A 56,946-nucleotide genomic window follows, 5' to 3' on the forward strand; every position below is an offset into this window, starting at 1 on the left:
CCAAATCCCGAACCACCCACTCGTCTTCGCGCAGAAAGCGCAGTGTCAATCCGTTACGCGCTACGTCATCGCGATCTACAGCGGTCATGGCCCGCGTCTCCCAAGCCTCGGCCAGTTTATTGACACCCCGAAGCATGGACGTCAGCGTTCCGAGAGCGCAGGCCCGGCCGTGAAATACGGGTTTCGGCAAATTGTCTAAAGCCGCAGTCATTGCTGTCAGCCGCTGGTGATAAAGGCGGAAAGCTTCTGGGTTCAGACTCATGGGGCTCTCCAGTCAGGTAACAGCCCTGAGCTACCCGGAATTGCCTCCGCCGTCACCCTTGGCAAAGGGGAACAAATGGCGTTTCCTGTGGTAAACGAGGAGACGAAGCGTGTGTAACTTATATTCGATGACCTCTAACCAGCAGGCCATTGCGGCGCTGGCACGTATCCTTAAACCTGTCACTACCAACCTTCCCCTGTTCGAATACATCGGAGGGAACGGCTTTGGCCCTATCGTGCGCAATACGCTCGAAGGCCGTGAATTGGCCATGTGCCGTTGGGGAATGCCTTCGCCCGAGAGCGCGCTGAAAGGCAAAAATTACGATTCCGGTGTCACCAATATCCGCTACACGACCAAGCCCTACTGGAAGCCTTGGTTGACCGATATCAGCGCCCGTTGCCTCGTACCGTTCACCTCATTTTCCGAACCTGATCAGGCCTCCGGCAGCAACGTCATTCACTGGTTCGCCGAGACCGCCGAGCGACCTTTGATGTTCTTCGCCGGTATCTGGGCGCCTGCGGTAACGTCGGTGCGTCTCGTCCGCGAAGGCCCCACAACAAACGATCTCTACGGCTTCCTGACAACAGACGCCAATGCAGAGGTCAAAGCCATTCACCCCAAAGCGATGCCGGTGATTCTTCGATCCGAAGAGGAGCGCGAACTTTGGATGACCGGAACATGGGAAGAAGTGCAACATCTGCAACGTCCCCTTCCAGACGGCAGCCTGACCGTGGTCGCCACCGGGCGAAGAAAGGACGGGGCGCATCTCGATGAGACAGCGGAATCTGTGGCACCCGTCGCTCCAGCCCAAGGCGATCTTTTCTGATGGCCGACGGTCCGTTTCGGCTCCAACGGTTCGTCGAGGCCCAAGACGCCGTGTTCGATCAGGTCACGTCGGAACTCGCCGCCGGACGCAAACGCACACATTGGATGTGGTACATATTTCCGCAACTGGCAGGCTTGGGCTTTTCCAGCATGGCGAAGCATTTTGGCATCGCTTCGCTAATAGAGGCCGATGCCTACGTGGCTCACCCCATTCTGGGTCGACGACTGTACGAATCAACACGACTGGCGATCGAAGCCCCTGCCCCAACCCTTCAGGACCTATTCGGATCGCCGGACGATCTAAAATTTCGCTCATCAATGACGCTGTTCGACGTTGCGGCGAACGGACGGGAATTTATTTTCCAGGAGGCCCTCGACAAATGGTGCGGTGGCGAGGCGGATCAGCGAACCCTGAAAATTTTGGCGTCAAAATAAGGCTGTACGAATGGGATCAAAGCCCGGTAGGTTAGGCAAGCTATTCGGTTTTAGCACCAGAATGACTTAAAACCCGGCCCTTACCTGTCCTCATAATCGACCCCTGAAAATCGATTCGGGAATTTTTCTCTTTTTAAATCAGCTTTCTATTTTTAAAGTCGGTTGAGTCATAATCATCCGTCCGGTGACCCCATGCCGTCTCAGGGCGATATCGACATGACCAAGGCGATCATCGCGGCGGGCAAGCCGCTCAAGGTCACCATCCACGACCATCTGATCGTCGGCCGCGAAGGCGTCCTGAGCATGAAACAGGTGGGTGCGATCTGATATCGCATTCTTATCGCGCCTTCGGTTACCTCTACGAAAACCGCGAGGCCCGATATGCAGCAACAGATTTCCGTCATTACGCTTGGGATCGATGACCTGAGCCGTTCGCGCCGCTTCTATACCGAGGGCTTCGGCTGGACGCCGGTCTTCGAGAACGCAGAAATCGTGTTTTACCAGATGAACGGCCTGATGCTGGGGACGTGGCTGAAACCGGGCCTGACCACCGACAGCGGCGTCGTGCCATCCGGCACAGGTGGTTTCGCGCTGGCGCATAATGTGCCTGCTCAAGCCGATGTCGAACCTGCTATCGAACAGTTGGTCAAAGCTGGCGGTGCGGTCGTTCGCAAGGCCGATGCCCCCGAACACGGCGGCTTTCGCGGCTACGTCAGCGACCCCGACGGACATTTGTGGGAAATCGCCTGGAACCCGGCATGGACCATCGACGCTCAGGGCCACGTGACGTTCGGAGTTTAACGTTCGACCACTGCGGCTGTTTGGTCTCTCAGCAAGAAGATTAACCACGGACGGCCACGGAAACGAAGTTCGGCGCAGCCAAAACACGGAAATTCATTGCGTTGGCCATATCGCGCGAAGCGCCTCAATTCTTAATATATTGCACCACGTTAAAGGCCGTTTGGGCAGGAGGAAGACTTAGCTTTTCCGTGCTTTCCGTGGTCAAACCTTTCTGCGTATCCACCCCCACAGCCGCCAGCCGAGCAGCACCGCGACGATACCGCCATAGATCAACGGCATGGTCTTATCCGCCTTGACCAGCAGAAAGTAGTGCAGCACGCCCAAGGGGACGATGACATAGATCAGCTTGTGCAGGTTGCGCCACGCCACGCCGCCCAGCCGCTTGATCGCCGCATTGAATGAGGTCAGGGCCAGCGGGATCAGCAGCACGAAGGCGATCATGCCGAAGGTGATATAGGGCCGCTTGACGATATCGGCCCAGATGCGGCTCCAGTCGAAATACTGATCAATGGCGATATAGCTGCTGAGGTGCATGGCCACATAGGCAAAGGCGAACAGGCCGATGGGCCGTCGCCAGCGGATCAGGCGCGGCTGTTTGAATATCCGCGCCACCGGCGTAATCAGGAGTCCTGCCACCAGCAGCCGCAGGCCCCAGACGCCCAGTTGACGAACAACGGTTTCGACAGGATTGACGCCGAGGTCGTTCTGGAAAAACCGCCAGACGAGCCACAAAAGCGGCAAGAGGCAGATCAGGCAGACGACGATGATATCGGGCGTAAAGCCGCGTTTGGGTTTGTGAGAAGACTTTGTCAGCATCGGGTTTGCTTTCATCCTTCCCCGTTTACAGGAAAGGTGGATTTTTGCGGAACGCAAAAAGACGTAAGGGGGATGCGGTGTTTCAATTTGAACAGTCGGTGTTTGTGAATTCTACGGCTTCCCCCTTCCGTCTGCTCGTCCCTCGCAGCCACGGCACGGGCCGTCCCGCTTCCCCGTAACCGGGGAAGGATTTAGACTTTTCTGGCCCCGTAAACGGGGAAGGCTATTAATAATACTTCTGCAAATCCATGCCCTTGTACAATCCCGCAACGTTATCGCCATAACCGTTGAACATCAGGGTATCGCGGCGTTTGAACTCGCCGATGCGGCGCTCGGTGGCCTGCGACCAGCGCGGATGATCAACCGTCGGATTGACGTTGGAATAGAAACCGTATTCATCCGGCGCGCTGAGGTTCCACGAGGTCGAAGGCTGTTTATTGGTAAAGGATATCCGCACGATCGACTTGATCGACTTGAAACCGTATTTCCACGGCACGACCAGCCGGATTGGCGCGCCGTTCTGGTTCGGCAGCAAATCGCCATAGAGCCCGACCGCCAGAAAGGCCAGCGAGTTCATCGCCTCGTCCATGCGCAGGCCTTCGACATAGGGCCAGTGCAGCACCGGCGCGCGCACGCCGCGCATCTCCTTGGGCCGCGCCAGAGATTCGAAGGCCACGTACTTAGCGTCCGCCGTCGGCTCGGCGCGTTTGATGACATCGGCCAAAGGTATCCCGATCCACGGAATGACCATCGACCAGCCTTCGACGCAGCGCAGCCGATAGATTCGCTCTTCCAGCGCGCCCTTGAGCAAGGTTTCGATATCGATCGTTTGCGACTTTCCGGCCTTGCCATCCAGCTTGATCGTCCACGGCCGCGTCGTCAGGGCCGACGCATATTTTGCCGGTTCGGACTTGTCGGTCCCGAATTCGTAGAAATTGTTATAGGTTGTCACCGCTTCGCGCGGGGTCTGGGCCTCGTTGGTCCAGAAGGTCTTCTTGCCGCTGAGTTTGCCGGTCAGTTGCGCCGCCTGTGCGCCGCCTGCCAAGGCCGACAAGCCCGCGCCAATCCCCAGCGCCATGATTTCGCGCCGCCGGAGATAGGTCTCTTTCGGAGTCACATCGTTTTCGGTCAGGTCGGGCGCGTGTCGGATCAGCATGATATCCTCCGTTTTATAGTTATACGCACCGCGTGGGTGTTGGGTTACGATCCTGACTCATTATTATGAAAATAAAAAGGCCGGTGCAGCGTCCCCTCCGCACCGGCCTCCCCCAAGTCTGCTCTGTCCATCAAGCGCTTTCCAAAAAGTATGAAGCGGTTTTTGGATTCGAAAGCGCTGTTAATGGATACGAACGCCGAGCGCCTCGGCCGCCTCGACCGACATCTGACCCTGCGGCAAACCCTTGTCTGCCTGGAACTTTTGCATGGCGGCGACCGTCTTGGTACCCATGCTGCCGTCGATCGGCCCCGGATCGTAGCCTTCGCGCTTAAGGGCGATCTGGATTTCCTTCATCTTGGCGGGCGAAGTGTTCTTGTCGCAGATGATTTCGCGCCACACCGGCTCCGGCGCCTTCGACGCGCGGGTCTTGTCGACGTGCTTATAGACGGCTGGAACCGTATAGGTTTCGGTACGGGCGGGCGTGATGACCTCTTTCACCTTTTCGACGCGGTAGGTCGCCGGAACGACCTTTTCAACGACCTGTTCTTCGCGATCGATGACGAGGCGCTCGATCTTCTTGATCTTGGCCGGAGTACGAACGCGGTTGACGGTTGCCGGGCGAACCTCGACCTGACGTTCCATCGCCTTGTACTCGGCCGGCACTTCCTTGAGGCACCACACCGTCTGGGCCGAACCCTTTTGCAGATATTCGGTGGTCGAGGCATCGGCCTGAACCAGCACCGGTTCTTTACCCGGCCAGGTCAGCTTGCCGTCGGCCCGGTAACGCACCGGCTGGTGATCGCCGGGGGTGACCAAAGCGGCGCCGGTGGCGACGCCTTCGGAGCGTACCCATTCCTGACGCGCGGGACGGACCACGACCTGCTCAACGCGCTTTTCATAGACCGCCGGAACGGTTTCTTCGCGCCAGCCGGCTTCCTGAATGACCTTCTCCTCGACGACGGTGCGAGTGACCGCTGGAATGACCTTGCGCTCGACGCGTTCGGGCGTCACCACGACCTTGCGCTCGGCCCAGCGCCATTCTTCGGGGATGGTGCGCGTTTCGGTGCGCGCTTCGGCGACCAGCACCTTGTCGGCATAGGTTTCGAATACCGGCGCTTTCAGCAGGCGCGTAAAGCACTGGTTCGGCTTGGCGTCCTTGACGATATAGGCCGGCAGGTCGGGATTCTGGCTGCCAACCGAGCCTTCCGGGCAATCCTTTTCTTTGGCCTTGTCTCTGGCCTTGAGTTCCGGCAGATTCTTCGTCTTGACGTCGCTCTGGCTGAAATAGACGCCCTGCGCGCCCGACTTGCCGTAGGACGACGGTTGCTCGTTCAGCACTTCACCGACCGGCTTGACCGTCTTCTTTTCACCCGCCTGCGCGGTCATCCCGCACGCCAGTACCGCCAGCGCCAGTACGGACACGCCCGCTTTCAGCTTGAAACCGTTCACCTCAGCCACCTCATTACAATCGCATTAGAGGTGATTTTAACGCTTCATTAACCCGTTCGCCAACCCTGCTCGCGCAGATAGCGTAAATTAACTACATTCAGGCTTTGCACGGTGCAAAAACGCCGCAATCGAGGCCTATTTCGCCGTTTGACGCTCCGAATCGTCGAGCCAGGCGGCGATCCACACCAGCGGCGCGTTCCAGTTGACGGTCACCTCATTGGTCGAATAGCTGCCGATATGATCGACATAGCAGAGTTGCGGCGCGCAGTCTTTCAGCGCGGCCTGTGCCTCCGGATCGGACGGCCTCTGATTGGTGCCACCCGACAACACCCCCGGCGGGGGCGGCGGCAAGGTGCCGTCATTGGCCCAGAAGCGGTGGTGCGGGTGCTGCATGGCGCGTTCGCCATAGCCCGATACGAAGCTGAACGACAACGGATTGCGCCCCAGCAGATAGTCCATCAGGTTGACCGCCTCGTCGCGATACTGCGGCTGACCCGTGAAATCCGCCGCCAGCTCGAAGATAAGAGCGCGATTGGCGAAATCCGCCGTCGAACCCCAGCTATAGGTCCGGTCGAACGGGATATGATACCCCTGCCCCTTCGTCTGGGCGGCAAAGGTGTCGGCGGTTTTGACGATGGAAGCACGCGCCTCCGACAACAATGATCCCTTGCCCGCAATGGCCAGGGTGATGGTCCCCAGCGGCGCCGTGCCGCCCCAGTTGAAATCGCGCATGGCCATAAAGTGCGACGAGGTTTTCATGTCGCGCTCGAAGGCGCCCTCGCCCGTGGTGACGAACAACTCCGTCGCTGCCCAGTAGAACTCATCGCTGACGTCCGGGTCGCCATAGCCGCCCGCCCCGCCCGGCAACACGTCGATGGCATAGGCGTCCGGCACGCGTTTGGCCGCCGCATAGGCTTTCCGCGCCACGCTCAGGCATCTGTCGGCATAGGCGTCGTCAATGCCCCGGAACACCCGCGCGCACTGCGCCGCCGTGGCCGCCAGATTGAGCGTCGCCGCCGTCGAAGGGTAGCTGAGGCCGCGCTTTTCGCGATCCAGATGCGGCGGCGTCGGCACTGCCGTCCAGTGTTCGTTATGGACCTTATGGTGCGCCATGCCCGAAACCTCGATGCGGGTAAATTTGAGTTTTTCCAGATGTTTACGCTGATCGCCTAACGGAAGGGTGAGATATTGCCCGTCCGGCACCTGCATACTCATAAGGAAGTCCATCTCGAACCGCGCCTCATCAAGCAGGTCGTTGCGCCCGTTCCCGGCTTCGGGGATTTTCGCCTTGCCGTCGGCGAAGGCCGTGTCGCCGCGCACCTGAGCCACCTCATAGGCGTTCATCAGGGTCCATACGGCAATCCCGCCATTGACGACGTATTTGCCGTGATCGCCCGCGTCGTACCAGCCGCCGGTGACATCGAGGCTGTAATGACACCCGCCCCAGATATTGCCACGATGATCTTTCGGTCCCCAGCAGGTGACGACTTCCTTGTCGTGCGCTTTTGGCCGCGCCCAGCGCTCGCCGACATAGCGCGTTTCGATCGGCACGCCCGCGCGCTGATGATAGAAGAAGTTCAGGGCATCGTATTTCAGGCTTTTATAGATATCCGGTGCGATATCGAACGGCGCACTGGTCGCATCGCCCACAACCACGACATAACCCTTGCCTTCGGTGGTCAGCCGCGAAAAGTCGATCTGCTGCACCTTGCGACCTGAGCCCTTGTTGAGTCCGAACGGCTGAGTCCGGCCGCGGGACACGACCTGCCCCGCCGCGTCGCGCACAGTCCAGTCAAGCGCGGCTGCGGCCTCGGTCTCCACCACCGCCCACTTCGGCGAGGCTGGTGTAAAGCCGGTTTGGTTGACGGCGATGGTTTGCGCCGCCGCGCCGCTGGCGACAGCGGCAAGCCCTGCCGTCAGCCCGATAAGCTGTTTCATTGCCGTTCCCTGTCATGTGACCGCTTGAGCGATCTTATTTGAGCCCGTCGATAAAACACGACAGCGCTGTCATTATTAAGGGCAAAACCGGCAAACCGGCAAGTCTAAACCGTTTAGGACTTGACTTTGGGGGGCACCCGCCTATCACGCAGGCAAATTTGCCGCTGCACACAAGGGCCTTGCCATGATCCCCCGCTATTCCCGTCAGGACGCCGCCGCCATCTGGGACCCGTCGACCAAGTACAAGATCTGGTTCGAGATCGAGGCCCACGCGGCGACCAAGATGGCCGAGTTGGGCGTCATCCCCAAGGACGCCGCCGAAACCCTGTGGGCCAAGGGCAAGGACGCGGCTTTCGATTCGGACCGCATCGACGAGATCGAACGCACGGTGAAGCACGACGTCATCGCCTTCCTGACGCACGTCTCGGAAATCGTAGGCCCGGAAGCGCGCTTCCTGCATCAGGGCATGACTTCGTCGGACGTGCTGGACACCTGTTTCGCGGTTCAGCTTCAACGCTCCGCCGATCTGCTGCTGGAAGGCACCGACCTCGTGCTCGCCGCCCTGAAAAAGCGCGCGCTGGAGCATAAGTTCACGGCCACGGTCGGTCGTTCGCACGGCATCCACGCCGAACCCGTCACCTTCGGTCTGAAACTGGCCGGTTATTACGCCGAGTTCGTCCGCGCCCGTAAGCGCCTCGAAGTCGCCCGCGAGGAAATCTCGACCTGCGCCATTTCCGGCGCCGTGGGGACGTTCGCCAATGTCTCGCCGGAAGTCGAGGTCTATGTCGCCGAAAAGATGGGCCTGAGCGTCGAGCCGGTGTCCACGCAGGTAATTCCGCGCGACCGCCACGCCGCCTTCTTCGCGGCGCTGGGCGTCGTGGCGTCGTCGATCGAGCGTCTGGCCGTCGAAATCCGCCACCTGCAACGCACCGAAGTGCTGGAAGCCGAAGAATTCTTCTCGAAGGGTCAGAAGGGTTCGTCGGCCATGCCGCACAAGCGCAACCCGGTTCTGACCGAGAACCTGACCGGTCTGGCGCGTCTGGTGCGCTCGGCGGTCGTTCCGGCCATGGAAAACGTCGCCCTGTGGCACGAGCGCGATATCTCGCACTCCTCCGTCGAACGCGGCATCGCGCCGGACGCCTGCGTGCATCTGGACTTTGCGCTCCGCCGTCTGGCCGGCGTGATCGAGAACCTGCTGGTCTATCCGGAAAACATGCAGAAAAATCTCGACCGTCTGGGCGGTCTGGTTCATTCGCAGCGTGTGCTGCTGGCCCTGACGCAGAAGGGCATGTCGCGTGAAGACAGTTATTCGGCGGTTCAGCGCAACGCCATGCGCGTCTGGCGCGGCGAAGGCAACTTCCTCGACTTCCTGAGCGCGGACGAGGACGTATCGAAGTTCTTCACGCGTGAGGAACTGGAGCCGTTCTTCGATCTGGGCTACCACACCAAACACGTCGATACGATCTTCGCCCGCGTGTTCGGGGAATAATCGTTAGAGCATCCCCCCTGATATCAGGGGGGACACCGGCTGAAAGCCGGAGGGGGGTTAAACGGTGGAATTAACCCCACCCGGCCTTTCAGGCCACGGCACAGGCCGTCCTGCCTCCCCTGACATCAGGGGAGGTGCTTTGGAGAATACCATGTCCCTCACCCTGCGCACCGACGCCTTCGACTTTGCCGGTTTCCAGAACCGCTTCGCCCAGAAGGGCCGCATCCGCCTCGAAGGGGCGCTGCCGCACGACGACGCCCACGCCATCCATCACGCGCTGGAGCAGGAGACCCTGTGGGAACTGCACCTCGTCAATTCGGAAGGCGCGCCGGATGTCATTTCGCGCACGGAACTGGAATCGCTGAACCCGTCCGAGATTCAGGACCGCCTCGCCGCCGCCGCCGAGCGCGCCCAGACGGGCCTGAGCTTCCTGCATCTGGGTTATGACCTGACGACGAAAGCCGCGCTGGAAAATCTCGGCGACGACCACCCCGTCTTCGAACTGGCCAAACTGGTCTGGTCGCAGGATTTCGCCGATTTCTGCGAACAGGTCACCGGCCTGACCGGCCTTAAACTGCAAAGCCTGATCGCGACGGGCTACCGTCCCGGCGACTTCTTCACCATGCACACCGACGCGGCGGCCAAGCTGTCGTTCGAGTGGAACTTCACCCACGACTGGCGCTCGGACTGGGGCGGTCAGATTCTGTTCCATTCACCGTCGGGCGACATCGAAGGCGGGATCATGCCGCGCCTGAACGACCTGTCGCTCTACGCTGGCGATCAGCCGCGCTCGATCGCCTCGCTGGCGGCCTATGCGGGCGCGCCGCGCTTTGCGATCACCGGACGGTTTATTTAATCCGCGAGAGTCGTCTCGACGAAGCGCTTCCCGTTCCAAGTATAGAGCAAAGCGCCGCTCTCGAACGTAAAAACGGTCACACCATATTTGCTGACCGTCACCGGTTCACAGGCCGGTTTGTCGCACGCACCGACCACCAGTTCATGCTTGACGATATCGACGCCCATGCTCGGCATATCGGTTTTGAGGTCGAACGCCCGCATGGGCAACATCGTCCCCGTGACAATGGGCTGACGTTCCTTCGTCCCAAACGTGACGCTGACCTTGACCTTGCCGCTGCGTTTTACAAAGACCGCCTCGTCATCGATCCCGTCGCCATTGAGATCACCCGTCGCCGACAGATAGAGCGTCGGACTTTTACCGCGATAGGCCATGTCGCCATGTCCGGCGACATCGGCCTCGGTCACCCGCTCATCCGCCATCGCACCGGATGCGGCCAGCACAACCGCCGCCGCGCAGGCCGAAATAACAACTTTCATAGTTCCCCTCCCCAACAAAAAAGGCTCCGTCCCCGGAGCCTTTTAAAAATCCCTATTGTTCCGACTTCAAAGCTTCCCTCGCCTGAGCCAGAAACTCGACCACCTTGGTCCGCACCTCGGTTTCACGAACCGGTATGTTCGAGGCGACCAGATCGCCCAGCACCTTGCGAATCACGTCTTCTTCACCGGGCTGCTCGAAATCGGCGCGGATGACCGCCTTGGCGTAGTTTTCGAGATTATCCCCCGACAGGCCCATTTTTTCGCCCGCCCAGATACCGATCATGCGGTTACGGCGGGCCACAGCCTTGAATTCCAGATCCTCGCTATGGGCGAATTGCGCCTCGAAACCCTTGGACCGGTCATCAAACGTCGTCATTGGAATAAAACCTCACTTGTCATATTGGTTTTAATGCGCGCAATGGGCGTACGCAACACAAACCGTCATTTACATCACAAAAGTTTTTGATTATTTGCAGCGTCAATTCGCATCCTGTGGATGCCTCTTTCCGCGCCGTACGACAGGCCGTCCTCAGACAAACCCGCCACGCTTACCGCCGCCCCGGATTTGTCCGTCTGTATGCCTATATACGCGCCGCATTCTGGAGACGGTGCCATGACCACCAAAAACCGCAAGAAGATCTACGAAGGCAAGGCCAAGATCCTGTACGAGGGCCCCGAACCCGGCACGCTCGTCCAATACTTCAAGGACGACGCGACCGCCTTCAACGGTGAGAAAAAGGCCCAGCTTGAGGGCAAGGGCGTGGTCAACAACCGCATCAGCGAGTTCGTGATGACCAAGCTGACCAATATCGGCGTCCAGAACCACTTCATCAAGCGCCTCAATCTGCGCGAGCAACTGATCCGCGAAGTCGAGATCATCCCGCTGGAGGTCGTTTGCCGCAACGTCGTCGCCGGTTCGATGGCCAAGCGCTTCAACCTGCCAGAAGGCCAGCAACTGCCGCGTTCGATCATCGAGTTCTATTACAAGAACGACGAAATGGGCGATCCGATGATCACCGAAGAGCACATCACGGCGTTCAACTGGGCCTCGACGCAGGAAATAGACGATATCCTCGCGACGACCCTGCGCGTCAACGACTTCCTGTGCGGTATGTTCGCCGCGGTCGGTATCACCCTGGTCGACTTCAAGATCGAGTTCGGCCGCCTGTTCGAAGGCGACTTCGCCCGTGTCATCCTGGCCGACGAGATCAGCCCCGACTCGTGCCGCCTGTGGGACACGGCGTCGGGCGAAAAGCTCGACAAGGACCGCTTCCGCCGCGATCTGGGTGATGTGATCGAATCCTATACCGAGGTCGCCAAGCGCCTGGGGATCATGAAAGACATGCCCCGCGTCATCGAAGGTGGCGCGCAATAAGACCCAAGTCCACCGGTTAACCGGTGGACTTTTTGCTTATCTCCTATGTGAAGTGAAACAGATGAAAGCCACGGTTCATATCTTCCTCAAGGCCGGCGTTCTCGACGTGCAGGGCAAGGCTGTCGAAGGCGCGCTCAACGGGCTCGGCCCGGTTCAGGGCTGGGGCGGCGTGTCGAACGTCCGCGTCGGCAAGGTGCTGGAATTCGACCTTACCTCGACCGACAAGTCGGCTGCCGAAGCCGAAGTCAAGGCCATGTGCGACAAGCTGCTGGCCAACACGGTCATCGAATCCTACCGCATCGAGGTCGCGTAGATGAAAGCCGCCGTCCTTGTTTTTCCGGGCTCCAACTGCGATCGCGACTGCAAGGTAGCCGTGGAAACCACCACCGGCGCCCAGGTCGAGATGGTCTGGCACGAAGAGACGTCCCTGCCCTCAAACCTCGACCTGATCGTCGTGCCGGGCGGCTTCTCCTACGGTGACTATCTGCGCTGCGGGGCGATGGCCTCGCTGTCGCCGGTCATGGCCGAGGTGGTGAAAGCTGCCAATGCGGGCGTGTCGGTTCTGGGCATCTGCAACGGCTTCCAGATCCTGTGTGAATCGGGCCTGCTGCCGGGGGCGCTGCTGCGCAATTCCGGTCTTAAATATGTCTGCAAACCCATTGAACTGACGATCGAAAATCGCAAGACGCGCTTCACCTCCGCCTATGGCGAGCAGCAAACCGTGTGGATGACGCAGGGCAATGGCGACGGCAACTTCTTCGCCGAGCCCGACGTGCTGAAAACCATCGAGGACAATGGTCAGGTCGTCTTCCGCTACGTGGAAAACCCGAACGGCTCGGCCAACAACATTGCCGGGATCGTCAACAGCGCCGGTAACGTGCTGGGGATGATGCCGCACCCGGACCGCGCCTTTGAACCCGCGCTGGGCTCCGCCGACGGCGCGCCGCTGTTCCACAGCCTGATGAAGGTGCTTCAGGCGGCTTAAATCTACAGCCTCCCCCCTGATCTCAGGGGGGATACCGGTCGTCAGACCGGAGGGGGGTTAAACCCCGGTTTTAACCCCACCCGGCCCTTCGGGCCACCCTCCCCTGAAATCAGGGGAGGTGCTTAGAAGACTAAGTTCCGAGGCTTACATGACCACGACCACCGCCCAAAAAACCACCGCCGAACTGGCCGCCGAATACGGCCTGAAGCCCGATGAATATCAGGTCATTCTCGACCGGCTGGGCCGCGAACCCAACTATGTCGAACTGGGCGTCTTTTCGGTCATGTGGTCGGAGCACTGCTCGTACAAGTCCTCGCGGATGCACCTGCGCAAGTTCCCGGTCACCGGTGAGCGCGTCATCTGCGGACCGGGCGAAAACGCCGGGGTCATCGATATCGGCGACGGCCCGGACGGGCAGAAGCTGGCCTGTATCTTCAAGATGGAATCGCACAACCACCCGTCCTATATCGAGCCGTTTCAGGGCGCGGCGACGGGCGTCGGCGGCATCATGCGCGACGTCTTCACCATGGGCGCCCGCCCGGTGGCGCTACTGAACGCGCTGCGTTTCGGCGAGCCGTCGCACCAGAAGACCAAACGCATCGTCGAAGGCGTCGTGGCGGGCATCGGTGGCTACGGCAACTGCGTCGGCGTCCCGACCGTCGCCGGTGAGACCAATTTCCACAGCGGCTATAATGGCAACTGCCTGGTCAACGCCATGTGCGTGGGCCTGGCCGACGCCGACAAGATCTTCTATTCCGCCGCGCCGGAACCCGGCCTGCCGGTCGTCTATTTCGGCTCCAAGACCGGCCGCGACGGCATCCATGGCGCGACCATGTCGTCGGCGGAGTTCTCGGAGGACTCCGAAGAGAAGCGCCCGACGGTGCAGGTCGGCGATCCCTTCGCCGAAAAGCTGCTCATCGAAGCGACGCTCGAACTGATGGCGTCCGGCGCGGTCGCCGCCATTCAGGACATGGGCGCAGCGGGCCTCACCTCCTCATCGGTCGAAATGGCCGGCAAGGGCGGGCTCGGCATCACGCTCGACCTCGACAAGGTGCCGCAGCGCGAAGAAAACATGTCGGCCTACGAGATGATGCTCTCCGAATCGCAGGAGCGGATGCTGGCCATCCTCAAGCCGGGTCGCGAGGAAGACGGCTACCGCATCTTCAAGAAGTGGGGACTGGATGCCGCCGTCATCGGTGAAACCAATACGTCGGGCCACATCGTTCTGACGCATAAGGGCGAGGTCGTCTGCGACCTGCCGCTGGGCCCGCTCAGCGACGATGCGCCGCTCTACGACCGTCCGTGGGTCGAGCCGGACATGGAAGCGCCGCTCGGCAGCGCGCCGTCGGCGCCGGTCGGCGACGCCCTGCTGGCCATCCTCGCCTCGCCCGACATGGCCTCGAAGCGCTGGCTGTGGGAACAGTACGACCGCCACGTCATGGCCGATACCCTGGCCGATTCGGCCACCGGTTCTGACGCGGGCATGGTCCGCGTCCACGGCACACGTAAGGCGCTGGCGGTGACGTCGGACGTCACGCCGCGCTACGTCAAGGCCAACCCCTATGAGGGCGGCAAGCAGGCCGTCGCCGAAGCCTGGCGGAATCTTACCGCCGTCGGGGCCGATCCGATCGCCATCACCGATAACCTGAACTTCGGCAACCCCGAACGCCCCAAGATCATGGGCCAGATCGTCCGCGCCATCGACGGCATGGCCGAGGCCTGCCGCGAACTGAACTTCCCCGTCGTGTCGGGCAATGTGTCGCTGTATAACGAGACCAACGGCGTCGCCATCCCGCCGACGCCCACCGTCGGCGCGGTCGGCCTGCTCGAAGACTACGACCTGCGTGCCGGTTTCCATACGCTGAAGACCGGACACGTCCTGATCCTGATCGGCGAGACGGCCGGTGAGTTGGGCTCGTCCATCTATCTGCGCGAAGTCCACGGCATCGAAGCCGGTGCGCCGCCCAAGGTCGATCTGGCCACGGAAAAGCTCAACGGCGACTTCGTGCGCGGCCTGATCCAGTCGAAGACCGCGAAAGCCGTCCACGACCTGAGCGACGGCGGTCTGCTGCCCGCCGCCTTCGACATGGCTTCGGCGTCTAAGGTCGGAATCGAACTGCGCAACACCACCGGCCTTGAGGATTTCGTCTTCGCGTTTGCCGAGGATCAGGCGCGTTACCTGATCGCGGTCGACGGCGCCTCGGCGCACCTCGTACTGGCCAAGGCCGCTGAGGCGGGCGTTGTGGCGGCGACCATCGGCGTCGCGGGCGGCACTGACCTCAGCCTGACCGGCGCGATGTCGCTGAGTCTGGAGCAACTGCGCACCGCCAATGAACGCTGGCTGCCGGAATATATGGCTTAATTTCAACCCCCGAAGCGTTGCTTCGGGGGTTGTTTTTTAAAACGCCGCCACCTTGTCCTTGCCGGGTTTTTCGCGTTTCGGGCGCCGGGCCTCGAACTGCGTCTTGGCAGAGGCCAATTGCGCCTTGGTCAGGGTCGCCTCCACCCGCGCCACATCGGCGGATGGCGGAGCCTCTTTCTGCTCCCAAGTTAGCGCCTCATGCGCCAATGCGTACAGCACCCACGCCTTGACCGCATCCTTCGGCACACCCTCGCCGCGTTCGTAGCGTGCGGCCATCTCGGCCTGCGCTGCTGGCAATCCCTGCCCTACCGCCTTCTCGATCAATTCCACGCCCTTGACGCAATCCGCCGCCACACCGCGCCCTTCGCACAGCAACTGACCGGCGCGCAGCTGTCCCTCCGGATAGTCTTTGAACGCCGCCTTCTGCACCCAGCGGAAGCCCTCGGCATCGTCACGGGCAATCCCCTCGCCGTCCAGATAGTGCTGCCCCAGTTCATATTGTGATTTGGCATGGCTCTGATAGGCCGCCTTGCGGTACCAATTGACGGCTTCCGCCTTATTTACGTCGGTCTGAAAACCGTTGTCATAGGCCTCGGCGACGTAGAACTGCGAATTGAGCACGCCCAGCTTGGCGTATTCCAGTTCGTAATCGAAAGCGGTCTTGTAGATCTTCACATTCTGCCAGCGCGCATTGGTCTGCCACATTAGCACGCCCGCCACGATCAGCGGCACGGCGAACAGGGCGATACGCAACACCCAGCCCAGCGGCGTCAGCGGTTTGCGTTTCGGCTCGTCGGTCAGCGCCATTTACAGAGTCCCGATCGCCGTCAGTTCCCACTTGCAACTCACCAGCGCGTAGGACAGTTCCACCTCGTCGGTCGCATGCCCGCGGCTCAGCGTCACGATACCGAAGACATTGCCGTTGCGCGCCGTATTCAGCCGCTTGGCGGGGTTGGGCACGCTCAAAAGTTTCTTCAACCGCCCGACCTTGCCCGCACAGGTGAACAACTCGCAATAGGCGCCTTTTTTGGCTTTGAAATCGGCGCTCAGTTGCGCTTTCGAGGCCTGCGGCCCCTCGCTCCCCAGCATCAGGCCCTGCGATCCCACCAGCGTCAGAAACGCCGTCGCGTCATTGCTTTTGACCGCCGCCTGCGTCTTCGCCACGGCCTGATCGAGAGTGGCGGTCGGATTGGGACAGGTTTGGGCGGAAACCGCCGCCGGAACCAGCAGGCCCAAAGCCAGAATAGTACCTTTGATCATCATCGGAGTCATTTCCCGTCCCCTAGAAGCATTCGACACCCCATGTTAACCTATTCCCGATGAAATTCCACACTGTGCCACGCTTTGCCCGCGTTTGGCGGCATGAAGTTGTTAACCTTCACATGCTACCCAATATAGTCTGAACGTCCACTGTGTTTTCCTCAAGGCCGCCCGTATGCCCGTCGCCCATTCCGAACTCGAAGCCCGTCTCAAGGCCGCCTTCCCGGACGCCGAGATCGTCGTCGAGGACCTGGCGGGCGATGGCGACCATTACAAGGCCTATATCACCGACTCCGGGTTCGCCGGAATGCCGAAGGTTCGCCAGCACCAGAAGGTCTATGCGGCGATTTCGGACCTCATCAGCGGCCCGCTGCACGCGCTGGCCCTCGAAACGCGCGTGCCGTAAGGAAACCGCCGATGCGCTACCGCCCCTTCGGACGATCCGGTCAGGCCCTCTCGACGCTGGGGCTGAAACTGTCGTGGTCGGGCGCGCGCCAGAGCCGTCAGATGGTCCACCGCCTGATCATGACGGCGCTGGAAAACGGTATCAACACCTATCATTTCGATTCGGCCCATCCCGACCTGCTGAAAACCGCCGCCGAGGCGCTCTCGGTCGTCGAACGCCGCCTGCTGTTCATCTCGCTCAGTGCTCACGAAGAAGGCGCGGCCGATCCGGCGGCGCAATATGCGCTCAACCCTTTGCGCGATCGTTTGAAACTGGTGGTCAAGGAATCCGGCCTGAAATGGGTCGATCTGCTGATGTTTCATGCGATCGGCTTCGACCGCATCCCCGACCAGAGCTGGGCCTTCCTCGACAGCCTGCGCCGCGCCAACATGCTGAAATTCACCGGCGCTTCGGCCAATACCGACCGCATTCAGGCCGTGGTCGACGACGGGCGCTTCAACATCCTCAAGACCGTGTTCGACATCGACACCTCGTGGGACAAGCGCCACCTGCTCGACTATGCCATCGCGCGCGGTATGACCATTTTCGGCCACGACTTCTACCCCGAAGCCTATCGCAAGGCGTCGGACGTGGTGCCAAAAGAAGCCCGCCGCGGCTTCTTCGGCGCACGGCCTGCCGACCCGCTCGCCGGCAGCGGTACCTACGCCTTCCTGCATCAGACCAATGGCTGGACGGCCGAGGAACTGTGCCTGTCCTTTGCCCTGACGCAGCCGACCCTGTCGACCATGCTGATCAGCCCGGATACACCCGACCATCTGGAGGCACTAGCGGAAGTGCCCGAACGCATGATGCCGACCTCGGTCCCGGCACAGATTGAAATGGCGCGTTTTTCGCTTCAGGCTGCTGCCGCACGACGCGAAGAACTGAAAAAGAAGGCCTGATACGGGATTTAGAGGCATGGCGCGCTGGATTTAACGGTCCGACGTGCCTATATCGGTGAAAGTTCATTTTCTGCCGGAGCCCTGCCGTGAGCCTCGATCCCGATTCCGAAGTCCATCAGTTCATCGACGCCACCGTCAAGAACAACCCCGTCGTCCTGTTCATGAAGGGGACCCCCGATGCCCCGCGCTGCGGCTTCTCGTCGCTGGCCGTGCAGGTGCTCGACCGTCTGGGGGTCGAATTCGCCGGTGTCGATGTCCTTCAGGACAACGACCTGCGCGAAGGTATCAAGGCCTATACCGACTGGCCGACCATCCCGCAGCTCTATATCAAGGAAGAATTCGTCGGCGGTTCCGACATCATCCGCGAACTGTTCCAGTCGGGCGAACTCAAGACGCTTCTGGCTGAAAAGGGCGTTATAGACGCTTAAGCTATCTCTCTCTGTTGACACCCCTTCCGGCATAGCTCTACCATTGGCAGAGACGTGTGGAGGGGGTTTTTCATGTCCAGAGGGTTGTATCTTATCATCACTTTTTTGCTGCTCCTGTTTGGGAGCCAGCCCGCTGTCGCCGAATGGCGCCGCGCCGAAAGCGATCATTTCATCATCTATGGCGAGAGTACGCCGCGCGTCCTTGAGGCGCACGCGGTTCGTCTGGAAAAGTTCCACTACATCCTGCACAGCTTCCAAGGCTTTGCGACTGACATCGACGGCCCGAAGCTTGAAGTTTATTACGTCAAGGATACGGACGATATTCGTCTGATCGTCCCCGGCATGGGCGAATCCGTCGCCGGATTTTATCGACTGTGCGATGCCGGTGAAATGGCCATTGCCATTGATTTCAACGACATGCGTTATGGCGAAGGCCGACTGTCCGATCAGGAAGTCTCGACCAGCCAGATCGTTCTGTTCCATGAATACGGCCACCGCTTCATGTTTCAGTACGGACAGGTGCGCTACCCGGCGTGGTTCGTCGAAGGCTTCGCCGAATATTATTCCACGGTCCGTATGAAGGATAAGGAATTCCTGCTCGGCATGCCGTGGATAGGCCGTCATTCCCAGATCGAGGCGGTCGGTTTGCCGATCGACTACACGACCATTCTGAGCGGTAAACAGCGCGACCTGTCCGACGACAAGTACGAGAGCTACTATCCTCAGGCCTGGTTGCTCACGCATTACATCATGACCGATGCCCCGCGTCGTAAGGCCTTCGAAGCCTATCTGCTCGCCATCAATAATGGCGACGATCCGCTTGTGGCCTTCAAGACCCATATGGGCATCGATCCGGCCGATCTGAACAAGGTGCTCAAGGCCTATTTCTTCAAGGGCCTGACCTCGACCTACTACTCCGTACCCGAAATGCCGGTTTTCAAGGTGACGGTCAGTGCCGTACCGATGACCGACCGACGCCTGCTTTTATGGGATGCCACCGCCAAGACCTGTGCCTCCAAGACCCATAAGGCAACGATTCTGGAGCGCATTCGCACGACCACGGCCAAGAATACCGACCCGTTCAGCCGGTCGGCGCAAATTCATGCCGAGGCCAATTTCGGCGATCCCGCCAAGGCGATTGCACAGTTGGGGCAGCCCGCGGCGGAAGATGCCGATTCGCTGTTCTGGCTCGGCTACGCCTGGTATCGCGTTTCACAAGAGAGCGATGACAGCGCCCGCACCGCCGAGGCGCTCAAGAACGCCCGCACCTATTTGATGCAGGCCTACAAGGCGCGTCCGGCCGCGGCGGCGACGCTCTACTATCTGTCGCTCGCTCAGAAGGACCGCCCCGGCTATCCCAACGCGACGGCCCTGAATGCGGCGGTCGAAGCGGCCAACCTGTCCGCCGGCAACAGCGCCTACGTCTTTCACGCCGCCATCCTGCTGATACAGTCGGACCGCGCCCCGGAAGCGGCCATCCTGCTGGCTCCGCTGGCCAGCAGCCCGCACGGCGGCAAGATGACCGAACGCCTCAAGAAGGTGATTACCGCCATCAACGAGAAACAATCCAGACAGCAGATCCTCTCGCTTCTGTCGTCGGGCGACGAATTGAAGGACGAGGACGAAGAGGACGAGGAAAAGGAAAAGGAAAAGGGCAAGAAATAGGCCGCAAAAAACCCCGGAAGGCGAACCTTCCGGGGTTTTTTATATTTACCTTAAGCCGTAATGACGCGGCGAAACGAAGTTCGGCGCAGCCAAAATGCCTGGCTTTTGAGCACCCGAAGCGAAGTGTACTTAAGTACATGAGCAAGGGCGCGCAAAAAGACGGGCATTTGCAGCCCGTCAGGACGCGCTTAAGACGAGTAGTATTCGACGATCAGGTTCGGCTCCATCTTCACCGGATACGGCACTTCGGCCAGTTCCGGCAGACGGATGAGCGTGGCGCGCTGCGCCTTGGCGTCGATTTCGATGTAGTCCGGCACGTCGCGCTCGGGCGATTGCAGGGCTTCGAGGACCAGAGCCATGTTGCGCGAACGCTCACGGACCTCAACAACGTCACCGGCCTTGCAGCGGTAGGAGGCGATGTTCACCTTCTTGCCGTTGACGAGGACGTGGCCGTGGTTGACGAACTGACGGGCCGCCCAGACGGTCGGCACGAACTTGGCGCGGTACACGACGGCGTCCAGACGGCACTCGAGGAGCGCGATCAGGTTTTCCGAGGTGTTGCCCTTGCGGCGGTCGGCTTCTTCATAGATCTTCGAGAATTGCTTCTCGGTGATGTTGCCGTAGTAACCCTTCAGCTTTTGCTTGGCGCGAAGTTGCAGACCGAAGTCCGAAACCTTTTGCTTGCGGCGCTGGCCGTGCTGGCCCGGGCCGTAGGAGCGCTTGTTGACGGGGGACTTGGGACGGCCCCACAGGTTTTCACCCATGGCGCGGTCAAGCTTGTACTTGGCGCTGTGGCGCTTCGACATAGTCTTTACCTATATATAACCCTGGCCGGCGTCCCGCGGTAGTGCGAGACAGCGATTTCAACGGCGGTGCAGGATCAACCCGTAATAACCGGCATCCTTGCGGAGACGGTGAAAGCGGGCCTTATGGTCGATAAGCCCTGCCCTGTCAAGCGTTGGAGGCGACTATTCCTCGTCCTCATCGTCCTTCGCCTTCTTTGGCGCTATGGGCTCGAACAACAGCTTGTCGATGCGGCGTTCGTCCATATCGACGACCTCGACCTTATGGTGGCCCAGCGTCAGCACTTCGCCTTCCTTGGGGAAGCGCCCCAGCTTTTGCAGCACGAGGCCGGCAACGGTATGATACCCGGTACCCGGTTCGTAGGCCTCGCCGATGGCTTCGGACAACTCGAACAGGTCGGCGCGACCATCGACCAGGAACGAGCCGTCCTCGCGATGGACGATCATCAGGCGGTCGTCGTCGTGGTCTTCGTTGAAGTCGCCCGCGATCATTTCCAGCAGATCGGTCGGCGTCAGAACGCCTTCGATGGTACCGAACTCGTTGATCACGAAGGCGATATGCAGTTTCGAGGCCTTGAACAGCTCCAGCGCGCGCAGGAGCGACGTCGTTTCGGGGATATAGATCGGCTCGGCGACCATCGATTCCAGATCGAGCGGTTGCCCGCCCAGAAGCGCGTCGGCGACGTCGCGCTTATGCAGGACGCCGATGGGGGAATCCATGTCCTGACCGCGCACCACGACGATGCGCGAATAGGGACAGTCGCGGATGTCGCTGCGGATAGTCGCCTCTTCGTCATCGAGCGAAATCCAGAACACCTCGGTGCGCGGCGTCATGGCCACGCGCGCCGGACGGTCGCCCAGACGCATGACTTCGGTCATCATGGCCTGTTCCGCCGGCTCGATCAGGCCCGCGCCCATGCCTTCGGCCAGAGCGGTTTCGACCTCTTCCTGCGTGATGGTCTCGCCCTTTTCGTCGCGGATGCCGAGCAGACGCAGGACCAAGGTCGTCGAACCGGTCAACAGGGTCACGAACGGCCCCATGGCCAGCGCCATGAACGACAGAGGACGCGAAATGACCCCGGCTATGGTTTCCGGATAGATCAGGGCCAGACGCTTGGGGACCAGTTCACCGACGATCAGCGACAGATAGGTCAACAGCACAACGACCACACCGGTCGAGAGCGCTTCGCTATAGGCCGCCATGGCCGGGAAATAGGATTCGAGCAGCTTGTCGAGTTCGGCAGCGATGGTCGCCTGACCATAGGCACCGGCCAGAATACCGATCAGGGTAATGCCGACCTGCACCGCCGACAGAAAACGCGTCGGGTCCTGCGACAGCTTCAGGGCTTGCGCGGCCCCCTTATCCCCCTTGTCCGCGCGGCTCTGAAGTTTGGCGCGACGAGACGACACCACGGCCAGTTCGGACATGGCGAATATGCCGTTCAACACCACCAGAAGGAGGACGACGACACAGGCGATCAGCAACATGGGGGAAGGAATCCGAGACGAAGCCAGAATGGCGGCTCCGCTTTCGACCCTAAAGGCGATTGCATTGCTTCGCAACGGCGAAGGCCGTTATATTTATATGACAGGCCGCTAAATTCTGCGTGATACGGACAATCAGGCTTTCAGCCGCGTGGCGTGGAATTCCAGATGATCGTCGATGAAGCTGGCGATGAAATAGTAGCTGTGGTCATAGCCTTCATGACGGCGCAAGGTCAGTTTCTGCCCCACCACCTTAGCGGCCTGCTCCAGCAAATGCGGCATGAGTTGCGTGTTGATGAACGGATCGGCCAGGCCCTGATCGATCAGGATTTCGTCGTAGGACAAGGCCTTGCCCTTGGCTAGCCGCATGGCCGCGTCGTAGGTTTCCCACGTGTCATGGTTCGGCCCCAGATAGCCCGCCATGGCCTTTTGCCCCCACGGGCAGTGGACCGGCGAGGCGATCGGCGCAAAGGCCGAGACCGATTTGAACAGGCTGGAATAGTTCATGGCGAGCGTCAAAGCCCCATGCCCGCCCATCGAATGCCCCGAAATACCGACCCGCGTCAGGTCGGCCGGAAATTGCGCGCCTATCAGCTCAAGCAGGTCGCGTGTGACATAGGTTTCCATCTGGAAATGCGGTGCCCACGGGTTCTGCGTCGCGTTGACGTAAAACCCTGCCCCCTGCCCCATATCATAGGCTTCGTCATTGGCGACGCCCTCGCCGCGCGGCGAAGTGTCGGGGGCGACGACGATCAGGCCTAGTTCGGCGGCTTTTTTGTAAGCCCCGGCTTTTTCGGTGAAATTATTGGCGGTGCAGGTCAGACCGGACAGCCAGAGGAAAACCGGAAAAGGCCCCTCGCCTTCAGGCACGAATACGGTCAGCGCCATCGGCGTTCTGGTCGCTGCGGAGTCGTGTTTGAGGAAATAGAGCGTCCCGCCATGCAGGGCGTGCTGCGCGGTGATTTCGGCCTTTATCGCCGGGGTCGCCGTGACTTCATCACTATCCAGAACAAGCATGGAAGCCTCCTTAAATAAGCCGGCGCATCAGGACCGCCGGAAGGATAAGCCCTTCCCCCATATGAATCTCAATCGAATTTTCCTTCTTGAATCCAAGATTGGCATAAAAACCCTCGGCATTCAGTCCGGAAAAGCAGACGAATTCACGAAACCCCTGCGCCTTGGCCTCTTTCAGGCAGTGATCGAACAGCCGCCGCCCCAGCCCGTACCCGGCAAAGTCCGGATGGGTGGCGAACGAGCGGATATGGGCTACGCCTTCGATGATCTCGTTCGAGCCCGGCATGCCGCGGCTGAACCCGCCGCTGGCGGCGATCTGCCCGTCCATATCGGCCATGACGTAGAAGGTACCGGAGGTCAGTTGCGACGGATCGAGGACGCTGACTAGCGGCAGAAGGTCCTCGACCAGATCCGAACCATAGGCACGGTGCAGCCCCTCCTCGAAGGCCAGTTCCAGCATGTCCTCGATCTCGGCGCGGTCTTCGGGCCGGGCGACGCTGAGGGTCAGGCTTTCGGCGTAGTCGCGCTCGTCGCCGGAATCGACGCCGTAAAGCACGTGCGGCTCCCACGGCCACGACCCGTGCCAGTTCTTTTGCAGACAGGCTGAGTGCGCCCAGAAATCCTGCGCCAGCGGGGCGAATTTCTGCGCGCGCCAGTGCGGCATCCAGGTCGCCGTCAGCGTCACCGCCGCCGATTCGTCCTCGATGATTTCCGAACAATAGACGCAGCTATAGGGCTCTACGTGTTCGATTTCGATGTCGTCGTCTTCGTCCATCTTAGAACACTATGACCGAACGGATCGATTCACCAGCGTGCATGAGGTCGAAGGCCTCATTGATGCGCTCCAGCGGCAGGGTGTGAGTGATCATCGGGTCGATCTCGATCTTGCCGTCCATATACCAGTCGACGATCTTCGGCACGTCGGTACGGCCGCGCGCGCCGCCGAAGGCCGAGCCCTTCCACACGCGCCCGGTGACCAACTGGAACGGACGGGTCTTGATCTCGGCGCCCGCCGGGGCCACCCCGATGACGATGCTCTCGCCCCAGCCGCGATGGCAAGCCTCCAGCGCCTGACGCATGACGTCGACATTGCCGGTGCAGTCGAAGGTGTAGTCTGCCCCGCCGCCGGTCAGCTCGACCAGATGCGCCACGATATCCCCCTGCACTTTCAGCGGGTTGACGAAGTGGGTCATGCCGAAGCGCTCGCCCCACTCGGCCTTGCTGTCGTTAAGGTCCACGCCGATGATCTTGTCCGCGCCGACCAGCTTGAGCCCCTGAATGACGTTGAGCCCGATGCCACCAAGACCGAAGACCACGGCATTGGCGCCCGGTTCGACCTGCGCCGTATGGATCACCGCGCCGACGCCGGTGGTCACGCCGCAACCGATATAGCAGGCCTTGTCGAACGGCGCGTCGGGGCGGATTTTCGCCAGCGCGATTTCCGGCAGGACCGTATGATTGGCAAAGGTCGAGCAGCCCATATAATGATGGATCGCCTGCCCCTTATAGGAAAAACGCGAGGTACCGTCGGGCATCAGGCCCTTGCCCTGCGTGCCGCGAATCGCCGTACACAGGTTGGTCTTGCGGCTGAGGCACGACTTGCACTGACGGCATTCGGGCGTATAGAGCGGGATGACGTGGTCGCCCGGCTTGAGCGATGTGACGCCCGGACCGACCTCAAGCACCACGCCCGCGCCTTCGTGGCCGAGGATCGAGGGGAACAGGCCCTCCGAATCGAGCCCGTCCAGCGTATAGGCGTCGGTGTGGCACACCCCTGTGGCCTTGATTTCGACCAGCACTTCACCGTGGCGCGGCCCGTCAAGATCAACCTCGACGATTTCCAGCGGCTTCTTGGCCTCAAAGGCGACGGCGGCGCGGGTTTTCATGGCGGTGCTCCTGATCTTCAACTCCGCGTAACTTAGGGCGTCCGGTTACCTCGCTGCAAGTCAAAAGCCCCGGACACGCTTCAATAGCCGTGCATGATTGCAATCTCAGATATTGCAGACAGGCCGTACATATTTGTAATTCCTACGCTTTCCCGGCTTCTACAGGAATTGTTAAGGATGACGGCGTACATCCTGTAACCGGGTTATATACCCGCAGATTTCAGCCTGAGGTGAGACAGGCGCGTTCGAGCAGGCCCATATCTATGGGCGGGGTAAGATTATGAAGATCAGATTCAAGATTCTGTCGCTGGTCGCCGCCTTTGCGGTCGTCGCGTCGGCGATCACCGGCCTCGGCCTGGCCACCATTACCGATTACAATCGCATGATGACCCAGTACGGTCACGCCTATGAGAACGCCTATAATGGCGAGCGGCTGAACCGCCTCGTGACGCAGGTCGTAATGGAATCGCGCGGCGTCTATATGGCCGAAACCACCGACAAGGCCAGAAAATTCGCCGACGGGGTCGACAAAGGCCTCGACGACGTTCAGACGCTTCTGACTGACTGGAAAGCCAAGCTGGCCCCCGGTGAACTGTCGACCTTCGCCGCCGTGGACGCCAAGGCGACCGAATTCATCGCCTTCCGCCGCGAAATCGCCCGCGTCGGTCGAGACGTCGCCCCTCAGGAAGCCAACCTGCTCGGCAATAACGATGCCAACCGCAATAACCGCGCCGGGTTCCAGAAAGACATCGACGCCATGGTCGAGGTTATCCGAACCGACCTTGAGACCTCTCAGGCGGCGGTGACCAAGTATAACGAAACCCGCGCCGGGCTGTTCCTGGCCCTGGCGGTCACCGGCATTCTGGCGCTACTGGCGGTGTCGCTGTGGATGGCCATCCGCGTCATTTCGCGCCCCCTCGCCGACATCGACGCCAGCGTGACGCGCATTTCCGAAGGCGCCTTCGACACGGTGATCCCGGAACGCACCGCCAAGGACGAAATCGGCAGCCTCTGGCGCTCGATCCGTGTCCTGCGTGACCGCGCCGCCGAGGCCGAGCAACTCAAGATCGAACAGCAGCACAATGAAAAGCGCGCCTATCAGGAGCTGATGGCCGAGCGCAACCGCATCGCGTCCGAGTTCGAAAAGCATATGGGCGACCTCGCCACGCGCTTCATCTCCTCGTCGCGCACGGTGGCCGAAGCCGCCCGCGGCCTGAACGAGACCGCGGAAGACACCTCGACCCGCGCCGCCTCGGTGTCGCAGGCCGCCGTGGACGCCGCCAACAATGTGCAAAACGTCGCTGCCGCGACGGAAGAACTGTCGGCCAGCGTCGGCGAGATCAACCAGCAGGTCATCCGCACCTCGGAAGTGACCCGCACCGCCGTCATCGAAGCGCAAAAGACCGAGGCTGCCATTCAGGTCCTGTCGACCGCTGCTCAGCAGATCGGCGAGGTCATCAACCTGATTCAGGCCATCGCCGCCCAGACCAACCTGCTGGCGCTCAACGCCACCATCGAATCGGCGCGTGCCGGTGAAGCGGGCAAGGGTTTTGCCGTCGTGGCGTCCGAGGTCAAGCAACTGGCCCAGCAGACGGCCCGTGCCACTGACGATATTCGTGGCAAGATCGCTGAAATCCAGTCGGCGACCGCGACCACCGTCGGCTCGATCGACGCCATTGTGAAGACGATCGAGACCATCGGCACCCTGACCGGTTCAATCGCCGCCTCGGTCGAGCAACAGGGTGGTGCGACGCAGGAAATCGCGTCCAACACCCACCGCGCCGCGACCGGCACCCGCGACGTCACCGGTCATATCTCCGGCGTCGATCAGGCGGCTCAGATGACCGGCCATGCCGCCCAGCAACTGCTGGGGCTGTCGTCGGAACTGGAGGAACGCTCGGCCGACCTGCAAGGCGAGGTCGTCGCTTTTGTGAAGCGCCTGCGCGCCGCGTAAGTCAGACACTTGAACAAAAATGCCCCCTGACACAGGTCAGGGGGCATTTTTCGTTTAACTAACCAGTTCGCCCTTGATGCCCTGATCGAGCAAGGCGATCGTGCGCCCCAGCCCGAAGATCGCCACGAACGACCCGAAGCGCGGGCCTTGCGATTGGCCCAGAAGCACTTCGTACAGCGCCTGAAACCACGCACGTAAGGGCTCGAATTCGTGAACCTTTCCGACCTCGAAGACAAGGTTCTGGATCGCCTCGGCGTCACGCGTTTCGGGGTCGAGCGCCGCAAAGCGATCACGCAGGTCGATCAGCGCCGCCTTTTCGCGGTCGTCCGGCAGACGGAACGTCTTCGACGGTTTCACGAAGTCTTCGAAATAGTTCAGCGCATAGCCGGCCAGACGGTCGAGCACCGGCTCGCTTTCGGGCGTCGCCCCCGGAATATAGGCGCGCAGGAAACCCCACAGGGTCTCCTTGTCCGAGGCATTGGCCGCCGAAACGAGGTTGAGCATAAGGCCGAAGGTGACCGGCGGGCTTTGAATGCCGGTCTCGCCGCGAAGGACGAACCACACCGGGTTTTCGATCTGCTTGGCCAGTTCCTGCTTCGGGAAGGCGTCCATCTGCTGGAAGAACTCGTCCGTGGCCCGCGGAATGACGTCGAAATAGAGTTTCTTGGCCGATTTCGGCGACTGGAACATGTAGTAGGCCAGCGATTCCGGCGCGCCGTAACGCAGCCAGTCTTCCATGGTCAGGCCGTTGCCCTTCGACTTGGAAATCTTTTGACCAGCCTCGTCAAGGAACAGTTCGTAGTTGAAGCCTTCCGGCGGTGTCCCGCCCAGCACCTTGCACACCTGCGACGACACCTTGACCGAGTCGATCAGGTCCTTGCCAGCCATCTCGTAGTCGACGCCCAGGGCAGCCCAGCGCATGGCCCAGTCGGGCTTCCACTGCATCTTGACGTGGCCGCCGGTGACGGGGACCTCGAACTTCTCGCCGTTTTCCTCGAAAACGATGGTGCCTTTTTCGACATTGCGCTCCAGCGTCGGCACTTGCAGCACATGGCCGGTCTTCGGCGAAATCGGCAGGAACGGCGAATAGGTCGCGCGGCGATCCGGCCCGAGCGTCGGCAACATGACCTTCTGGATGTCGTCGAACCGCTCCAGCGCCCGCAACAGCGTCGCGTCGAACTCACCCGACTTGTAGGCGTCCGTCGCCGACTTGAACTCGTAATCGAAACCGAACGAGTCGAGGAAGGCCCGCAAACGGGCATTATTGTGCGCGCCGAACGAGTCGTGCGTCCCGAACGGGTCGCGCACCACGGTCAGCGGCTTATAGAGGTCTTCGCGCAAGATGTCGGCATTGGGAATACCCTCCGGCACCTTGCGCAGGCCGTCCATGTCGTCAGAAAACGAGATCAGGCGCGTTGCCCAGTGCCCGCCGGTCAGGGCCGTAAAGGCCTGACGGACCATGGTCGTGCGCGCCACTTCGCCGAAGGTGCCGATGTGCGGCAAGCCTGACGGTCCGTAGCCGGTCTCGAAGATCACCGGACGGTTCAGCGCCTCGAACGCGGCCAGCGCCTCGTCGGTCTTGCCTGCGGTAATTAATTCCTGCGCCCGTTTTTGCTCCGCCTGATCCTTCAGACGCGTTTTCAGCACGCGCGCAATCAGATTGCGGGCTTGCTCGAACGGCCAGGCACGGCCGGTTTGCGCGAGGACGGTCAGTTCGGAGGACACTGTGAGGCACACCTTTCAGGATATGAAAACCAGGGCTGGCTTTAAGGCGTCGGCCTTCACGCGTCAATTGATTTGGCCCCTATTGACGACAACCGGGCATCGGGTGTACGTTTACGTAAACGTAAATTAAGCGCTACAAAACGCGCAAACATTCACCGACCTACAGGGGGTCACACATGGACATGCGTACCTACACTATCCGTCAGCTTTCCAAGGAATTCGACGTCACCGCCCGCGCTTTGCGCTTCTATGAGGACAAGGGCCTGATCAATCCCGAACGCAAGGGGCAGACGCGCATCTATTCGGCGCGCGACCGGGCGCGGCTCAAGATCATCCTGCGCGGTAAGCGCATGGGCTTTTCCCTGATCGAAATCCATGAAATCCTCGATCTCTACAACCGCGAAGACCGCGGCGTGAAGCAGATGCGCGCCACGGTCGCCAAGTATCACGCCCAGATCGAGACGCTAAAGCGCCAGCGCGAAGACATCGATCAGGCGATCAAGGACATGACCGAAGGCTGCGCCTGGATGGAAGGCGAGATAGAACGCCATGAGTCGGTAAAAACTGACAGCGATCTGAAAACCGCCTGAATCCAATCCTTTCCCTGCTATAATTAAGATCAATCGTCAGGAGTTATCCATGCCGTATAAGGCCCCCGTGCGCGACTATCAGTTCCTGTTCAATGACGTGTTCAAGATCGAACAGTATTCGAACCTGAAAGGCTTCGAGGAAGCCTCGCCCGATCTGATCGCCGCCATCCTCGAAGAAGGCGCGCGCTTCACCGAAGAGGTCGTCGCTCCGTTGAATGGTCCTGGCGACAAGGAGGGCTGCGTCCTGCACCCCGATCATACGGTCACCGCGCCGAAGGGCTATAAGGAAGCCTATCAGCAGATGGTCGAGGCCGGATGGCCCGCTTTGGGCGGCGATCCGAAATACGGCGGCCAAGGCCTTCCGCATGTCGTGTCGACGGCCTATTCGGAAATGCTCACCGGTGCGTCGTCGGCCTTTGCCATGTACCCCGGCTTGACCGACGGCGCCGTAGCGGCCCTGACGGCGGGCGGCACGGACGAGCTGCGCGACCTCTATCTGCCAAAACTGATCAGCGGTGAATGGTCGGGCACCATGAACCTGACCGAGCCGCACTGCGGCACCGATCTCGGCCTGCTGCGCTCAAAGGCCGTGCCGGACGCCGACGGTACTTACAAAATCACCGGCCAGAAGATCTGGATTTCGGCGGGCGAACACGATTTCACCAGCAATATCTGTCACCTCGTCCTCGCCCGTATCGAAGGCGGTCCCGCAGGCGTCAAGGGCATCTCGCTGTTCCTCGTCCCAAAGTTCATTCCCGATGTCGACGGCAATACCGGCGAACGCAACAGCCTGCAATGCGCCGGTCTTGAGCACAAGATGGGCATCCACGGCAATTCGACCTGCGTCATGGTCTATGAGGACGCCAAGGGCTGGCTGCTCGGCAACGCCCACGAAGGCCTGAAAATCATGTTCTACATGATGAACAATGCCCGCCTCGGCGTCGGCCTTCAGGGCCTCGCCATCGGCCACGCCAGCCACGTCGCCGCCGTCGAATTCGCCAAGGACCGCTTGCAGGGCCGCGCCCTCACCGGCCCGAAATCGCCTGACAAGCCCGCCGACTCGATCCTCGTCCACCCCGACGTGCGCCGGATGCTGCTGGAAAGCCGCGCCCTGCTCGAAGGCGGTCGCGCCTTCCTGACCTGGGTGTCGTTGCAGGCCGATCTGGCGAAGGGCTCGGAAGATGAAGCCACGCGCGAAAAAGCCAGCGATTACATGGGCTTGCTGACGCCGGTTATCAAAGCCTTCCTGACCGAAAAAGGCCTCAAGGTCACGCAGGATTCGATGCAGGTCCACGGCGGGTCAGGCTTCACCGAACACTTCCCGGCCTCGCAATATATGCGCGATATCCGCATCACCCTGATCTACGAAGGCACCAACGGCGTGCAGGCCCTCGACCTCGTCGGTCGCAAGCTGCCGTCCAAGGGCGGGCGTTCGGTGATGACCTTCTTCGGCGAGATCGATGCCTATGTCGCCGAGCACGAAGCCGGCAAGGTCCCGGCCTTCGTCAAGGGCCTCAAGGAGACCAAGGCGAAGCTGATGGACGGCACAATGTGGCTGATGCAGAACGGCATGGGCAATCCGGACGCCGCCGCCGCAGGCTCGCTCGACTATCTGCACATCTTCGGCCTGACCTCGCTGGCCTATATGTGGGCGATGATGGCCGAACAGGCACAGGCCGCCATCGACGCCGGGTCGACCGATCCCTACTACGCCACCAAGCTCAAGGTCGGTCGTGTGTTCCTCGACCGCATCCTGCCCGAAGCCGACGCGCACCTGCAACGGATGAAGGCCGGGGCGGAGGATTTGTTCGCACTGGAAGATGAAGAGTTTTAGCAGGGCCACAGGCCCTGCACCCGTCACTTGGAGCAAAATGAAAGGCCGGAGTGTAGACTCCGGCCTTTCATTTTGTCGGTTAGGGGGTGTGGGGTCTGCGACCCCACGACCTTGAATCCTTAAAGCTGTTCCAGAACGTAATCCGCCGACGAGACCTTGAACTCGCCCGGCGCTTCGACGAAGACTTGTTCGACGACGCCATCATTGACGATCATGGCGTAGCGCTGCGAGCGCTTGCCCATACCGAAACCCGACGCATCCATGGTCAGGCCGACGCCGTCGGCGAATTCGCCGTTGCCGTCACCCAGCATCAGCACTTCGTCGGTGATGCCCTGATCCTTGGCCCAGGCCTTCATTACGAATCCATCATTGACGCTGGTGCAGGCGATGAGATCGATCTTCTTGAATTTGAAGGCTTTCGTCTGGTCGCGATATCCCGGCAGGTGACGCGCCGAACAGGTCGGCGTAAAGGCGCCCGGCACGGCGAACAGAACGACGCGCTTGCCCGCAAAGACTTCGGACGTGGTCAGGGACTTCAGGCCCTCTTCGGCGGGCGACGAGAACTTGACTTCGGGCAGTTTGTCGCCGGGTTGGATCGTCATGGTGCATAATCCTCTATAGAAAGAAGGGTGTTATAAGGCCGGTGCGCGCAGCGCGCCAAGGGCCTTTATGCTCTTTTTTCTTGCCACAAGGATTGTCGCCCTCCATCTTGCGGCCATGAGCGCCCAAAGCCCTTCCGATCCGACCGAAACCGCCACCCTTCAGGGACGGCTGCTGGTGGCCATGCCCGGCCTCGACGATCCGAACTTCGATCACTCCGTCATCTATCTGTGCCAGCACGACGAAGAATCGGCGATGGGCATCATCCTCAACCAGCCGATCGCGGGCCTGAGTTTCACGCGCATGATGGACGAGTTGGGTATAGAGATCACCGACGAAAGCCAGACCGATCACAGTATCTATAATGGCGGGCCGGTGCAGAATGACCGCGGCTTCGTTCTGCACAGCCTCGACTACTTCATCGACGACATCACCCTGCCGCTCAATGTCGATCCGGAGACGCTGGAGGTCCGGCGCGGCGTCGGCCTGACCGTGTCGCGCGATATTCTGGTCGACCTGTCCAAGGGCACCGGGCCGTCAAAAGCCCTGATCGCGCTTGGCTATGCCGGGTGGGGCGCCGGGCAATTAGAGGCCGAAATCCGCGACAATGCCTGGCTGGTCGCCCCGGCTAGCCATGAAATTCTCTTCTCGCACGATCCTGAACATATCTGGCAAAGCGCCTTGAAAACGCTGGGCATTGCACCCGAGCATCTCAGCCACCTCTCCGGTAAAGCCTAACCCCGACCATAGAGCGGCATGTCGGTGGCCATGACGGTCACAAAGGGCATATTGGCCTCCGGTGGCAAGCCAGCCATGTGGACGACGGTTTTCACCACATGCGCCAAGTCGATGCGCGGTTCGGGCTTAAGGCTGCCGTCAGCTTGCAGGACGCCGGTCTCCATTTTCGCCGACATGTCGGTTATGGCGTTACCGATGTCGATCTGCGAGGCGGTAATGCCCCACGCGCGCCCGTCGAGAATCAGCGACTTGGTCAGCCCCGTGATGGCGTGCTTCGATGCCGTGTAGGGCGCCGAAAACGGGCGCGGGCCATAGGCCGAGACCGATCCATTATTGATAATCCGACCGCCCTGCGGTGCTTGACGGCGCATCAGACCGAACGCCGCCCTCGCGCAAAGAAACGCACCGAATATATTGATATCGATCAGATTTCTTAGTTCAGAAACTGGCAATTCGTTTAGCGGCACCGCGGGGGCGCTGCGTCCGGCATTGTTGAACAGAAGGTCGAGACGGCCATATTCGGCTTCGATCTTCTGAAACAAAGCTATCACCGAAGTCTCATCGGCAACATCCGCTGGAACAACCCGCCCCGCACCGATTAGAGCCTGCGTTTCCTCAAGCGCCTCGCGACGCCGTCCCGCGAGAACCAGCCGCCACCCGGCTTGCGCTAATCCAACGGCTACGGCGCGGCCGATACCGCTGCCCGCTCCCGTGACCAGCGCGACGGGCCCACTCATCAGGCGACATTACCCTTGATATCCTGACCCAGAGAACGCGCCATGAAGACCTCGGCATCGGCGACCTTGAGCGCCTTGGCGTAGCCCCAGCCCTGCCCAAAGTCGCAGCCCAGCCCCGCCAGACGGTCGGCCAGTTCCATGTCCTCGACCCCTTCGGCGACCACGTCGAGCCCCAGATCGCGGCCCAAAGTCAATATTGATCGAACGATCTTTTCCGACGATTGCTCGGTCTTCATCGTGATGACGAACGAGCGATCTATTTTCAACGTGTCGAACGGCAAACGCGCCAGATAGCTGAGCGACGAGAAGCCCGTGCCGAAATCATCGAGTGCGATCCCCGCGCCCGCATCACGCAGCGATTCGAGTATCCGTGCCGCCGCCTGCGGATCGCGCATGACGTCGCTTTCGGTGACCTCCAGCTTGAGCGCCTTGAGCGGCAGATCGTTGTCGCGGATTAGACGCGACACATCCTCAACCAGGTGCGACCGTTCGATATCGGCCGAAGACAGGTTGACGCTGATGAAAAACGTATCGGCCAGACCGTATTGCGTGCGCCATTTGGCGAGGGTCTTGACCGTGCTGCTCATCATGATGGTCGACAGGTCGCACAGCAGCCCCAGATCGCGGGCCAGTCCCAGAAACTCGTCCGGCGGCACGATACCACGCTTAGGGTGTACCCAGCGCGCCAGCGCCTCGAACCCGGCGATGACACCGGTTTTGAGATCGACGATCGGCTGATACCAGGCGCAGATTTCGCCGCTGACGAAGGCCTTGCGCAGTTCGGCCTCCATCGCCAGCTGCGTCAGGCCGTCGCTTTCCAGATCGCGCTTGTACGACGCCACCCCGCCGGCGCCCTTTTGCTGCGCGGCTTCGACGGCCATCTCGGCGCGACGCAGGAGTTCGCCGCTGTCCAGCGCGCCCTCACCGCCTTCGACCGACACGGCGCCCATCGAAAAGGTCGGGTGAATGTCGAACCCGGCGACACTGATGGCGCGCTCCAGCCCCAGCCGCATCCGCTCTGACACGCGGGGAAAACCGCGCGTCGTCAGGACGGCGAATTCGTCTTCGCCCAGACGCGCCACGACGGCGGTATCGTCGAACACTTCGCGCAGACGCTGCCCCAGAATCGACAGAACCAGATCGGCGCGCTCGTGCCCCAGCGCCTCGTTCAGGCGGCGGAAACGGTTGAGATCGCCGACGACCAGATCGTAATCTCCCGGCAAACGCAGCATGACCTGCGCCGCCTTGAGGAACCCCTGACGGTTATAAAGCCCGGTCAGCGGATCGATATGCAGGTCATGGACGTTGAATTCGCCGTAATCTTCGGTCGTATCGGCATTCATCAGGCGTTTGACCTCTTCGGTCAGGTCGCTGAGCGTCCCCAGAATACTGCCCGCCGAGGCGCTGCGACGGCCGCGGAAGCACAGCAGACGCTTTGAGCGCGTGGTGATCAGGCACAGCAGTTCCCCCGCCTCAAGCCCCGATCCCTTGACCGCTTGCCCGGACGCGGCCTGTTTAAGCGCAGCGCTCAGGGTTTCCATTTCACGCAGATCGAAATGTGCCGCCAGATCGGACAGACCGACGCGTTCCTTGCCGCCGCTCAGATCGGCATGCGGCAACTTTCCGCTCAGTTCGAAACGGGCGCGCATGAGATCGTAGCGCCACGCCACCTGTCCGGCGGCGTCGAGCGCCCCCATGACCAGCCCCGCTGAGCGCGTCCCCGCCCCTTCGGACTTGGGTGAAAACTTCATCTCATTTCCTGACGCGGCTTTCAGTAGGGCCGAACCGCGAAAACCGAATAAATTGACGTTCGACATACACACATTCCGCCAAAAAACGTTTCATACGATTCTGTACGCAAAATGTGTTTATTTTCATCTAAGAACAGACTTGTTTCACCGATGAAACGCGATCTTATCGTTATAATTTCTGCTCTTTCGTTTTACGACTGTAGGGTAAAAGCCGGAGACAGGCAATCGTCATGCCTGTGTCATGACACGCCGTTACATACAGGGAATCGTAGTTGCGGAGCGTTTCCGATGCCGAACCCTGTTGACCCTACGCGCCGTCGGTTTACTTTCGCCTGTCTGGCCGGAAGCGGCGCGGTTCTGGCGACCGGTGCTGTGCTCGGCTCCTCGTTTGCCGCCGAGCGTGCTGTGCCATCTTCCCGCCCCCTGATCATCGCCCACCGCGGCGCCAGCGGCTACCGCCCGGAACATACCCTGGCCAGCTACGATCTGGCCATTTCGATGGGCGCCGACTATATCGAGCCCGATGTGGTGTCGACGAAGGACGGCGTGCTGATCTGCCGCCATGAGCCCATGTTGTCCGGCACCACCGACGTCGCCGACAAACCGGAATTCGCCGCCCGCAAGCGCACGATCAATGTTGACGGCACGTCGATCACCGATTTTTTCGCCAGCGATTTCACGCTGGCCGAAATCAAGACCCTGCGCGCCCGTCAGGCCTTTTCCGAGCGCGATCAAAGCTTTAATGACAAGTTTGAAGTCCCCACCCTCGAAGAGGTCATCGGTCTGGTGCGCAATCATCGCAAGACCGCGGGGCACACGGTGGGCCTATATATCGAAATCAAGCACCCGACCCTGCACCGCGCGGCCGGTCTGCCGCTGGAAGAAAAGCTGGTCGCGGCGCTGGTTGCCGACGGCCTGAACGTGGTCGGTGCGCCGGTCTTTTTGCAGTCCTTCGAAGCCGACAGTCTGAAACGCCTCAAGGCCCTGTCGCCCCTGCCGCGCGTGCAACTGGTCGATGGCGGTAAAGTCGATTACGCAACCGGAGCAGTCGGAGCCTCCGTGCCGTTCGATTGGGCCGCTACGGGACGCAAGGGTACCTATGCCGATATGTTGACGCCCGCAGGCCTGAAAGAGGTGGCGACCTATGCCGACGTCGTCGCGCCGTGGAAGCGCTACCTGCTCAAGGCCGTGGCCACTGGTCCGATAACTGACAAAACCACGGACGCGGATTGCCGGATTGTCGCCAATACGGAACTGGTGCGCAACGCCCATGCGGCGGGCCTCAAGGTTCACACCTGGACCCTGCGCAACGAAGCCTTCCGTCTGGCGGCGACTTATAAGAATGACCCGGCAGCGGAATTCCGGCAATTGTTCGATATGGGTATCGAGGGCGTCTTCACCGACTTTGCCGATACGGGCGTCGCCGCCCGCAATGCTTGGATCAAGCTAAAATAGCTTCGAGTCGTTTTTGCGGATCGGTTTTCAGCGCCGGGCCCAGAATCGCCGAGGCGCAGGTCTTCGCCGACAAAATACGCTCGCCCACGCGTTTCAGATCGTCGAGCGTCACCGCCTCAAGTTCCACCACCTGCTCATCGAGACTGTACACCTTATCATAGGTCAGCAATTGCCCGCCGAGTGTCCCGGCGCGTTGCCCCGCGTTTTCGTCGTGCAGGTAGAGCGAGGTCTTGTACTGCGCCCGCGCGCGTTCCAGTTCCGCCTCCAGCGGCGCACGGGTCAGGTCGCGCATGACGGTGACGATCAGCTCGCACAGGTCGGCGGCATCCTTCGGCGCGCACCCGGCATAGATGCCGAAAATGCCCGTATCGCGGAACTGCGTCGTCCATGCGTCGATGCTATAGGCCAGACCGCGCTCTTCGCGGGCCTGCTGGAACAGCCGCGACGCCATACCGCCGCCGAGGATTTCCCCGAACAGTTTCAAGGCATAAAGATCGTCGTCGTAACGACTGACGCCCTCGAAGGCCAGAGTCAGATGGCTTTGTTCGATCTTGCGCACGTGGCGAATGGCTGACGGCGTGAACGGCGGCGGGCTCGCCTCGACCCGACGCGGACGACCGGCAGCCCCCATATGGGTCTGCGCGGCGGTGATCAGGGCCTCGGCCTCGACACCACCCGACACGCACAGGACGATTTCGGACGGATTATAAAGCTGCCCGATATAGTCGCGCAGGGCGTCGGTGCGCGCGGGCGCCAGACTTTGCGTGGTCCCCAGAATCGGACGGCCCAGGGGATGGTCGCCGTAACAGGCCGATTGCAGCAGATCGAAGACGTGGTCGTCGGGCGTGTCGAAGGCTTCGGAAATCTCCTGCTCGATGACCTTCTTTTCGCGTTCCAGTTCGTCGGCTTCCAGCGCCGGGCGGAACATCAGGTCGCCGACGACTTCGACCGCCAGCGGTAGCAGGTCGGCCATGCCGCGCACCTCGAACCGCGTGTGCTCGTAGCCGGTCGAGGCGTTGATCGTACCGCCCCGATGTTCGATGACCTCGGCCAGTTCGCGCGCGCTGCGTTTGCCCGCGCCTTTGAAGACCATGTGTTCGGCCAGATGCGCCCAGCCGGACTGTTCGGGGGCTTCGTAGCGCGCGCCGCCGTGGACAACCGCAGTCAGGGCGAAGGTCTTCAGGCCCGGCATCGGGTCGTGGATGACCCGCAAACCGTTATCGAGCGTTACGCAGGCGGCATTACCGACGCCCAAGGGGACCAAACTCATCATATTCCTTTGCGCGCGCGCTGATACAGCACCGCTATATAGACACCCATCAGCGCCGCCGCCAGCCCATACCAGGTCAGGGCGTATTCGAGATGGCGATTGGGCAGGTTGGCCGCCGCATCGACCGGCGTTATATCCGGCGCGACCGGCTGGCTGGCGGCGATGAAATAGTCGCCGCGCAGTTTCGCGTTCCACAGGTTCGACAGGTCGGCAACGTTGCGCGAATACCAGTCGCCGGTTTTCGCGTCGTTCGGCGGTGTGAACCCGTTCGGTGCCTCGTAGGGCCGCAAACGCCCGGTCAGGGTGAGGGTTATCGGCGCGGTCACTTGCCCTTTGGTGCGCGTGAAGCCGAGGTCGGCGACAATGGCGTCCTTGCCCAGAGGGCACAGGGTCAGGGTGTGGAACCCGACCGCGTCATCGGCGATTCCATGCATATAGACGACCTGATGCGGGTCAATGGCGCAGGACAGGGTCACCTGACGCCACGCCACGTCGCCGCCCTGATCGAGCAGAGTCTCCGCCGCGACCGGCGGCATCTGACGCGTGCGCTCCAGATCGGCGAGCAGGTGCTGCTTCCAGTGCAGGCGCTGCATTTGCCAGGTGCCCAGCCCGATCAGCACGGCCAGCGCCACGCCGACCGCGATGGTCAGGCCCAAGGGCAGGTTTTTGAACAGCTTCATTACATCCTCCCCTGTGAGCGCAGCGATACGGGGGAGGTGGCGCGGCGTAGTCCGCGACGGAGGGGGCATTCTTTGCGTGGCTTGCCCCACCCACCGCTTCGCGGTCCCCCCTCCCCGCTTTGCAGGGAGGGATATAAGGTAAACAGCTTGACCGTCATGATCCCTATTGCCGGAGGTTAAAAAGCCGAAGGCGACGGCACCGTTGCCGGTGTCCGCCGCCTGAAATATTCAGCCGTAAACGTTGATTTTAGTGCGCGCCGAAGATCACATAGATGAAGGCGAACAGGAACAGCCACACCACGTCAACGAAGTGCCAATACCAGGCCGCCGCTTCGAAACCGAAGTGCTTTTGCGGGGTGAAGCCACCGGCCAGCAGACGCAACAGGCAGACGAAGAGGAAGATGGTCCCGATCAGGACGTGGAAACCGTGGAAACCGGTCGCCATGAAGAAGGCTGAACCATAGAGGGTCGAGTTGGCGGCTTCTTCGTTGAAGAACAGATGGTGATGCAGGATGTGATGATATTCAATACCCTGAACGGCGGTGAAGACCACGCCGAGGATGACCGTCAGGATCAGGCCCCACTTGGTGCCTTCGCGGTCGCCCTGTTGCAGGGCATGGTGCGCCCAGGTCACCGTGGTGCCCGACAGCAGCAGAAGCAGGGTGTTGACCAGCGGCAATTGCCACGCTGAAACGGCCTCAATGCCTTTCGGCGGCCATGTGGTCCACGAATTGCGGACTTCTTCGATCGCCGAATGGATACCAGCGCGGTGTTCGTGGAACAGCACGGCTTCGAAGAAAATCCAGAAGAAGGCCACGAAGAACATGACTTCCGAGGCGATGAACATGATCATGCCATAGCGCAGACCGATCTGAACGACCGGGGTATGATCGCCCGCCTTCGATTCCTTGATCACGTCACGCCACCAGCCGAACATGACGTAGAGTACGCCGAGCAGGCCGATACCGAAGAGGACCGGGCTCTTGTCGAGCTGGCCGAAGCCCAGACCCTTCATCCACACCACGACGCCAAGGAACATGACGGTCGCAAACAGCGAACCAAGCAGCGGCCACGGGCTGGGGTTGATGATGTGATAATCGTGTTTTACGGCGTCATTGGCCATAGTCGTCAACTCACCTCGATGCGCCGATCCCCCTGAACGAGATGACGGCAGATTTTTTATCGTCGCCGGACCTTGCGGTAGCCGAACTTAGTTAGCTCAAGATGTAGGCCAAATCGGTTTTGAACACAATCCGAAGCGGCGTTTTTCTTGAGACAATATGCCCATATGCGACACATCGTCACACAACGGAACATATCCGCGCAACACATTGAACAGTTTTACTTTTTCGAGATTTCGGATGGAAAGAACGTATAGGACAGGGTCACGTCTCTGGTGTTTTTGGCGTCGATGTCCTCAAGCATCTTGGGATCGACATAGTAGACGACCGGAAAGGTGCGTGTTTCGCCGGGCTTCAGGGTCTGATCGGTAAAGCAGAAACACTGAAGCTTCATGAAGAAGCCACCCATAGATTCGGGCAGGACGTTGTAACTGGCGCGGCCGGTGACGGGCTGATCCGATTCGTTCTTGACCGTGAAATAAATCATATTGGTCTTGCCGATCAGGGTATCCTGAACCGGCGTTTCGACCTTGAAGCTCCAGTCGATATTGTTGGCATTGGTGTCGAAATAGACGCGGATCTTCTTGTCGGTAACGTGCGAGGCTTCGGCCGTGGCACGCTGGGTCGTGCCGTCGAAGCCGGTCACCTGACAGAACATGCGGTATAGCGGCACCGAGGCATAGGCCATGCCGAACATCCCCGCCAGACCGAGCAGGCAGTAGAGGACGACCTTCTGGTTGCGGGTGAGCGTCTTCATCAATGCGGCGTGTTCTGCATCATGCGCGTCAGCGAGACGAGGAAGACCAACACGACGAAGGCGAACAGCGACAGACCGATGGCGATGTTGCGGCGCTTTTGCGCAGCCAGATAGGCCTTCTTGTCGGCTTCGGGGTCGGGAAACAGGTCTTTGGAATCGCTCATGGATTTAGACTCCGGCAAAGGCGTGGTGCAACAGCAGCGCCGCGAACAGCGCCGTTAGATACAGGATCGAAAAGGCGAACAGGTTGCGCGCCGCCAGCGCTTCCTTCTTGACGTCGTAAAGCGAATTTTCGCCGCCTTCGGGGTGGTCGCCCGCGCGCGACAGGAACAGCTTGACCGCCAGAAAGATGAAAAAGGCCCCGCCCAGAACCGAGACGACCGCATAGATCAGGCCGCCCATGCTGAAGGCGATCGGCAGGCAGGCAACCGGGGCCATGATCAGGCTGTAGAGCAGGATTTGCAGGCGCGTCGATTTCGCGCCCTTGACAACCGGCATCATCGGGATACCCGCCTTGGCATAGTCTTCGGCGGTATAGAGCGCCAGCGCCCAGCTGTGCGGCGGGGTCCACAGGAAGATGATGGCGAACAGAATCCACGCCTCCAGCGGCGCGTGACCGGCGGCGGCGGCCCAGCCGATAACCGGCGGAAAGGCACCTGCGGCTCCGCCGATGACGATATTCTGCGGCGTGCGGCGCTTCAGGATCAGGGTGTAGAAGACGACGTAATAGAGGATGGTCAGAGCCAGAAGACCGGCGGCCAAGGCATTGATCGACAGCCACATCATGGCGACCGACAGGAAACCCAGCACGCCGCCGAACGCCATGGCATCTGATTTCGAGACGCGACCGGCGGCCACCGGACGTGTGCGGGTGCGGCGCATCAGGGCGTCGGTCTCGCCTTCGATGGCCATGTTCAAGGCCCCCGCCGAACCGGCACCCAGCGCGATGCACAGGACCGCGATAAAGGCCAGAAACGGGTTGATATCGACCGGCGCGACGACAAGCCCGGTCAGACCGGTGAACACCACCAGCGACATGACGCGCGGCTTGAGCAACTGAAAATAGTCAGCCGGAGAGCCGCGCAGGGCCTTTTGCCCGTAGGCCGGATGGGCGGCCTTAGGGGTTTCAGGTGTCGGCTTTTCGATATGCGCGGTGTCGGCGTTCACGGGATACTCTTGGTCTGGAACATAAAAGTTCGGGGGATGAAGGCTTACCCCTCACCCCCCGGTGTTTCAACCCATTGGGTTGGTTTAGTGGTGACCGTCGTCGTCCTTGATGACCGGCAGTTCCGAGAACTGGTGGTACGGCGGCGGCGATGACAGGGTCCACTCCAGCGTCGTGGCACCCTCGCCCCACGGATTGGCATCGGCCTTGCGGCGGCGGATGACCGACTCGACGATCATGATCAGGAAGATCAGGACGGCAAAAGCGGTGATGGCGTAACCGATCGACGACACCTTGTTCCAGTAGGCATAGCCTTCCGGATAGTCGACGTAGCGGCGCGGCATGCCTTGCAGACCGAGGAAGTGCTGCGGGAAGAAGACCAGATTGACGCCGATGAACATGATCCAGAAGTGCAACTGGCCCAGAAGTTCATTGTACTTGATACCGAACATCTTCTCGTACCAGTAGTAGAAGCCGCAGAAGATGGCGAACACCGCCCCCAGCGACAACACGTAGTGGAAGTGCGCGACGACATAATAGGTGTCGTGCAGAGAGTAGTCGATACCGGCGTTCGACAGCACCACGCCGGTCACGCCACCCAGGGTGAACAGGAAGATGAAGCCGATGGCCCACAGCATCGGGACCTTGAAGTCGATCGAGCCGCCCCACATGGTCGCGATCCACGAGAAGATCTTGACCCCCGTAGGCACCGCGATGACCATGGTCGCCATGACGAAATAGGCGCGCAGATTGAAGCCCATGCCGACCGTGTACATGTGGTGCGCCCACACGATAAAGCCGACAAAACCGATGGCCACCATCGCATAGGCCATGGCCAGATAACCGAAGACGGGCTTTTTCGAGAAGGTCGACACCACGTGGCTGATGATGCCGAAGCCCGGCAGGATCAGGATGTACACTTCCGGGTGACCGAAGAACCAGAACAGGTGCTGGTACATGACCGGATCGCCGCCGCCGGCCGGGTCGAAGAAGGCCGTGGCGAAGTTGCGATCGGTCAGCAGCATGGTGATGGCGCCCGCGAAGACCGGTAGCGACAGCAGCAGCAGGAAGGCGGTGACCAGAACCGACCAGGCGAACAGCGGCATGCGGTGGAGCGTCATGCCCGGGGCGCGCATGTTGAAGATGGTCGTGATGAAGTTGATCGCCCCAAGGATCGAGGACGCACCCGACAGGTGGAACGAGAAGATCACCAGATCCATCGCCGCACCGGGGCTGCCCTTGGTCGACATCGGCGGATACATGGTCCAGCCGCCGCCGAAGCCGTGTTCGGCCGCACCACCGGGACCGCCCGGCGTGAACAGCGAGAAGCACAGCAGGACGAACGAGGCGACCAGCAGCCAGAACGAAATATTGTTCAGGCGCGGGAAGGCCATGTCCGGCGCGCCGATCATGATCGGCACGAACCAGTTGCCGAAGCCGCCGATCATGGCGGGCATGACCATGAAAAAGATCATCAGGATGGCGTGGGCGGTAACGACGGAGTTGAAGCCGTGCTTGCCCTGAAAGATACCCAGTTGCGCCAAAAAGGATTTGTCGTTGAAAATCTGGATGCCGGGTTCGTAGAGTTCCCAGCGGATCAGGCCCGACAGGGCGCCGCCGGCCAGACCGGCGAAGATCGCGAAGATCAGATAGAGCGTGCCGATGTCCTTGTGGTTGGTGGACAGGAACCAGCGCGCGAAGAAACCGGGTTTGTGGTCGTGATCATCGTGCCCGTGGGCGTGATCGTGATCATGAGCGACTGAAGCATTCGATGCCATGACGTTCGTCTCTCTTATTCTGAATTATTGAACGGCGGGGGCCGCAGCCGAAACGGCAGCCTCGCCCGCAGGTGCATCAGCCGTGGCAGAGGCTGCGGTCGCGCTCGAAGCCGCCGCTGCATCCGCCGCCGCTTTTTCCGCTTCGATCCTGGCCGCTGCGGCCTCCGTCGCCAGCATGGCCTTGGTCTTGCCTCCCGCCTTGACGATGTAGGCGTCGAACTGCTCCGGCGTCACCACGCGGATAGCGATCGGCATGAAGGCGTGATCGACGCCGCACAGTTCCGAACACTGACCATAGAAGATGCCGGTCTTTTCGGCGCGGAACCAGGTCGAGTTCAGACGACCCGGAACGGCGTCGGTCTTGAGACCGAAGGCCGGCAGGGCGAAGGCGTGGATGACGTCGTAGCCGGTGACCTGTACCTGAACGACCTTGCCCACCGGCACGATCAGTTCATTGTCGACGCCGAGCAGATACGGCACCTTGGCCGCGTGGGCGGTCTTGAGATCGCGGGCCTCGGGCAGGAGGCGCGATTCGACGCCTTCGACGCCCAGTTCCGGGTAGTCGTAGGCCCAGTACCACTGATAACCCGTCGCCTTGACCACCACGTCGGGGGTCGGCATGTCGTTATATTTGCGCAGCAGGGCGAACGAGAAGAACGCGATGACCACCAGAATCACCACCGGGATCAGGGTCCAGGCGACTTCGATGGCGGTATTGTGCGAGAACTTGGCCGCGACGGGATTGGTGCGCTTGTTGTAGCGGACGACGATCCAGATCAGCAGGCCCAGCACCAGCAGCGTGATGACGGTGATGACCGGCATCAGAATCAGGTCGTGGAAGCTGACGGCGTCGTGCTTCAGCTCGGAAAAACCCTTCTGAAGATGGATCGCCTTGTCGGTCGGCAGGCCTTCGAGTTCCTTGGCAAAGGCGGCGCTCGCCGCCATCCCTGCCGCTAAACCGGCCCCCAAGCTAGCCAAAGTCAGCCTTCGGATGCCCATGCGTAAATTCCTCAATCTGGGCGCCTGCCGTTCCTGTCTTGAAATCGCAGGAACGTCGCGACACGCCGTTAATCCTCGGTCACGGGTGCGACATGCGCCCGCACGGGACACAGAGTCACACCTTTGTCTAGTGTTCCCCATAATGCCATATCGGCGAATTGCAAAGGGCTAAAAAGCGTATTCCCTGCCCGCCGCAGGGTCTTTCTCCACCTTTTGGCCATATTGTCGCGGATTGTCCCGATCAGGCCACAAGACCTGCGCGCTTTTGTCGCGGCGAGGCTTTGCGGACGGTTATATTTTGCGCGGGGTTATGGCCTTTTGAGTCGCCCTGCCCTACATGAATCCAAAGACTCAACCGAGACCGAATACGCCATGCGCCTTAATGATTTAGTCGATTCCGCCCTGCCCGATTCTGTGCGTGCCCTCGATCTTGAGGGCTGCCGTCAGGTGCTGGAGCGCGCTCTGGAAGGCGCGGATGACGGCGAGATTTATATAGAGTCGCGTGAAAGCGAATCCCTCGTCTTCGACGATGGCCGTTTGAAAGGTGCGACCTATGGCGCCGATCAGGGTTTCGGTCTGCGCGTCGTGGCGGGTGAAACCACCGGTTTCGCTAATGCCGCCGAACTGAGCCTGGAAGCCGTTAAGCGCGCTGCCGACGCGGCGGTTCTGGCCAAGCAGGGCACGGCGGTGAATGTCTCGGTCGGCCACAACCCGCCGCGCTCCAATCAACGGCATTATGGCGATCACGACCCGATCGGCGAAATGCCTTTCGCCGACAAGATCGCCCTGTTGCAGGCCATCGACGCCTATGCCCGCGATCTGCATCCCGGCGTGGTTCAGGTCTCGGCCTCGGTAGCCGCGGATCAGCGTCACATCACCATTCTGCGTGCGGGCGGCGAGATATACCACGACTACCGCCCGCTGGTGCGGCTTTCGATCGGCGTATCGGTCGAAAAGGATGGTCACCGCGAAACGGCATCTTCCGGCGGCGGCGGGCGCATTTCGGTGTTCGACCTGACCGATCCGAAGAAATGGCAGGCGCAGGTCGATGAGGCCCTGCGTCAGGCGCTGGTCAATCTCGACGCCATCCCCGCGCCTACCGGTGAAATGGACATCGTCCTGGGCCCCGGCTGGCCCGGCGTCCTGTTGCACGAAGCCGTCGGCCACGGCCTTGAGGGCGATTTCAACCGCAAGGGCACCTCGGCTTTTTCCGGCAAAATGGGGCAACAGGTCGCCGCCCGTGGCGTCACAGTGGTCGACGACGGCACGATCAGGGACGCACGCGGCTCGCTCAATATCGACGACGAAGGCACACCGACGAAAGCCACGACCCTGATCGAGGACGGCATTCTGGTCGGCTATATGCACGACCGCCTGTCGGCAAGGCAGATGGGTGTCGAGGCCACCGGCAACGGGCGGCGTCAGTCCTACGCGCATCAGCCTCTGCCCCGCATGACCAACACCTTCATGACGGGGGGCCATGACAAACTGGCCGACATGATCGCCAATACGAAGCGTGGGCTTTACGCCACCAATTTCGGCGGCGGTCAGGTCGACATTACCAATGGCAAGTTCGTTTTCCAGTGTACCGAGGCCTATCTGATCGAGGACGGCAAGGTCACCGCCCCGGTCAGGGGCGCATCGCTGATCGGCGACGGCCCGGCGGTCATGCAGCAGGTCGAGATGGTCGGCGACGACTTCGCTTTCGACCCCGGCGTCGGCACCTGCGGCAAGGCGGGCCAGAGCCTGCCGGTCGGGATCGGCCAGCCTTCCCTGAAAATCCGCGGCCTGACGGTGGGTGGCACATCGTGACAAATGCCGTCAGGTTACACATTTAACCATTTGTAAAGCCTGATGTAATTTTCACGCATTTTGCAGTTGCGGTCATTCCGGACTTGCCCGGTGCGACGGATAACGGCATAATTGCCGTTTATTGCTGTTAGAGCGGAATGACATTCCGCTCAAGCCGCCATTGAGGCGGCGGCCAAGGTGGCGTAGCCACCGCCCGGCGAAGGACTAATACAATGTGTGTGTGCGGAAATTCAGGGGTCTTATGCGGCGGTTATGGCTGACATCGGTATGCGTTCTGGCTTTGGCGGCGACGCCGGTCATGGCGGCGACCCACTACACCATCGGCGATTTCGCCGGTAAGCCCGTGCAGTCGGCGGCCGATGCCGTCAAATATATCCCGAACTTCATCCTGACCGGCTCCGGTGGCAACAGCAATCTGCTGATCGACGGCGAGCGCCCCAACGACCTGTCCGATGCCCTCAATCGCCTGCCGATGGCGCAGGTCGAACGTATCGAACGCATCCCGGCGGGGACGGCAGACTACGACATGCAAGGTCATGCCGAACTGATCAATATTGTCCGTAAGTCGATGAAAAAGCCGGTCGTCACGGTGACGAGTTCGGCGAATGTCTACACCGACGGCAAGGTCAAGCCGCAACTGGGCTTTACGTGGCAGAAGAACGCCGGAGGGCGCAATGTCGAGGCAGGGGTCAATCTCTATCAGAACAATGACGACGGCACGGGTCACGGCGAAAAGCTGACCACCCAGGCCGACGGCACCGTGCGTCATCAGCATCTCGATTCGCAGGGGCAAAATCAGGGGGCCGAGGCACGTCTGGCCTGGGCCGGGCCGATTCAGGGTGGTCGCCTGTCGATGGAAGGCAAGTTGCGCTACGCCGAGTCGGGCTTCGATGCGGTCTATGAGAACGGCGTCACCGAATACGAGCAGCGCGAAAGCGAAAGCTTTTCTCAGGAACTTTCAGGCCAGTATCAGAAAGACCTCACGCCACAGGTCAAGATCAGCGTCAATGCCCGCGCCAAGTCGAACGACACCACCAACCAGACCGACCGGCAAAAACCCGACTATTTCTCGCATTACGAGGAAGACAAGCTGACCTCGGAAGGCAATCTGTCGGCGCAGGCGACGTGGCGCTACAGCAAGGCCCTGAGCCTGCAAGCCGGGGGCGAGCAACGCTATAACGGCTTCGACGCCCGCAGCCAGTCGGTCGGCTCGTGGCTCGATGAAAACGAACTGCCCGGCACCAACCGCACGCGTGGCGAGGAGCAGCGCGGCTCGCTCTATGTGTCGGGCAACTGGCGCCCCAGCGAGGTCCTGAGCATCGATAGCGGTGTGGCGGTCGAAAGTATGGAATTCCGCCATCGCGGCAACTATCAGGCGGCCCGCAGCTACGCCTACCCCAAACCGCGCCTCAGCCTGCAATGGAAGCCGGACAAGACCTTGCAGGTACGCCTGAGCCGCACCCGCGAAGTCGGCTATATCGGCTACGGCGATTTCGTTGCTATCGCCAACTGGCAGTACGAGAAGCCGGATCAGTTGCTCTATCCGCTCGATCTGGTGCCCTACCGGCAATGGACGAACGAGGTCAGCGTCGATTATCGCTTCTGGGACAAAGGGCAACTGGTCGTGCGGCTGTCGCAGAACGACATCGACGACGCGGTCGAGCGCGTCCCGCTTTATACGCAGAACGGCGGCATAGGCGACATCATCGGCAATGTCGGCGACGGTGAGAACCAGCAGATATCTACGCAGCTCAACCTGCCCGTTGATGCCTATCTGAGCAATGCTATGTTGCGCGTCAACGCCGCGTGGAACGACTCGGCCATCACCGATCCGGTGACGGGTGAAAGACGCCGTATCTCCGGCCAGACGCCGATGACCCTGTCGTTCAGCTTCAATCAGGATTTACCGGGTATGTCGTGGGGGTGGTCGGTCGATCGTGGCTGGGAAAACAGCGCCTGGCGCTCGAAGGAGACCAGCCGTTCGGAAGGCTCGCCGTGGGTCAGCCTCTATGCCGAGTTCAAGCCCTCGCCTAAACTTTCGGTGCGCACGGAACTGCAAAATCTGGGTTCGCGCACGACCAGCTACGACCTGATCCGCTATGACGGCCTGCGCGACCGGACGGCGGTCAGCTACGAGGAATCGACGCGCCGCGACTCCGAACCGAAGCTTTACCTGCGTATCCGCAACGAGCTGTAAAACAGCCCCCTCCTCTAACAAAAACCCCGTCCGGATCACTCCGAGCGGGGTTTTTGTCTGATCCGACTCCGGACCGGAAAGTCGAGAGATTTGAGTCGAATAATAGCCGGCAAGCGCCGCAGGTACTAAAGTACCTGCAAGCGCAGACTGCGTATTAATCGGCCAAAGACCTCGATTTTCCCTTACTTAGTGTCGTTGGCGCCGTAGGCCCACTTCGAGATGAAGAAAGACAGGACGAACAGGAAGGCACCGAGGCCCACACCCCACCAACCGATCAGGCTGAAGGTTTGCAACGAGGTATTGAGCGCCGCACCGGCGTCCAGCACCTGACCGCCGACGGTTTCGGTCGAGGCCATCTTGGCAATGATCCCGGCGAGGAAGTGCGCGCCGGACGAGCCGAGGAACCAGATCGCCATCATGGTCGAGACGAGGATGGTCGGCGACAGCTTGGTTTGTTGCGACAGCCCGACCGGCGACAGGGCCAGTTCCCCCCAGGTGTGGAAGAGGTAGGTCAGAAGCAGGAAGACCAGCGGCAGACGGAAGGCGCCGTCGGCGAAGCCCTTGCCCCAGACCAGCACGAGGAAGCCGAGACCGGCCATGGCCAGACCGAAGGCGAACTTCTTGACCGGATCGGGGTCCTTGCCGCGGTTGCCGAGGAAGGTGAAGATCGCCGCGAAGATGGGCGCGAAGATCAGGATGAAACCGGCGTTGAACGATTGCGTTTGCGAGGCCGTCAGGCCGCCGTCGATCCACACATAACCCGGCGCGAGCGTCAGCGCCGCCAGTTGCTCGGACGAGGCCATGACGAAGGTCTTGCCCAGCATGGTCCAGATGACCGGATCGGCCAGCACGGTCAGGTTGGTGTTACGCTCGGAGAAGAGGTTAAGCGAGGAGCCCGCCTGTTCGAACAGGGTGAAGAATACCACCGAGGACAGGGACAGGATCATGGCGAGGCCAAGGCGGAAGTTCTCGACCTTGGTCAGCTTGGTGACCATGGTCGTGATGACATAGGCCAGAATGCCGAACGCGCCGATACCCAGCGCCATGCCGACGATGGTGTGGCGCTGAACGACGAAATAGATGACCGGCACGCCGAGGATACCCAAGATATAGATCAGGTGCTCCTTGGTGATACCACCGACCTTTTGCGTAAGTTTCTCAGGATAGGGCGCCTCGCCCTTGCCTTGCAGCATGCCCTTACCGAGGATGAACCACAGCAGACCGGCCAGCATGCCGACCCCGGCAAGACCGAAACCGGCCCACCAGCCGACCGTTTGCCCCAGATAGCCACAGAGAATGGCCGCCCAGAACGAGCCGAGATTGATGCCGAAATAATAGAGCTGGAAGCCCGAATCGCGGCGCGGGTCCTTTTCGGGATAAAGCTGACCGACAATGGTCGAGATATTCGGCTTGAGGAAGCCGACACCCATGACGATCAGGCCCAGCGACAGGTAGAAGGCGTGTTCGGCCCACGGCGTGACGACTTTTTTGCCCAGTTCGTAACCACCGGTCGGCAGTACCGTCGGCAAGGCCGAACCGGCCGGAAGGCCCTTGATTTCCATGCCCGTGGTCGAGGTCGCGTAATCATAGGTCGCGTCGCCGACCTTGAGTTTCAGCGGCGCCGACGGGCTATCGGTTTCGCGGACGAACTCGTAGGTCGCGCCCTGATAGGTCAGGGTCTGGATATTGGCCTTGCCTTCCAAGCCCATGCCGAAGTGACCGGCGACCAGCAGCAGACCGCCGAAGATGATGGCGCGGCGCGTCCCGATCCAGCGGTCGGCCACAAGACCGCCTACCAGCGGCAGCAGATAGACCAGCGTCGCGTAGGACGCGTACATATCGTTGGCCTTGTCATCGTTGAACAGGAAATGCTGCGTCAGATAAAAGATCAACAGGCCGCGCATGCCGTAGAAGGAGAAGCGCTCCCACATTTCGGCAAAGAAACAGACGAACAGCCCCTTGGGATGCTTTCGCATCTGGATCAGGACGGTGGGGACGGTGATCAAGGTGATCAGAATCCCCACAAACAGAACGATATTCAGCATATATTTGCCCCGGAAAGCCTGCGGGGGCGGCATATACCGGGCCCTTTTAACGCGCAGACAGTTACATTTGCCGCGATAGGAGCAGCAAATTAACCGGTTGGCAAGCTTAGTTCCGTTTCAGGCGAAACCGCATCCAGCCTTAATAGGCTTCTTCTGTGTATAGTTTGCGAAGGTCACCCTGCCATTCGCCATTATATTTGGCCAGCAGACGCTCGGCGGGGGTAATGCCGCTGTCGGCGATCTCAAACAATTCAGCCAGATAGCCGCTTTCATCGACCATACCGCCCGACAGGCGATGACGGCGCTTCAAGCCCCCTTCGGCGATTGTGAGCATGTCCGTCGCCACGTCCTTCACCGGGCGTCCGGCGATCTCGCCGTGCAAACCGGTTTTGGCGGCCATCGCTCGAAGCGCGTTGTGGTCGGCGCTGGACCAATCCTTGACCAGATCCCACGCGGCTTCCAGCGCCGCGCGATCGTAGAAGATGCCACCCCATAACGCGGGCAAGGCGCAAATCTTGCTTAACGAACCGCCGTCGGCGCCGCGCATTTCCAGATATTTCTTGAGACGAACTTCGGGGAACAGGGTTGTCAGGTGATCGGCCCAGTCATCGATGGTCGGGCGCTCACCCGGAAGCGCCGGCAGACGACCTTCGAGAAAATCGCGGAACGACTGCCCCGACGCATCGATATAGCCGCCGTTCGGCGCACCATAGCGTTTGACGAAATACATAGGTACATCAAGGGCGTATTGCGCATAGCGCTCGTAACCGAAGCCGTCTTCGAAGACGAAATCGAGCATCCCTGTACGGTCGGCGTCGGTATCGGTCCACACATTGGCGCGCGCCGACAGGAAGCCGTTCGGCTGGCCTTCGGTGAACGGCGAATTGGCGAACAGGGCCGTGGCGATCGGCTGCAAGGCCAGAGAGGTACGGAATTTCAGCACCATGTCGTCTTCGGACGCGTAGTCGAGATTGGCCTGAATCGTCGAGGTGCGCAGCATCATGTCGAGGCCGAGATTGCCCACCTTCGGCATATAGGCGCGCATGATATTGTAGCGGCCCTTGGGCATGACGGGGGTTTCTTCGCGCGTCCACAGCGGCGAGAAACCGACGCCGAGGAAACCGAGGCCCAGTTCTCCGCCGACGGCCTTGACCTCGTCGAGGTGCTGGCTTGTCTCGGCGCAGATGTCGTGAATGGTCTCCAGCGGCGCGCCGGACAACTCGAACTGCCCACCCGGTTCCAGCGACACCGAGGCGCCGTTGCGCATCAGGGCGATGATATTGTCACCTTCGTAAACGCCGTCCCAGCCGAAACGCATCAGGCCGTTGAGCAAGGCCTGAATACCGTCGGGACCGTCGTATTTCGGGCGGCGCAGATCGTTGTGGTGGAAGACGAATTTCTCGTGCTCGGCCCCGATACGCCACTGGTCGCTGGGCTTTTCCCCGGACGCGAAATAGTCGAGCAATTGCCGATGAATCTCGATCGGCTCCGCATCCGTCTTATCAGCCACGCCCGGCCCTCGCTTTAATTGCGCCTGTCTGTATCCGAAACCGCTAGACACTTTTCGGGACAGGCTCTGAATAACTAATGAAATGGATTGCGACCACAGACCGGGGCCTGAATCGTTCGCTTCCGTGTTACAATTCAAAGGCTATATGGGCGCAAGTTTCGGGAGGCACAAGTCAGATCGACTAAACTATTTCCAGTCGCCGCGTACCGCCTGATAAAGGGTCAGGGCGGCGATGGCCGCCGTATCGGCCCGCAGGATGCGCGGGCCCAGATTGACGGCATAGGCGTTCGGCAAACCGCGCAAGGTGTCGCGCTCATAGTCGTCGAACCCGCCCTCCGGACCGATTAGCAGAGCCACCGGCCCCTCGCCCACGGCCGTCAGCGCCTCGATCATCGGGGGGATGGTGCGCGCATCGGTCTCATGCGTCGAATCTTCGTCGCCATAGATGACCGTATCCGTCCCCGACTTCAGCCACACATCCAGCTTCACCGGCGGCAGAACCTCCGGCACGTCGAGCCGTTCGGTCTGTTCGGCAGCCTCCTGCGCGATCAGTTGCAAACGCCCGACATTGGTGTGATCGGCATTGGTCCGACGCGTAATCAATAGTTGAATTTCACCGACTCCCAGTTCGGTCGCCTTCTCGATTATGGTTTCGAGACGCGCACGTTTCACCAGTGCGATCAACAACTTCGGCGGATTGTCTGGGGCCGTCTGTACGCGGGTTCTGGTGATCAGCTCGACATGGACGCGCTTCTTGGTCACGGCGTTCAGCCGCGCGGTCCATTCGCCTTCGCGACCATTGAAGACGCTGATTTCGTCGCCCACATTCAGCCGCATGACGAGCGCGACGTAGCGGCCCTGATCGGGATTGAGCGGGAAGACGAGCCCCTCGGCGAAGGGCGGCGTGGTTTCGGCGATAAACAGTCGGATCATAGCGACTGAATAACCTCGCGCCCCTTATTTGCCAATACGCGTCGAAATAAAGGCATCGATGGCCTCCGTATAGGCGCCGGGCGTGCCGACCAGCCGGTTGATATCGGCGTGGCTCAGGGCCTCTTTCTGAACCGGCGCGGGCTTGCCGAGGCTTTTCAGTTTCGCGCTAAGGGTGTCGGCCTGAGCGCAGGGCTTGTCCGGGCGTTTGGTCGAGCAGACGATCATCATCGGCACGGCCTGCGGCGTCAGGCGCGCCAGCGGCGAGGCCTTGGACCACTTCGCCGGATCGCTGCCGAAGGCCTCGGTATAGAAGGCCGGCAGGCGTTTCTGGCTCATGGTGGCCTGCAAATCCATGGTCGCCGAATCGAGCACCACGGTCCCGGACCAGAGCCTGCCGCCCTTCGCCGTCACGACCGACGGATCGGCAGAGGTTACGGCCACAAGCTGCGCCCCGGCGCTATGGCCCATCAGGATCAGGCGGTTGACGTCTCCGCCCCATTTGACCGCGTTTTTCTGAATGAAGGCCAGCGCCGTGGCGATATCGTCAGCCTGCCCATAGGCGTCGGCGGCGGGCAGAAGCCGGTAATTGACGCTGATCACGATATAGCCCTTAGGCAGCCAGTGTTTCAGCTTGTTCTCGATGGAGCCGGTATTGCCCTTGTCGCCGATCTTCCACGCGCCACCGTGGACCATGACGATCATCGGTGCGTTTTTGGCGTTCGCCGGTGTATAGACATCGATGGCCTGCAAGGCGTCGGTGCCATAAGCCAGGGTCTGCTTTTTCGCCCCCGCCGCGATGGCGCTCAGATCGATGGGACGCGCCTCTTCCGCCTTCTTGGTTTGCAGACGGTCGGCCATGCGGTCTTTCAGACGCTCGCGGATAGGGCCGCTCTGGGCCAAAGTCGCGGCCGGGACAGCAACCGTCATCATAAGAGCAAGGCAAAGCGGTAAAATGCGCATGGTCAGTCTCCGTAACTGGATATCTATACGCCCGTTTTTCAGTTTCCCCTGCGGGCTTGGCGAAAAATCCGCTCCGTGTTACCGCTACATCAAAAATACAGGGAGACATGATCATGAAAACGGCATCGACACTGGCGCTGATCGCCGCCGCCGTGCTGACGACCGCTGCCGCGCCCTTGCCCGCGCCGTCCATCGACGGCTTCGGCGATGCGATCCACCATTGGCAGAACCGCAACGGCAAGGCCTATGCGCGCTATGCCGAGAGCGATGTGGCGGCGATTGCCGATAATATCCTGCTGCTTCAGCACGATAATGGCGGCTGGATCGAAAACCGGGACCCGCTGCGCATACTGTCCGACGCCGAAAAAGCCGAGGCCCTGAAAGAGAAATCGTCGCCGAATTTCAGTTTCGACAATCGCAATATCTATACGCAGGTCGATTACCTGATGCGTGCTTATAGCCTGACGGGCAAGATGGCCTATCGCGACGCGGCGCTGAAAGGCCTCGACCTGATCCTGTCGCAACAGGTGTCGACGTGCGGCGGCTGGCCGCATTCGGTGCCGTCGAAGACGACCTATCACGACAAGATTACGATGGCCGACGAGGTGACGTCGGGCAATCTGCGCCTGCTGCGCCACATCAGCATTGGCGACTATCCCTTTGATAAGCTTGCAACCTCGTGGCGCGATCGGACCAAAACAGCGCTTACCAAAGGCGATGCCTGCCTGCTGAAACTGCAAATCCGTCAGAACGGGCAACTGACCGGCTGGGCCGGGCAATACGATCCGGTGACGCTGGCGCCGGTCAAGGGCCGCAGTTTCGAACTGGTCTCCATCGTGTCGCAGGAAAGCGTCGAAAACGTCCGCTACCTGATGAGCATCCCCAACCCGTCGCCGGAGGTCATCGCCTCGGTCGAGGGCGCGGTGGCGTGGTTCAAACGCTCGGCGATCACCGGCAAACGGCTGGAGACCTTCGCCCTGCCTGCCCCAGTCAAGTACGACTATCACACGGCGACGACCGACAACCGGCTGGTCGACGATCCGAACGCGCCGCTGCTGTGGGCGCGGTTTTACGATATCAATGATAATTCGGTCATACTGGCCAATCGCGACGGCGTAAGAGTCAAGGATTACGCTGACATCCATCCCGAACGCCGCTCAGGCTATGGCTGGTACGGCGCATGGGGTCAACGCTTGCTCGATGTCGATTATCCGGCGTGGAAGACGCGGATTGCTAAGTAAATCCTTCCCCGTAAACGGGGAAGGATGAAGGCTCCAACTAACGGGTCGTAGGGCCTGCGGCCCTACTTCTTCTCAGCTAGAATATCATCGAGATAGTAGGCCTTCTTGCCCTCGATCTTTTCCAGACGCGGATATTTCAGCCCGCCGGTATAGTCGATCTTCACCGTCGTATAGGTTTTCCCACGCTTGATCAGCAGCTCGACCGGCGCGCCATTCGGCTTGGCGGCCGCCGCGACCGCCGCTTTCAACCCATCGGCATCGAAGGCCACACCATTGACGGCGACGACGGTCATGCCCTGCCCAAGTCCGGCCTTGAAGGCGGGGCTGTCCCAGAAGACATTGCTGACCTCGCCCGTCGGCGTGGTGACGATCAGGCCCAGCGAATAGCTGAGATTAACGACCTTCTGCTTCTTTTCCAGCGCCCGAATCCACTCGGTCGGTTTGTCGGTATAGACGAGCTTGTAACCGCCGCGCTCAAGGCCATCGAGGAAGCTGCCTTCGGAGGTCTCGTAGATGCGCTTTTTCAGGAAACTGTCCCAATCGTAGGGATAGACGCTGTTCAGCGTCGCCACCACGTCCTTGAATTCGTAGGTTTCCGGTGTGAACGAACCGTCCTTGATGCCGAAAAACGCCCCGGCAAAATCGTCGAGCGATTTCTTGTTATTGGTCTTTTCGCGGATCAGGGTGTCGGCATCCAGCCATACCAGAAGCCCGACATTGTAATAGTCTTCGGAGCGTTGCTGACTGACCCAGTTCTTCGGCGCCCGAGCCGAAATGACCGGATCGTTGGTCGTGTCGATCACCGGGCGCCACTTCGAGCCCTCGTAATGGTCGAACAACGCAGCGATCTGGGCGATGGCTTGTTTGGCCTGTTCCTGAGAATACATCCCCGACCGCGCCGACAGCATATAGCCCCAGTATTGCGTCTGGCCTTCATAGACCCACAGAAGACTGCCACGCATGGGTTCATGGAAGTCGTGGTTGTAGAGGTCCGCCCCACGACGGAACTTACCGTCCCAGGAGTGCGTATATTCGTGCGCCAGCAGATCGCGACCGACGAATTCATTGTTCCAGTCGGTGAAATATTTGGGCTCGTGGCCGTTTTCCGACGAGCGATGGTGCTCAAGCCCGATATCGCCCATCTCTTCCGACAAGTGCAGCAGGAAGTCATAGTGGTCGTAGTGCTGCGATTTGAACACCTTGACGGCCTGCGCGACCATCTTTTTGTGCAGAGCGACCTGTTCGTCCGTGGCCGCCAGATCGCCCGGCTTGTCGGCAAAAACATTCAGACGTACCGGGATCTTCGGATCGACCGACAAATCAATGGTCTTCTTGTACTTGCCGGCGAACATCGGCGAATCGATGAAATGCTCATACGGCAGCGGCTTGAAGGTCACCGTGCCATCGGCGGCTTTGGACGCCGTGTCGAGCGCCGCCGCATACTCCCAGCCTTCGGGCAGTTTCAGCGTTAGTTCGGTCGGGATATTTTTGGTGTAATAACCCGCCGGATACATCGACAGGTTTTCCCATTGCAGGTTCATCATCACGTCGGTAACGACAACACGCCCCGCCGCCGTGGTCATCGGGCTGAGGAAATCGAACTCGGCCACCACTTCCTTGGCGCCTTCGGGCACGGTGATGTGGAACGCGGTATATTCGACCGGATCGCGCAGCCAGGTCACCGACTGACCGCCCGCCAAAAAGCGGATATTGGCGATCTTGTCGGCCTGAGGCCGCGGAGCGTGCTTGCCCGGCAGCCAGCGCGGCATGATCAGGGTCAGCGGTCCGGCCTTGGTGACAGGGATGACCTGACGGACGCGGATAACGCGCTGTTGAAGGTCGGTGGCATCGACGAAGACCTTCAGCGTGCCGGGATAGGCGATGTCCTGCGACACCGGCAGCGGTGGCGTGGCCGGTGCGACGACCTGCGCCGTCACGGGCATCGTGGCCACTAAACCGGCCAGCACCAAATAGCTGA

The 56,946-nt window shown here is 60.7% G+C and carries 53 protein-coding genes (1 of these 53 only partly in view); 22 read left to right on the forward strand and 31 right to left on the reverse strand.

What is annotated here, in order from left to right:
* Positions 1–262, reverse strand: a 262-nt coding sequence (locus AEYBE204_RS40935; protein WP_035442338.1) for a hypothetical protein, incomplete at its 3' end; no start/stop codon positions are given.
* Between the two features lie 109 nt (positions 263–371).
* Here AEYBE204_RS40935 and AEYBE204_RS38730 point away from each other — a divergent pair.
* The 4 genes from AEYBE204_RS38730 (at position 372) to AEYBE204_RS38740 (ending at position 2,323) form a co-directional block, all read left to right on the forward strand.
* Positions 372–1,088 carry an SOS response-associated peptidase gene (locus AEYBE204_RS38730; protein WP_035442339.1) on the forward strand — a complete coding sequence of 239 codons (717 nt, stop codon included), beginning with the start codon at positions 372–374 and terminating at the stop codon, positions 1,086–1,088.
* On the forward strand, positions 1,088–1,522 hold the full coding sequence (locus AEYBE204_RS38735; RefSeq protein ID WP_023464059.1) for a DUF1810 domain-containing protein: 435 nt from the start codon (positions 1,088–1,090) through the stop codon (positions 1,520–1,522). The genes AEYBE204_RS38730 and AEYBE204_RS38735 overlap by 1 nt, the downstream gene beginning before the upstream one ends.
* A 162-nt stretch (positions 1,523–1,684) precedes the next feature.
* Positions 1,685–1,849: a JAB domain-containing protein gene (locus tag AEYBE204_RS40150; RefSeq protein WP_081724767.1), complete on the forward strand. Its 165-nt coding sequence runs from the start codon at positions 1,685–1,687 to the stop codon at positions 1,847–1,849.
* 54 nt (positions 1,850–1,903) lie between these two features.
* Positions 1,904–2,323, forward strand: coding sequence for a VOC family protein (locus AEYBE204_RS38740; RefSeq protein WP_023464061.1), 420 nt, complete (start codon positions 1,904–1,906; stop codon positions 2,321–2,323).
* 201 nt (positions 2,324–2,524) lie between these two features.
* Here AEYBE204_RS38740 and AEYBE204_RS38745 read toward each other — a convergent pair whose 3' ends face one another.
* From AEYBE204_RS38745 to AEYBE204_RS38760, 4 genes are all read right to left on the reverse strand, one after another.
* On the reverse strand, positions 2,525–3,139 hold the full coding sequence (locus tag AEYBE204_RS38745) for a sulfite oxidase heme-binding subunit YedZ (RefSeq protein WP_023464062.1): 615 nt from the start codon (positions 3,137–3,139) through the stop codon (positions 2,525–2,527).
* A gap of 226 nt (positions 3,140–3,365) precedes the next feature.
* A complete protein-coding gene (gene msrP, locus AEYBE204_RS38750) occupies positions 3,366–4,295 on the reverse strand; it encodes a protein-methionine-sulfoxide reductase catalytic subunit MsrP (RefSeq protein ID WP_023464063.1) in 930 nt (309 codons plus the stop codon).
* A 180-nt stretch (positions 4,296–4,475) separates the two neighbouring features.
* Positions 4,476–5,744, reverse strand: coding sequence for a peptidoglycan-binding protein (locus tag AEYBE204_RS38755; RefSeq protein WP_023464064.1), 1,269 nt, complete (start codon positions 5,742–5,744; stop codon positions 4,476–4,478).
* 135 nt (positions 5,745–5,879) lie between these two features.
* The gene (locus AEYBE204_RS38760; RefSeq protein ID WP_023464065.1) at positions 5,880–7,682 is read right to left on the reverse strand and encodes a glycoside hydrolase family 9 protein; all 1,803 of its coding nucleotides are present in this window, start codon (positions 7,680–7,682) and stop codon (positions 5,880–5,882) included.
* 184 nt (positions 7,683–7,866) lie between these two features.
* On the opposite strand from AEYBE204_RS38760, the gene purB reads away from it, so the two are divergent.
* The gene (purB, locus tag AEYBE204_RS38765; RefSeq protein WP_023464066.1) at positions 7,867–9,171 is read left to right on the forward strand and encodes an adenylosuccinate lyase; all 1,305 of its coding nucleotides are present in this window, start codon (positions 7,867–7,869) and stop codon (positions 9,169–9,171) included.
* A 151-nt stretch (positions 9,172–9,322) separates the two neighbouring features.
* On the forward strand, positions 9,323–10,027 hold the full coding sequence (locus AEYBE204_RS38770) for a 2OG-Fe(II) oxygenase family protein (protein WP_031231618.1): 705 nt from the start codon (positions 9,323–9,325) through the stop codon (positions 10,025–10,027).
* On the opposite strand, the gene AEYBE204_RS38775 is transcribed toward AEYBE204_RS38770, so the two are convergent.
* Positions 10,024–10,506, reverse strand: a complete 483-nt coding sequence (locus AEYBE204_RS38775; protein WP_023464068.1) for a hypothetical protein — start codon at positions 10,504–10,506, stop codon at positions 10,024–10,026. The two genes, AEYBE204_RS38770 and AEYBE204_RS38775, sit on opposite strands and share 4 nt — an antisense overlap.
* Before the next feature lie 52 nt (positions 10,507–10,558).
* Positions 10,559–10,882 (reverse strand): DUF1476 domain-containing protein, encoded by a 324-nt coding sequence (locus tag AEYBE204_RS38780; protein WP_023464069.1) that lies wholly within the window; start codon positions 10,880–10,882, stop codon positions 10,559–10,561.
* Between the two features lie 237 nt (positions 10,883–11,119).
* Between AEYBE204_RS38780 and purC the strand changes: the two genes are divergently transcribed.
* From purC to purL, 4 genes are all read left to right on the forward strand, one after another.
* Positions 11,120–11,881 carry a phosphoribosylaminoimidazolesuccinocarboxamide synthase gene (gene purC, locus AEYBE204_RS38785; protein ID WP_023464070.1) on the forward strand — a complete coding sequence of 254 codons (762 nt, stop codon included), beginning with the start codon at positions 11,120–11,122 and terminating at the stop codon, positions 11,879–11,881.
* 61 nt (positions 11,882–11,942) lie between these two features.
* A complete protein-coding gene (gene purS / locus AEYBE204_RS38790) occupies positions 11,943–12,194 on the forward strand; it encodes a phosphoribosylformylglycinamidine synthase subunit PurS (protein WP_023464071.1) in 252 nt (83 codons plus the stop codon).
* Entirely contained in the window at positions 12,195–12,866 is a 672-nt protein-coding gene (purQ, locus tag AEYBE204_RS38795) for a phosphoribosylformylglycinamidine synthase subunit PurQ (protein ID WP_023464072.1), read from the forward strand.
* A 148-nt stretch (positions 12,867–13,014) separates the two neighbouring features.
* A complete protein-coding gene (gene purL / locus AEYBE204_RS38800) occupies positions 13,015–15,228 on the forward strand; it encodes a phosphoribosylformylglycinamidine synthase subunit PurL (protein ID WP_023464073.1) in 2,214 nt (737 codons plus the stop codon).
* A 36-nt stretch (positions 15,229–15,264) separates the two neighbouring features.
* On the opposite strand, the gene AEYBE204_RS39775 is transcribed toward purL, so the two are convergent.
* A complete protein-coding gene (locus AEYBE204_RS39775) occupies positions 15,265–16,035 on the reverse strand; it encodes a tetratricopeptide repeat protein (RefSeq protein WP_023464074.1) in 771 nt (256 codons plus the stop codon).
* A complete protein-coding gene (locus AEYBE204_RS38805; protein WP_023464075.1) occupies positions 16,036–16,491 on the reverse strand; it encodes a hypothetical protein in 456 nt (151 codons plus the stop codon).
* Between the two features lie 172 nt (positions 16,492–16,663).
* On the opposite strand from AEYBE204_RS38805, the gene AEYBE204_RS38810 reads away from it, so the two are divergent.
* The 4 genes from AEYBE204_RS38810 (at position 16,664) to AEYBE204_RS38825 (ending at position 19,928) form a co-directional block, all read left to right on the forward strand.
* Entirely contained in the window at positions 16,664–16,894 is a 231-nt protein-coding gene (locus AEYBE204_RS38810; protein ID WP_023464076.1) for a BolA/IbaG family iron-sulfur metabolism protein, read from the forward strand.
* Positions 16,895–16,905: 11 nt separating this feature from the next.
* A complete protein-coding gene (locus AEYBE204_RS38815; protein ID WP_023464077.1) occupies positions 16,906–17,835 on the forward strand; it encodes an aldo/keto reductase in 930 nt (309 codons plus the stop codon).
* 86 nt (positions 17,836–17,921) lie between these two features.
* Positions 17,922–18,263, forward strand: a complete 342-nt coding sequence (gene grxD / locus AEYBE204_RS38820) for a Grx4 family monothiol glutaredoxin (protein WP_023464078.1) — start codon at positions 17,922–17,924, stop codon at positions 18,261–18,263.
* Positions 18,264–18,335: 72 nt separating this feature from the next.
* On the forward strand, positions 18,336–19,928 hold the full coding sequence (locus tag AEYBE204_RS38825) for a hypothetical protein (RefSeq protein ID WP_155908515.1): 1,593 nt from the start codon (positions 18,336–18,338) through the stop codon (positions 19,926–19,928).
* Between the two features lie 188 nt (positions 19,929–20,116).
* Here the strand turns inward: AEYBE204_RS38825 and rpsD are convergent, their stop codons facing one another.
* The 5 genes from rpsD to AEYBE204_RS38845 all read right to left on the reverse strand — a co-directional run bounded on the left by rpsD (position 20,117) and on the right by AEYBE204_RS38845 (position 25,116).
* Positions 20,117–20,734, reverse strand: coding sequence for a 30S ribosomal protein S4 (rpsD, locus tag AEYBE204_RS38830; protein ID WP_023464080.1), 618 nt, complete (start codon positions 20,732–20,734; stop codon positions 20,117–20,119).
* 162 nt (positions 20,735–20,896) lie between these two features.
* Positions 20,897–22,219: a hemolysin family protein gene (locus tag AEYBE204_RS38835; protein ID WP_023464081.1), complete on the reverse strand. Its 1,323-nt coding sequence runs from the start codon at positions 22,217–22,219 to the stop codon at positions 20,897–20,899.
* 132 nt (positions 22,220–22,351) lie between these two features.
* The gene (fghA, locus tag AEYBE204_RS38840; protein WP_023464082.1) at positions 22,352–23,233 is read right to left on the reverse strand and encodes an S-formylglutathione hydrolase; all 882 of its coding nucleotides are present in this window, start codon (positions 23,231–23,233) and stop codon (positions 22,352–22,354) included.
* Between the two features lie 10 nt (positions 23,234–23,243).
* The gene (locus tag AEYBE204_RS39780; RefSeq protein ID WP_023464083.1) at positions 23,244–24,005 is read right to left on the reverse strand and encodes a GNAT family N-acetyltransferase; all 762 of its coding nucleotides are present in this window, start codon (positions 24,003–24,005) and stop codon (positions 23,244–23,246) included.
* Position 24,006: 1 nt separating this feature from the next.
* Positions 24,007–25,116 carry an S-(hydroxymethyl)glutathione dehydrogenase/class III alcohol dehydrogenase gene (locus tag AEYBE204_RS38845; protein WP_023464084.1) on the reverse strand — a complete coding sequence of 370 codons (1,110 nt, stop codon included), beginning with the start codon at positions 25,114–25,116 and terminating at the stop codon, positions 24,007–24,009.
* A gap of 280 nt (positions 25,117–25,396) precedes the next feature.
* Between AEYBE204_RS38845 and AEYBE204_RS38850 the strand changes: the two genes are divergently transcribed.
* Positions 25,397–27,070, forward strand: a complete 1,674-nt coding sequence (locus AEYBE204_RS38850; RefSeq protein ID WP_023464085.1) for a methyl-accepting chemotaxis protein — start codon at positions 25,397–25,399, stop codon at positions 27,068–27,070.
* Positions 27,071–27,124: 54 nt separating this feature from the next.
* On the opposite strand, the gene AEYBE204_RS38855 is transcribed toward AEYBE204_RS38850, so the two are convergent.
* On the reverse strand, positions 27,125–28,795 hold the full coding sequence (locus tag AEYBE204_RS38855) for a lysine--tRNA ligase (protein WP_023464086.1): 1,671 nt from the start codon (positions 28,793–28,795) through the stop codon (positions 27,125–27,127).
* Positions 28,796–28,971: 176 nt separating this feature from the next.
* Here AEYBE204_RS38855 and AEYBE204_RS38860 point away from each other — a divergent pair, with 176 nt between their 5' ends.
* Positions 28,972–29,385 (forward strand): MerR family DNA-binding transcriptional regulator, encoded by a 414-nt coding sequence (locus AEYBE204_RS38860; protein WP_023464087.1) that lies wholly within the window; start codon positions 28,972–28,974, stop codon positions 29,383–29,385.
* Between the two features lie 49 nt (positions 29,386–29,434).
* On the forward strand, positions 29,435–31,219 hold the full coding sequence (locus tag AEYBE204_RS38865) for an acyl-CoA dehydrogenase C-terminal domain-containing protein (RefSeq protein WP_023464088.1): 1,785 nt from the start codon (positions 29,435–29,437) through the stop codon (positions 31,217–31,219).
* 119 nt (positions 31,220–31,338) lie between these two features.
* On the opposite strand, the gene AEYBE204_RS38870 is transcribed toward AEYBE204_RS38865, so the two are convergent.
* Positions 31,339–31,821, reverse strand: coding sequence for a peroxiredoxin (locus AEYBE204_RS38870; protein WP_023464089.1), 483 nt, complete (start codon positions 31,819–31,821; stop codon positions 31,339–31,341).
* Between the two features lie 67 nt (positions 31,822–31,888).
* On the opposite strand from AEYBE204_RS38870, the gene AEYBE204_RS38875 reads away from it, so the two are divergent.
* On the forward strand, positions 31,889–32,557 hold the full coding sequence (locus tag AEYBE204_RS38875) for a YqgE/AlgH family protein (RefSeq protein ID WP_081724769.1): 669 nt from the start codon (positions 31,889–31,891) through the stop codon (positions 32,555–32,557).
* Here AEYBE204_RS38875 and AEYBE204_RS0120910 read toward each other — a convergent pair.
* Positions 32,554–33,294 (reverse strand): SDR family oxidoreductase, encoded by a 741-nt coding sequence (locus AEYBE204_RS0120910; RefSeq protein ID WP_031231627.1) that lies wholly within the window; start codon positions 33,292–33,294, stop codon positions 32,554–32,556. The two genes, AEYBE204_RS38875 and AEYBE204_RS0120910, sit on opposite strands and share 4 nt — an antisense overlap.
* Entirely contained in the window at positions 33,294–35,045 is a 1,752-nt protein-coding gene (locus AEYBE204_RS38880) for a bifunctional diguanylate cyclase/phosphodiesterase (RefSeq protein WP_155908517.1), read from the reverse strand. Before AEYBE204_RS38880 ends, AEYBE204_RS0120910 begins: the two co-directional genes overlap by 1 nt.
* 288 nt (positions 35,046–35,333) lie before the next feature.
* On the opposite strand from AEYBE204_RS38880, the gene AEYBE204_RS38885 reads away from it, so the two are divergent.
* Positions 35,334–36,500: a glycerophosphodiester phosphodiesterase gene (locus AEYBE204_RS38885; RefSeq protein WP_023464093.1), complete on the forward strand. Its 1,167-nt coding sequence runs from the start codon at positions 35,334–35,336 to the stop codon at positions 36,498–36,500.
* Here AEYBE204_RS38885 and AEYBE204_RS38890 read toward each other — a convergent pair.
* The 8 genes from AEYBE204_RS38890 to coxB form a co-directional block, all read right to left on the reverse strand.
* A complete protein-coding gene (locus AEYBE204_RS38890) occupies positions 36,487–37,773 on the reverse strand; it encodes a pitrilysin family protein (protein WP_235068276.1) in 1,287 nt (428 codons plus the stop codon). The genes AEYBE204_RS38885 and AEYBE204_RS38890 overlap by 14 nt on opposite strands.
* On the reverse strand, positions 37,770–38,450 hold the full coding sequence (locus tag AEYBE204_RS38895; protein WP_023464095.1) for an SURF1 family protein: 681 nt from the start codon (positions 38,448–38,450) through the stop codon (positions 37,770–37,772). Before AEYBE204_RS38895 ends, AEYBE204_RS38890 begins: the two co-directional genes overlap by 4 nt.
* A 247-nt stretch (positions 38,451–38,697) precedes the next feature.
* Entirely contained in the window at positions 38,698–39,573 is an 876-nt protein-coding gene (locus AEYBE204_RS38900) for a cytochrome c oxidase subunit 3 (protein WP_023464096.1), read from the reverse strand.
* 218 nt (positions 39,574–39,791) lie between these two features.
* Positions 39,792–40,328: a cytochrome c oxidase assembly protein gene (locus AEYBE204_RS38905; protein ID WP_023464097.1), complete on the reverse strand. Its 537-nt coding sequence runs from the start codon at positions 40,326–40,328 to the stop codon at positions 39,792–39,794.
* A complete protein-coding gene (locus AEYBE204_RS40765) occupies positions 40,328–40,492 on the reverse strand; it encodes a hypothetical protein (RefSeq protein WP_023464098.1) in 165 nt (54 codons plus the stop codon). Before AEYBE204_RS40765 ends, AEYBE204_RS38905 begins: the two co-directional genes overlap by 1 nt.
* Positions 40,493–40,496: 4 nt before the next feature.
* Positions 40,497–41,495, reverse strand: a complete 999-nt coding sequence (gene cyoE / locus AEYBE204_RS38910; RefSeq protein ID WP_023464099.1) for a heme o synthase — start codon at positions 41,493–41,495, stop codon at positions 40,497–40,499.
* Between the two features lie 84 nt (positions 41,496–41,579).
* Positions 41,580–43,271, reverse strand: coding sequence for a cytochrome c oxidase subunit I (gene ctaD, locus AEYBE204_RS38915; RefSeq protein WP_023464100.1), 1,692 nt, complete (start codon positions 43,269–43,271; stop codon positions 41,580–41,582).
* A gap of 24 nt (positions 43,272–43,295) precedes the next feature.
* Positions 43,296–44,216, reverse strand: coding sequence for a cytochrome c oxidase subunit II (gene coxB / locus AEYBE204_RS38920; protein ID WP_023464101.1), 921 nt, complete (start codon positions 44,214–44,216; stop codon positions 43,296–43,298).
* Between the two features lie 426 nt (positions 44,217–44,642).
* Between coxB and tldD the strand changes: the two genes are divergently transcribed.
* Both tldD and AEYBE204_RS38930 read left to right on the forward strand, forming a co-directional pair.
* On the forward strand, positions 44,643–46,082 hold the full coding sequence (tldD, locus tag AEYBE204_RS38925) for a metalloprotease TldD (protein ID WP_023464102.1): 1,440 nt from the start codon (positions 44,643–44,645) through the stop codon (positions 46,080–46,082).
* A 241-nt stretch (positions 46,083–46,323) separates the two neighbouring features.
* Positions 46,324–48,279 (forward strand): TonB-dependent siderophore receptor, encoded by a 1,956-nt coding sequence (locus tag AEYBE204_RS38930; protein WP_023464103.1) that lies wholly within the window; start codon positions 46,324–46,326, stop codon positions 48,277–48,279.
* 182 nt (positions 48,280–48,461) lie between these two features.
* Here AEYBE204_RS38930 and AEYBE204_RS38935 read toward each other — a convergent pair whose 3' ends face one another.
* The 4 genes from AEYBE204_RS38935 to AEYBE204_RS38950 all read right to left on the reverse strand — a co-directional run bounded on the left by AEYBE204_RS38935 (position 48,462) and on the right by AEYBE204_RS38950 (position 53,727).
* Positions 48,462–50,324, reverse strand: coding sequence for a peptide MFS transporter (locus AEYBE204_RS38935; protein ID WP_155908519.1), 1,863 nt, complete (start codon positions 50,322–50,324; stop codon positions 48,462–48,464).
* Positions 50,325–50,463: 139 nt separating this feature from the next.
* The gene (locus AEYBE204_RS38940; RefSeq protein ID WP_023464105.1) at positions 50,464–51,834 is read right to left on the reverse strand and encodes a glutamate--cysteine ligase; all 1,371 of its coding nucleotides are present in this window, start codon (positions 51,832–51,834) and stop codon (positions 50,464–50,466) included.
* Positions 51,835–52,020: 186 nt separating this feature from the next.
* A complete protein-coding gene (locus AEYBE204_RS38945; RefSeq protein ID WP_023464106.1) occupies positions 52,021–52,767 on the reverse strand; it encodes a 16S rRNA (uracil(1498)-N(3))-methyltransferase in 747 nt (248 codons plus the stop codon).
* Between the two features lie 24 nt (positions 52,768–52,791).
* Positions 52,792–53,727 (reverse strand): alpha/beta hydrolase, encoded by a 936-nt coding sequence (locus tag AEYBE204_RS38950; RefSeq protein WP_023464107.1) that lies wholly within the window; start codon positions 53,725–53,727, stop codon positions 52,792–52,794.
* Positions 53,728–53,840: 113 nt separating this feature from the next.
* Here AEYBE204_RS38950 and pelA point away from each other — a divergent pair, with 113 nt between their 5' ends.
* Positions 53,841–54,968: a pectate lyase gene (pelA, locus tag AEYBE204_RS38955; RefSeq protein ID WP_031231638.1), complete on the forward strand. Its 1,128-nt coding sequence runs from the start codon at positions 53,841–53,843 to the stop codon at positions 54,966–54,968.
* 62 nt (positions 54,969–55,030) lie between these two features.
* Here the strand turns inward: pelA and AEYBE204_RS38960 are convergent, their stop codons facing one another.
* Positions 55,031–56,946, reverse strand: the 3' portion of a protein-coding gene (locus tag AEYBE204_RS38960; protein ID WP_023464109.1) for a M61 family metallopeptidase. Its footprint extends 28 nt past the window's final position; 1,916 of the gene's 1,944 nt are visible here — the last part of the coding sequence; the start codon falls outside the window, past its right edge — the gene reads right to left on this strand; its stop codon occupies positions 55,031–55,033.

The sequence above is a fragment of the Asticcacaulis sp. YBE204 genome, assembly GCF_000495855.1.
Lineage (GTDB): Bacteria > Pseudomonadota > Alphaproteobacteria > Caulobacterales > Caulobacteraceae > Asticcacaulis.

Coding starts and splice junctions, on each gene's coding strand:
- AEYBE204_RS38735 (WP_023464059.1), top strand. CDS start 1,088: ATGGCCGACGGTCCGTTTCGGCTCCAACGGTTCGTCGAGGCCCAAGAC.
- AEYBE204_RS38740 (WP_023464061.1), top strand. CDS start 1,904: ATGCAGCAACAGATTTCCGTCATTACGCTTGGGATCGATGACCTGAGC.
- AEYBE204_RS38745 (WP_023464062.1), bottom strand. CDS start 3,139: ATGCTGACAAAGTCTTCTCACAAACCCAAACGCGGCTTTACGCCCGAT.
- msrP (WP_023464063.1), bottom strand. CDS start 4,295: ATGCTGATCCGACACGCGCCCGACCTGACCGAAAACGATGTGACTCCG.
- AEYBE204_RS38760 (WP_023464065.1), bottom strand. CDS start 7,682: ATGAAACAGCTTATCGGGCTGACGGCAGGGCTTGCCGCTGTCGCCAGC.
- purB (WP_023464066.1), top strand. CDS start 7,867: ATGATCCCCCGCTATTCCCGTCAGGACGCCGCCGCCATCTGGGACCCG.
- AEYBE204_RS38770 (WP_031231618.1), top strand. CDS start 9,323: ATGTCCCTCACCCTGCGCACCGACGCCTTCGACTTTGCCGGTTTCCAG.
- AEYBE204_RS38775 (WP_023464068.1), bottom strand. CDS start 10,506: ATGAAAGTTGTTATTTCGGCCTGCGCGGCGGCGGTTGTGCTGGCCGCA.
- AEYBE204_RS38780 (WP_023464069.1), bottom strand. CDS start 10,882: ATGACGACGTTTGATGACCGGTCCAAGGGTTTCGAGGCGCAATTCGCC.
- purC (WP_023464070.1), top strand. CDS start 11,120: ATGACCACCAAAAACCGCAAGAAGATCTACGAAGGCAAGGCCAAGATC.
- purS (WP_023464071.1), top strand. CDS start 11,943: ATGAAAGCCACGGTTCATATCTTCCTCAAGGCCGGCGTTCTCGACGTG.
- purQ (WP_023464072.1), top strand. CDS start 12,195: ATGAAAGCCGCCGTCCTTGTTTTTCCGGGCTCCAACTGCGATCGCGAC.
- purL (WP_023464073.1), top strand. CDS start 13,015: ATGACCACGACCACCGCCCAAAAAACCACCGCCGAACTGGCCGCCGAA.
- AEYBE204_RS39775 (WP_023464074.1), bottom strand. CDS start 16,035: ATGGCGCTGACCGACGAGCCGAAACGCAAACCGCTGACGCCGCTGGGC.
- AEYBE204_RS38805 (WP_023464075.1), bottom strand. CDS start 16,491: ATGATGATCAAAGGTACTATTCTGGCTTTGGGCCTGCTGGTTCCGGCG.
- AEYBE204_RS38810 (WP_023464076.1), top strand. CDS start 16,664: ATGCCCGTCGCCCATTCCGAACTCGAAGCCCGTCTCAAGGCCGCCTTC.
- AEYBE204_RS38815 (WP_023464077.1), top strand. CDS start 16,906: ATGCGCTACCGCCCCTTCGGACGATCCGGTCAGGCCCTCTCGACGCTG.
- AEYBE204_RS38825 (WP_155908515.1), top strand. CDS start 18,336: ATGTCCAGAGGGTTGTATCTTATCATCACTTTTTTGCTGCTCCTGTTT.
- rpsD (WP_023464080.1), bottom strand. CDS start 20,734: ATGTCGAAGCGCCACAGCGCCAAGTACAAGCTTGACCGCGCCATGGGT.
- AEYBE204_RS38835 (WP_023464081.1), bottom strand. CDS start 22,219: ATGTTGCTGATCGCCTGTGTCGTCGTCCTCCTTCTGGTGGTGTTGAAC.
- fghA (WP_023464082.1), bottom strand. CDS start 23,233: ATGCTTGTTCTGGATAGTGATGAAGTCACGGCGACCCCGGCGATAAAG.
- AEYBE204_RS39780 (WP_023464083.1), bottom strand. CDS start 24,005: ATGGACGAAGACGACGACATCGAAATCGAACACGTAGAGCCCTATAGC.
- AEYBE204_RS38845 (WP_023464084.1), bottom strand. CDS start 25,116: ATGAAAACCCGCGCCGCCGTCGCCTTTGAGGCCAAGAAGCCGCTGGAA.
- AEYBE204_RS38850 (WP_023464085.1), top strand. CDS start 25,397: ATGAAGATCAGATTCAAGATTCTGTCGCTGGTCGCCGCCTTTGCGGTC.
- AEYBE204_RS38860 (WP_023464087.1), top strand. CDS start 28,972: ATGGACATGCGTACCTACACTATCCGTCAGCTTTCCAAGGAATTCGAC.
- AEYBE204_RS38865 (WP_023464088.1), top strand. CDS start 29,435: ATGCCGTATAAGGCCCCCGTGCGCGACTATCAGTTCCTGTTCAATGAC.
- AEYBE204_RS38870 (WP_023464089.1), bottom strand. CDS start 31,821: ATGACGATCCAACCCGGCGACAAACTGCCCGAAGTCAAGTTCTCGTCG.
- AEYBE204_RS38875 (WP_081724769.1), top strand. CDS start 31,889: ATGCTCTTTTTTCTTGCCACAAGGATTGTCGCCCTCCATCTTGCGGCC.
- AEYBE204_RS0120910 (WP_031231627.1), bottom strand. CDS start 33,294: ATGAGTGGGCCCGTCGCGCTGGTCACGGGAGCGGGCAGCGGTATCGGC.
- AEYBE204_RS38880 (WP_155908517.1), bottom strand. CDS start 35,045: ATGAAGTTTTCACCCAAGTCCGAAGGGGCGGGGACGCGCTCAGCGGGG.
- AEYBE204_RS38885 (WP_023464093.1), top strand. CDS start 35,334: ATGCCGAACCCTGTTGACCCTACGCGCCGTCGGTTTACTTTCGCCTGT.
- AEYBE204_RS38890 (WP_235068276.1), bottom strand. CDS start 37,773: ATGATGAGTTTGGTCCCCTTGGGCGTCGGTAATGCCGCCTGCGTAACG.
- AEYBE204_RS38895 (WP_023464095.1), bottom strand. CDS start 38,450: ATGAAGCTGTTCAAAAACCTGCCCTTGGGCCTGACCATCGCGGTCGGC.
- AEYBE204_RS38900 (WP_023464096.1), bottom strand. CDS start 39,573: ATGGCCAATGACGCCGTAAAACACGATTATCACATCATCAACCCCAGC.
- AEYBE204_RS38905 (WP_023464097.1), bottom strand. CDS start 40,328: ATGAAGACGCTCACCCGCAACCAGAAGGTCGTCCTCTACTGCCTGCTC.
- AEYBE204_RS40765 (WP_023464098.1), bottom strand. CDS start 40,492: ATGAGCGATTCCAAAGACCTGTTTCCCGACCCCGAAGCCGACAAGAAG.
- ctaD (WP_023464100.1), bottom strand. CDS start 43,271: ATGGCATCGAATGCTTCAGTCGCTCATGATCACGATCACGCCCACGGG.
- coxB (WP_023464101.1), bottom strand. CDS start 44,216: ATGGCGGCGAGCGCCGCCTTTGCCAAGGAACTCGAAGGCCTGCCGACC.
- tldD (WP_023464102.1), top strand. CDS start 44,643: ATGCGCCTTAATGATTTAGTCGATTCCGCCCTGCCCGATTCTGTGCGT.
- AEYBE204_RS38930 (WP_023464103.1), top strand. CDS start 46,324: ATGCGGCGGTTATGGCTGACATCGGTATGCGTTCTGGCTTTGGCGGCG.
- AEYBE204_RS38935 (WP_155908519.1), bottom strand. CDS start 50,324: ATGCTGAATATCGTTCTGTTTGTGGGGATTCTGATCACCTTGATCACC.
- AEYBE204_RS38945 (WP_023464106.1), bottom strand. CDS start 52,767: ATGATCCGACTGTTTATCGCCGAAACCACGCCGCCCTTCGCCGAGGGG.
- AEYBE204_RS38950 (WP_023464107.1), bottom strand. CDS start 53,727: ATGCGCATTTTACCGCTTTGCCTTGCTCTTATGATGACGGTTGCTGTC.
- pelA (WP_031231638.1), top strand. CDS start 53,841: ATGAAAACGGCATCGACACTGGCGCTGATCGCCGCCGCCGTGCTGACG.